The 55,735-nt window shown below is 65.6% G+C and carries 54 protein-coding genes and 3 tRNA genes (2 of these 57 only partly in view); 30 read left to right on the top strand and 27 right to left on the bottom strand.

Annotated features, from left to right (window positions below):
• The 4 genes in view from QZL87_RS06690 to QZL87_RS06675 are tightly spaced (at most 60 nt apart) and all read left to right on the top strand, a layout consistent with a single transcriptional unit that may run on beyond the window.
• Positions 1-565, top strand: partial view of a nitrite/sulfite reductase gene (locus QZL87_RS06690; protein ID WP_295325676.1) — the final stretch only. It extends 1,070 nt beyond the left edge of the window; only the last 565 of its 1,635 coding nucleotides appear in the window; the start codon falls outside the window, past its left edge; its stop codon occupies positions 563-565.
• On the top strand, positions 558-983 hold the full coding sequence (locus QZL87_RS06685) for a DUF934 domain-containing protein (protein WP_003044529.1): 426 nt from the start codon (positions 558-560) through the stop codon (positions 981-983). Before QZL87_RS06690 ends, QZL87_RS06685 begins: the two co-directional genes overlap by 8 nt.
• Positions 976-1,764 carry a phosphoadenylyl-sulfate reductase gene (locus QZL87_RS06680; protein WP_295325671.1) on the top strand — a complete coding sequence of 263 codons (789 nt, stop codon included), beginning with the start codon at positions 976-978 and terminating at the stop codon, positions 1,762-1,764. The genes QZL87_RS06685 and QZL87_RS06680 overlap by 8 nt, the downstream gene beginning before the upstream one ends.
• A gap of 60 nt (positions 1,765-1,824) precedes the next feature.
• Positions 1,825-2,115, top strand: coding sequence for a GIY-YIG nuclease family protein (locus QZL87_RS06675; protein WP_295325668.1), 291 nt, complete (start codon positions 1,825-1,827; stop codon positions 2,113-2,115).
• A 97-nt stretch (positions 2,116-2,212) separates the two neighbouring features.
• On the opposite strand, the gene QZL87_RS06670 is transcribed toward QZL87_RS06675, so the two are convergent.
• Complete coding sequence (locus QZL87_RS06670; RefSeq protein ID WP_295325664.1) at positions 2,213-3,724, bottom strand: replicative DNA helicase; 1,512 nt, start codon at positions 3,722-3,724, stop codon at positions 2,213-2,215.
• Between the two features lie 131 nt (positions 3,725-3,855).
• Here QZL87_RS06670 and QZL87_RS06665 point away from each other — a divergent pair, with 131 nt between their 5' ends.
• From QZL87_RS06665 to QZL87_RS06630, 8 genes are all read left to right on the top strand, one after another.
• Positions 3,856-4,353, top strand: a complete 498-nt coding sequence (locus tag QZL87_RS06665; protein WP_295325661.1) for a UPF0262 family protein — start codon at positions 3,856-3,858, stop codon at positions 4,351-4,353.
• A 1-nt stretch (position 4,354) separates the two neighbouring features.
• On the top strand, positions 4,355-5,110 hold the full coding sequence (locus tag QZL87_RS06660; RefSeq protein WP_295325658.1) for a GH25 family lysozyme: 756 nt from the start codon (positions 4,355-4,357) through the stop codon (positions 5,108-5,110).
• Positions 5,107-5,565 (top strand): cytidine deaminase, encoded by a 459-nt coding sequence (locus QZL87_RS06655; protein ID WP_295325655.1) that lies wholly within the window; start codon positions 5,107-5,109, stop codon positions 5,563-5,565. Before QZL87_RS06660 ends, QZL87_RS06655 begins: the two co-directional genes overlap by 4 nt.
• A 149-nt stretch (positions 5,566-5,714) precedes the next feature.
• Complete coding sequence (gene dcd, locus QZL87_RS06650; RefSeq protein ID WP_295325652.1) at positions 5,715-6,269, top strand: dCTP deaminase; 555 nt, start codon at positions 5,715-5,717, stop codon at positions 6,267-6,269.
• Positions 6,270-6,463: 194 nt separating this feature from the next.
• Entirely contained in the window at positions 6,464-8,185 is a 1,722-nt protein-coding gene (locus QZL87_RS06645) for a cellulase family glycosylhydrolase (RefSeq protein ID WP_295325649.1), read from the top strand.
• A 70-nt stretch (positions 8,186-8,255) separates the two neighbouring features.
• Positions 8,256-8,768, top strand: a complete 513-nt coding sequence (locus tag QZL87_RS06640; protein ID WP_295325646.1) for a DoxX family protein — start codon at positions 8,256-8,258, stop codon at positions 8,766-8,768.
• Positions 8,769-8,840: 72 nt separating this feature from the next.
• Complete coding sequence (locus tag QZL87_RS06635; protein ID WP_295325643.1) at positions 8,841-10,010, top strand: saccharopine dehydrogenase NADP-binding domain-containing protein; 1,170 nt, start codon at positions 8,841-8,843, stop codon at positions 10,008-10,010.
• Between the two features lie 157 nt (positions 10,011-10,167).
• Positions 10,168-10,974, top strand: a complete 807-nt coding sequence (locus QZL87_RS06630; RefSeq protein ID WP_295325640.1) for a thioesterase family protein — start codon at positions 10,168-10,170, stop codon at positions 10,972-10,974.
• 87 nt (positions 10,975-11,061) lie between these two features.
• Here the strand turns inward: QZL87_RS06630 and QZL87_RS06625 are convergent, their stop codons facing one another.
• From QZL87_RS06625 to QZL87_RS06610, 4 genes are all read right to left on the bottom strand, one after another.
• Positions 11,062-12,411, bottom strand: a complete 1,350-nt coding sequence (locus tag QZL87_RS06625) for an ATP-binding protein (protein ID WP_295325638.1) — start codon at positions 12,409-12,411, stop codon at positions 11,062-11,064.
• Positions 12,408-13,142 (bottom strand): response regulator, encoded by a 735-nt coding sequence (locus QZL87_RS06620; RefSeq protein WP_295325635.1) that lies wholly within the window; start codon positions 13,140-13,142, stop codon positions 12,408-12,410. Before QZL87_RS06620 ends, QZL87_RS06625 begins: the two co-directional genes overlap by 4 nt.
• 284 nt (positions 13,143-13,426) lie before the next feature.
• Positions 13,427-14,035, bottom strand: a complete 609-nt coding sequence (locus tag QZL87_RS06615; protein ID WP_295325631.1) for a hypothetical protein — start codon at positions 14,033-14,035, stop codon at positions 13,427-13,429.
• 197 nt (positions 14,036-14,232) lie between these two features.
• Complete coding sequence (locus tag QZL87_RS06610; protein WP_295325626.1) at positions 14,233-14,415, bottom strand: hypothetical protein; 183 nt, start codon at positions 14,413-14,415, stop codon at positions 14,233-14,235.
• 262 nt (positions 14,416-14,677) lie between these two features.
• Between QZL87_RS06610 and QZL87_RS06605 the strand changes: the two genes are divergently transcribed.
• Entirely contained in the window at positions 14,678-16,495 is a 1,818-nt protein-coding gene (locus QZL87_RS06605; protein ID WP_295325621.1) for a DUF885 family protein, read from the top strand.
• 143 nt (positions 16,496-16,638) lie between these two features.
• Here QZL87_RS06605 and QZL87_RS06600 read toward each other — a convergent pair whose 3' ends face one another.
• Positions 16,639-16,812: a DUF1328 domain-containing protein gene (locus QZL87_RS06600; protein WP_295325619.1), complete on the bottom strand. Its 174-nt coding sequence runs from the start codon at positions 16,810-16,812 to the stop codon at positions 16,639-16,641.
• 336 nt (positions 16,813-17,148) lie between these two features.
• On the opposite strand from QZL87_RS06600, the gene QZL87_RS06595 reads away from it, so the two are divergent.
• A complete protein-coding gene (locus tag QZL87_RS06595) occupies positions 17,149-17,526 on the top strand; it encodes an FKBP-type peptidyl-prolyl cis-trans isomerase (protein ID WP_295325616.1) in 378 nt (125 codons plus the stop codon).
• 190 nt (positions 17,527-17,716) lie between these two features.
• Here QZL87_RS06595 and QZL87_RS06590 read toward each other — a convergent pair whose 3' ends face one another.
• The 3 genes from QZL87_RS06590 to QZL87_RS06580 form a co-directional block, all read right to left on the bottom strand.
• Positions 17,717-18,778: a GSU2403 family nucleotidyltransferase fold protein gene (locus tag QZL87_RS06590; RefSeq protein ID WP_295325614.1), complete on the bottom strand. Its 1,062-nt coding sequence runs from the start codon at positions 18,776-18,778 to the stop codon at positions 17,717-17,719.
• A gap of 308 nt (positions 18,779-19,086) precedes the next feature.
• Entirely contained in the window at positions 19,087-19,890 is an 804-nt protein-coding gene (locus QZL87_RS06585; protein ID WP_295325612.1) for a hypothetical protein, read from the bottom strand.
• A gap of 190 nt (positions 19,891-20,080) precedes the next feature.
• Positions 20,081-20,154, bottom strand: a tRNA-Gly gene (locus QZL87_RS06580).
• An 89-nt stretch (positions 20,155-20,243) separates the two neighbouring features.
• Between QZL87_RS06580 and dinB the strand changes: the two genes are divergently transcribed.
• Positions 20,244-21,374 (top strand): DNA polymerase IV, encoded by a 1,131-nt coding sequence (dinB, locus tag QZL87_RS06575; RefSeq protein WP_295325610.1) that lies wholly within the window; start codon positions 20,244-20,246, stop codon positions 21,372-21,374.
• Here the strand turns inward: dinB and QZL87_RS06570 are convergent.
• Both QZL87_RS06570 and QZL87_RS06565 read right to left on the bottom strand, forming a co-directional pair.
• Entirely contained in the window at positions 21,367-21,831 is a 465-nt protein-coding gene (locus QZL87_RS06570; protein ID WP_295325608.1) for a hypothetical protein, read from the bottom strand. The two genes, dinB and QZL87_RS06570, sit on opposite strands and share 8 nt — an antisense overlap.
• A gap of 57 nt (positions 21,832-21,888) precedes the next feature.
• On the bottom strand, positions 21,889-23,484 hold the full coding sequence (locus QZL87_RS06565; RefSeq protein WP_295325606.1) for a peptide chain release factor 3: 1,596 nt from the start codon (positions 23,482-23,484) through the stop codon (positions 21,889-21,891).
• A 77-nt stretch (positions 23,485-23,561) separates the two neighbouring features.
• Here QZL87_RS06565 and QZL87_RS06560 point away from each other — a divergent pair, with 77 nt between their 5' ends.
• Together QZL87_RS06560 and QZL87_RS06555 are read left to right on the top strand one after the other, a co-directional pair.
• Positions 23,562-24,200 carry a hypothetical protein gene (locus QZL87_RS06560; RefSeq protein ID WP_295325604.1) on the top strand — a complete coding sequence of 213 codons (639 nt, stop codon included), beginning with the start codon at positions 23,562-23,564 and terminating at the stop codon, positions 24,198-24,200.
• Positions 24,201-24,448: 248 nt separating this feature from the next.
• Positions 24,449-25,249 (top strand): enoyl-CoA hydratase-related protein, encoded by an 801-nt coding sequence (locus QZL87_RS06555; RefSeq protein WP_295325602.1) that lies wholly within the window; start codon positions 24,449-24,451, stop codon positions 25,247-25,249.
• A gap of 115 nt (positions 25,250-25,364) precedes the next feature.
• On the opposite strand, the gene QZL87_RS06550 is transcribed toward QZL87_RS06555, so the two are convergent.
• The 3 genes from QZL87_RS06550 to QZL87_RS06540 are packed head-to-tail and all read right to left on the bottom strand — an operon-like array spanning position 25,365 to position 27,260.
• Positions 25,365-25,967: an HD domain-containing protein gene (locus tag QZL87_RS06550; RefSeq protein WP_295325599.1), complete on the bottom strand. Its 603-nt coding sequence runs from the start codon at positions 25,965-25,967 to the stop codon at positions 25,365-25,367.
• Positions 25,968-25,999: 32 nt separating this feature from the next.
• Positions 26,000-26,716: a hypothetical protein gene (locus tag QZL87_RS06545; RefSeq protein WP_295325596.1), complete on the bottom strand. Its 717-nt coding sequence runs from the start codon at positions 26,714-26,716 to the stop codon at positions 26,000-26,002.
• Positions 26,700-27,260, bottom strand: coding sequence for a hypothetical protein (locus QZL87_RS06540; protein WP_295325593.1), 561 nt, complete (start codon positions 27,258-27,260; stop codon positions 26,700-26,702). Before QZL87_RS06540 ends, QZL87_RS06545 begins: the two co-directional genes overlap by 17 nt.
• Before the next feature lie 150 nt (positions 27,261-27,410).
• Here QZL87_RS06540 and QZL87_RS06535 point away from each other — a divergent pair, with 150 nt between their 5' ends.
• The gene (locus QZL87_RS06535; protein ID WP_295325590.1) at positions 27,411-27,857 is read left to right on the top strand and encodes an Rrf2 family transcriptional regulator; all 447 of its coding nucleotides are present in this window, start codon (positions 27,411-27,413) and stop codon (positions 27,855-27,857) included.
• A 59-nt stretch (positions 27,858-27,916) separates the two neighbouring features.
• On the opposite strand, the gene QZL87_RS06530 is transcribed toward QZL87_RS06535, so the two are convergent.
• A tRNA-Ala gene (locus QZL87_RS06530) sits at positions 27,917-27,992 on the bottom strand.
• Positions 27,993-28,133: 141 nt separating this feature from the next.
• Positions 28,134-28,460, bottom strand: coding sequence for a TIGR02300 family protein (locus tag QZL87_RS06525; protein ID WP_295325587.1), 327 nt, complete (start codon positions 28,458-28,460; stop codon positions 28,134-28,136).
• A gap of 125 nt (positions 28,461-28,585) precedes the next feature.
• Between QZL87_RS06525 and aroA the strand changes: the two genes are divergently transcribed.
• The 4 genes from aroA to QZL87_RS06505 all read left to right on the top strand — a co-directional run bounded on the left by aroA (position 28,586) and on the right by QZL87_RS06505 (position 33,065).
• The gene (gene aroA / locus QZL87_RS06520; RefSeq protein ID WP_295325584.1) at positions 28,586-29,914 is read left to right on the top strand and encodes a 3-phosphoshikimate 1-carboxyvinyltransferase; all 1,329 of its coding nucleotides are present in this window, start codon (positions 28,586-28,588) and stop codon (positions 29,912-29,914) included.
• Entirely contained in the window at positions 29,911-30,540 is a 630-nt protein-coding gene (locus tag QZL87_RS06515) for a (d)CMP kinase (RefSeq protein WP_295325581.1), read from the top strand. Before aroA ends, QZL87_RS06515 begins: the two co-directional genes overlap by 4 nt.
• 329 nt (positions 30,541-30,869) lie before the next feature.
• A complete protein-coding gene (rpsA, locus tag QZL87_RS06510) occupies positions 30,870-32,582 on the top strand; it encodes a 30S ribosomal protein S1 (RefSeq protein ID WP_295325579.1) in 1,713 nt (570 codons plus the stop codon).
• Between the two features lie 204 nt (positions 32,583-32,786).
• Complete coding sequence (locus tag QZL87_RS06505; protein ID WP_136174145.1) at positions 32,787-33,065, top strand: integration host factor subunit beta; 279 nt, start codon at positions 32,787-32,789, stop codon at positions 33,063-33,065.
• Between the two features lie 126 nt (positions 33,066-33,191).
• On the opposite strand, the gene QZL87_RS06500 is transcribed toward QZL87_RS06505, so the two are convergent.
• Both QZL87_RS06500 and QZL87_RS06495 read right to left on the bottom strand, forming a co-directional pair.
• The gene (locus tag QZL87_RS06500; RefSeq protein ID WP_295325576.1) at positions 33,192-33,959 is read right to left on the bottom strand and encodes an ABC transporter permease; all 768 of its coding nucleotides are present in this window, start codon (positions 33,957-33,959) and stop codon (positions 33,192-33,194) included.
• The gene (locus QZL87_RS06495; protein ID WP_295325573.1) at positions 33,956-34,939 is read right to left on the bottom strand and encodes an ABC transporter ATP-binding protein; all 984 of its coding nucleotides are present in this window, start codon (positions 34,937-34,939) and stop codon (positions 33,956-33,958) included. The genes QZL87_RS06500 and QZL87_RS06495 overlap by 4 nt, the downstream gene beginning before the upstream one ends.
• A gap of 87 nt (positions 34,940-35,026) precedes the next feature.
• On the opposite strand from QZL87_RS06495, the gene QZL87_RS06490 reads away from it, so the two are divergent.
• From QZL87_RS06490 to QZL87_RS06470, 5 genes are all read left to right on the top strand, one after another.
• Positions 35,027-35,112: transfer RNA gene (locus QZL87_RS06490), tRNA-Leu, on the top strand.
• Positions 35,113-35,192: 80 nt separating this feature from the next.
• Positions 35,193-36,524 carry an alpha/beta hydrolase gene (locus tag QZL87_RS06485; RefSeq protein ID WP_295325570.1) on the top strand — a complete coding sequence of 444 codons (1,332 nt, stop codon included), beginning with the start codon at positions 35,193-35,195 and terminating at the stop codon, positions 36,522-36,524.
• Positions 36,525-36,629: 105 nt separating this feature from the next.
• The gene (locus QZL87_RS06480) at positions 36,630-38,156 is read left to right on the top strand and encodes an ABC transporter substrate-binding protein (protein ID WP_295325567.1); all 1,527 of its coding nucleotides are present in this window, start codon (positions 36,630-36,632) and stop codon (positions 38,154-38,156) included.
• Positions 38,157-38,198: 42 nt separating this feature from the next.
• A complete protein-coding gene (locus QZL87_RS06475) occupies positions 38,199-38,621 on the top strand; it encodes a DUF4112 domain-containing protein (protein ID WP_295325564.1) in 423 nt (140 codons plus the stop codon).
• Positions 38,622-38,792: 171 nt separating this feature from the next.
• Complete coding sequence (locus QZL87_RS06470) at positions 38,793-40,904, top strand: prolyl oligopeptidase family serine peptidase (RefSeq protein ID WP_295325562.1); 2,112 nt, start codon at positions 38,793-38,795, stop codon at positions 40,902-40,904.
• 131 nt (positions 40,905-41,035) lie between these two features.
• Here QZL87_RS06470 and QZL87_RS06465 read toward each other — a convergent pair whose 3' ends face one another.
• Genes QZL87_RS06465 through cyoA form a run of 7 tightly spaced genes read right to left on the bottom strand, consistent with a single transcriptional unit; the run spans position 41,036 to position 47,792 of the window.
• Positions 41,036-41,569: a response regulator transcription factor gene (locus QZL87_RS06465; protein ID WP_295325560.1), complete on the bottom strand. Its 534-nt coding sequence runs from the start codon at positions 41,567-41,569 to the stop codon at positions 41,036-41,038.
• Positions 41,566-42,873 (bottom strand): ATP-binding protein, encoded by a 1,308-nt coding sequence (locus tag QZL87_RS06460; RefSeq protein ID WP_295325558.1) that lies wholly within the window; start codon positions 42,871-42,873, stop codon positions 41,566-41,568. Before QZL87_RS06460 ends, QZL87_RS06465 begins: the two co-directional genes overlap by 4 nt.
• Positions 42,870-43,574: an SURF1 family protein gene (locus QZL87_RS06455; protein ID WP_295325555.1), complete on the bottom strand. Its 705-nt coding sequence runs from the start codon at positions 43,572-43,574 to the stop codon at positions 42,870-42,872. Before QZL87_RS06455 ends, QZL87_RS06460 begins: the two co-directional genes overlap by 4 nt.
• On the bottom strand, positions 43,571-43,957 hold the full coding sequence (gene cyoD, locus QZL87_RS06450; protein ID WP_295325552.1) for a cytochrome o ubiquinol oxidase subunit IV: 387 nt from the start codon (positions 43,955-43,957) through the stop codon (positions 43,571-43,573). Before cyoD ends, QZL87_RS06455 begins: the two co-directional genes overlap by 4 nt.
• The gene (gene cyoC, locus QZL87_RS06445; RefSeq protein ID WP_295325549.1) at positions 43,954-44,580 is read right to left on the bottom strand and encodes a cytochrome o ubiquinol oxidase subunit III; all 627 of its coding nucleotides are present in this window, start codon (positions 44,578-44,580) and stop codon (positions 43,954-43,956) included. The genes cyoD and cyoC overlap by 4 nt, the downstream gene beginning before the upstream one ends.
• 4 nt (positions 44,581-44,584) lie before the next feature.
• Positions 44,585-46,594, bottom strand: coding sequence for a cytochrome o ubiquinol oxidase subunit I (cyoB, locus tag QZL87_RS06440; RefSeq protein WP_295325545.1), 2,010 nt, complete (start codon positions 46,592-46,594; stop codon positions 44,585-44,587).
• Between the two features lie 19 nt (positions 46,595-46,613).
• On the bottom strand, positions 46,614-47,792 hold the full coding sequence (gene cyoA, locus QZL87_RS06435; RefSeq protein WP_295325542.1) for a ubiquinol oxidase subunit II: 1,179 nt from the start codon (positions 47,790-47,792) through the stop codon (positions 46,614-46,616).
• A gap of 169 nt (positions 47,793-47,961) precedes the next feature.
• Here cyoA and QZL87_RS06430 point away from each other — a divergent pair, with 169 nt between their 5' ends.
• The 3 genes from QZL87_RS06430 (at position 47,962) to QZL87_RS06420 (ending at position 51,693) form a co-directional block, all read left to right on the top strand.
• Positions 47,962-49,299: an MFS transporter gene (locus QZL87_RS06430; RefSeq protein WP_295325540.1), complete on the top strand. Its 1,338-nt coding sequence runs from the start codon at positions 47,962-47,964 to the stop codon at positions 49,297-49,299.
• 49 nt (positions 49,300-49,348) lie between these two features.
• Complete coding sequence (locus QZL87_RS06425; protein WP_295325536.1) at positions 49,349-50,260, top strand: LysR family transcriptional regulator; 912 nt, start codon at positions 49,349-49,351, stop codon at positions 50,258-50,260.
• 188 nt (positions 50,261-50,448) lie between these two features.
• Positions 50,449-51,693 (top strand): acyl-CoA dehydrogenase family protein, encoded by a 1,245-nt coding sequence (locus QZL87_RS06420; RefSeq protein WP_295325533.1) that lies wholly within the window; start codon positions 50,449-50,451, stop codon positions 51,691-51,693.
• A gap of 97 nt (positions 51,694-51,790) precedes the next feature.
• Here QZL87_RS06420 and QZL87_RS06415 read toward each other — a convergent pair whose 3' ends face one another.
• Positions 51,791-52,507 carry a hypothetical protein gene (locus QZL87_RS06415; protein ID WP_295325530.1) on the bottom strand — a complete coding sequence of 239 codons (717 nt, stop codon included), beginning with the start codon at positions 52,505-52,507 and terminating at the stop codon, positions 51,791-51,793.
• Positions 52,508-52,531: 24 nt separating this feature from the next.
• Positions 52,532-55,735, bottom strand: partial view of a CusA/CzcA family heavy metal efflux RND transporter gene (locus QZL87_RS06410; protein ID WP_295325527.1) — the 3' portion only. The gene runs 27 nt beyond the window's last position; 3,204 of the gene's 3,231 nt are visible here — the last part of the coding sequence; its start codon lies off the right edge, out of view; its stop codon occupies positions 52,532-52,534.

Below are 55,735 nucleotides of genomic sequence, written 5' to 3'. Positions count from 1 at the left end.
CGCCGAACGCTACAGCTTCGACGATGTGCGCGTGACGCACGCGCAGAATCTCGTCCTGCCGCACGTCCGCAAGGCCGATCTCTACGCGGTGTGGCAGGCGCTGCACGAAGCCGGGCTCGCCGATGCGAACCTCGATCTCGTCACCGACGTCATCGCCTGCCCCGGTCTCGACTATTGCACCCTCGCCAATGCGCGCTCGATCCCGGTCGCGCAGAAGATCCAGCAGCGTTTCGCCGACATGGACCGCCAGCTCGACCTCGGCGAACTCAAGATCAAGATTTCGGGCTGCATCAACGCCTGCGGCCACCATCATGCCGGCCACATCGGCATCCTCGGCGTCGATCGCAAGGGCACCGAAAACTATCAGTTGCTGCTCGGCGGATCGGGCGCGGAAGACACGACGCAGGCGAAGATCACCGGCCCCGGCTTCGACGAAGACGGCGTCGTCGATGCGGTCGAGCGCGCGGTCGAACGCTACCGCGAGCTGCGCGAACCCGGCGAGCGTTTCCTCGACACCTATCGCCGTGTCGGTCTCGACCCCTTCAAGGAGGCTATTTATGGCTGACGCCCTGCGTTTCCGGAACGACGACTTGGTCGAGGAGCCCGCGGTTTCGCTCGACGCCTTCCTCGAACAGCCGGCCGCGAGCGCGGTGCGGATCGAGGCGGGCGACGACCCGCGCCGCCTGATCCCGCATCTCGCGCGCGTGAAGCTCGTCGAAGTCTCCTTCCCGCGCTTTCGCGACGGGCGCGGCTTCTCGACCGCGCGCGTGCTGCGCGAGGCGGGCTATGAAGGCGAACTGCGCGCCGAGGGCGACGTGCTCGTCGACCTCGTCGCCTTCATGCGCCGCTGCGGCTTCGACAGCTTCGCGCCGCAGGCGGGGCTCAACCGCGCCGACGTCGATGCGACGCTCAGCCGCTACCCGAATGTCTATCAGCACGCCGCGGACGGCGCGGTGCCGATCTGGAAGCTGCGGCATGGCTAGCAAATCCTTGCCGGAAGACCGCACCCGCGACCGGATCGACGTGGCGCCGCGCTTTACGCAGGCCGATGTCATCCGCCTCAACAACCTCTTCCGCGGTCAGGATGCGGCGGAAGTGGTCGCGAGCGTGGTCGGCGCCGGGCTGCTCGGCGAGGCCGCGATCGTCTCGAGCTTCGGCGCCGAAAGCGCGGTGCTGCTGCACCTCGTCGCCCAGGTCGCGCCCGACATGCCGGTGCTGTTCCTCGACACGGGCAAGCATTTCCCCGAAACGCTCGCCTATCGCGACGAGCTCGCCGCGAAACTGAAGCTCAACATCATCAACCTGACCCCCGACGCCGGGGAGCTGGCGGCAAAGGACGCGACCGAACTGCGCTGGTCCTATGATCCCGACGGCTGCTGCGAAATCCGCAAGGTCAAGCCGCTCGAAAAGGCGCTCGCCGACTTCGACACGTCGATCACCGGGCGCAAGGGGTTCCAGTCGGCGACGCGGCAGGGCCTCGCGCGCTTCGAGCTCGACGGTTCGACGGGGCGGCTCAAGTTCAACCCGCTCGCCAACTGGACGCGCGAGATGCTCGACGCCTATTTCGCCGCGCACGACCTGCCCCGCCACCCGCTCGAGGCCGAGGGCTATCCCTCGATCGGCTGCTCGCCCTGCACATCGAAGGTCCAGCCGGGCGAAGACCCGCGCTCGGGCCGCTGGCGCGGCTGGGACAAGACCGAATGCGGTATCCACGAAGCGGTGACGCCGCTGGACGACGATTCGGCGAACGATCCGGCGTTCTGATAAGCAACGTCATCCCAGCGAAAGCTGGGATCGCTGGCAATCTTACGCTACGCTCTCGGTATGGGCCGGGGCGGATATGTCTATATCATGACCAACAAACGTGGCGGCGTGCTCTATATCGGAGTCACGGCGGACATTGCGGCACGCGTTTTTCAGCACAAAACAGGGCAAGGCTCAGCCTTCTGCCGAAAATACGGCCTAACGATGCTCGTCCTCGCCGAGGAATATCCAACCATCGAGGAGGCAATCGCGCGAGAAAAAGCGATGAAAGCTTGGAAGCGGCAATGGAAAATCGAGCTGATCGAAGCAAGCAATCCAGATTGGGATGATCTGGCCGCTACCTTGATCTAGCCAAACCCGTCGTCCCAGCGAAAGCTGGGACCGCCATCGTTGCCAAATACCGCCAGCGATCCCAGCTTTCGCTGGGATGACGAGCTAGGCTGTCACCTCACTCATAATCATCATACGCCATGCTGTCGTCGGCGAGGTCGCTGAACTTGGTCGTCTTCGCCTCGAAGTGCAGGCGAACCTTGCCGGTCGCGCCATGGCGCGATTTGGCGACGATGACTTCGGCGAGCCCGAAGACGCGCTCCATCTCCGCCGCCCATTCCTCGTGCGCGGCGTGGATCTTGACGTCGTCGCCCTCGACCGGGCGCTTGGGTTCGCGCGCGGCGACATAATAATCCTCGCGGAACACGAAGAGCACCATGTCGGCGTCCTGTTCGATCGAGCCCGATTCGCGAAGGTCGGAGAGCTGCGGCCGCTTGTCCTCGCGGCTTTCGACCTGACGGCTGAGCTGCGACAGCGCCATCACGGGTACGTTAAGTTCCTTCGCCAAGGTCTTGAGCCCACGCGAGATTTCCGAAATCTCCTGCACGCGATTGTCGCCGCTCTTCGACGAGCCTTGCAACAGCTGGAGATAGTCGACGACGATGAAGCCGATGCCGTGGCGCCGCTGCAGCCGCCGCGCGCGGGTGCGCAGGCCCGCGATCGTCAGGCCGGGCGTGTCGTCGATAAACAAGGGCAGCGTCTGCAGCGCCTGCGCCGCGCGGCTCAATTGCTGGAACTGTTCCTTGCTGATCTTGCCCATACGCAGCGCCTCGCCCGATACCCCCGACTGTTCGGCGAGCACGCGCGTCGCGAGCTGGTCGGCGGACATTTCGAGGCTGAAGAAGGCGACCTTCGCGCCCATATTCTTCTCGGGCGGAATGCCGTCCTCCTCGTCGCGGCGCCAGCGTTCGGCGGCGTTATAGGCGATGTTGGTCGCGAACGAGGTCTTGCCCATGCCCGGACGTCCGGCGAGGATCATCAAGTCCGAATTGTGCATGCCGCCGATCTTGGCGTTCATGCTCGCGATGCCGGTGGTGATCCCCGACAGATGGCCGCCCGAATTGAGCGCGCGCTCGGCGGCCTGCAGCGCGGTGAGGCTCGCCTGGCTGAAATTCTTGACCGAGCCCATCTCCGCCTCGCCGCCCGCGACGCGGTAGAGCGCGGTCTCGGCCTCCTCGATCTGCGCCTGTGGATCGACGCGCTCGCTGGTGTCGAGCGCATTGTCGACGAGCGTGCGCCCCACGCCCGCGAGTTCGCGGAGCAGCGCGAGATCGAAAATCTGCCGCGCGAAATCGCGCGCGCCGATCAGCCCCGCGCCGCTGCCGGTGAGCTGCGCGAGATAGCCGACCCCGCCGACCGCTTTCATCGCCTCGTCGGCCTCGAAATAGGGTTTGAGCGTCACCGGCGTTGCGATGCTGTTGCGCTCGATCAGCGCCATCGTCTGCTGAAAGATGCGGCCATGCAGCGGTTCGAAGAAATGGTCGGGGCTGAGCGCGACGGGCAAATCCTCGACGACTCGGTTGTCGATCAGGATCGCGCCGAGGAACGCGGCCTCGGCCTCGATATTGCGGGGTAATTGGCGCTCATCCCCGGTGTTGGCCGGGGTCGGAATCAGGGCTAGCTCAGGCATGACGACCCTCATGCGATGCCGCTTGAGGCGGCGCAACAGGCGATACCGGACAGGCTATCATAACTGTGGGTTGCTGTGAATAAGTCGCCCCCCTTGCCCTTCGCCGCAGCCCAAGTAGAAGCACGGACAGGATGAGCCACGCAGACCCTTCGAAACAGCGGATCATTTCGGTCGAACTCGACGAGGGCTCGATCGTCTGGCGCAATCCCGACATCGAGCAGGAGCGCCGCGTCGCGATCTTCGACCTGATCGAGGACAATAAATTCGTGCCGCAGCGCGGCCACCCCGACGGCTATGCCGGCCCCTATCGCTTGATGCTGCGTGTCGAGGAAGGCCGGTTGATCTTTGAAATCGCGCGCGAAGATGGTTCGCCGCTCGAGGCGATCATCCTCGGCCTCGGGCGCTTTCGCCGCCCGATCCGCGACTATTTCGCGATCTGCGATTCCTATTATCAGGCGATCAAGACCTCGACCGCGCAGCAGATCGAGACCGTCGACATGGCGCGCCGTGCGCTGCACAACGAGGCGGCCGAGATGCTGATGGACCGGCTCGACGGCAAGATCGCGGTCGATTTCGACACCGCGCGGCGGTTGTTCACGCTGATCTGCGTGCTGCACATCAAGGGGTAAAATGCGGGCGGGGGCGATCAGGGGCGGAAAGGCGGCGCGGGCCGCGGCCGCGTGGCGCGCGGCAATCGGGCGCGTGCTGCGGCGGATCGGCGCCGCGATCGTGCTGCTGCTGCTCGCCACGGGCCTCGCGCTGTGGTGGGCGGCGCGCTGGACGCCCGACCGCGCCCTCTATCCGACGCAAGGGGTGACGATCGACGCGGGCAATGGCGACGTCCATTGGGGATCGATCAAGGCCGCGGGCGCCGCATTCGCCTATATCATGGCGACCGACGGATCGAGCGGCATCGACCCGAAATTCGCCCGCAACCTGGCCGGCGCACGCGACGCTGGCGTGCAGGCGGGCGCGATCCACCGCTACAGCCTCTGCCGGCTCGCGACCGACCAGGCCGCCAATTTCATCCGCCATGTGCCGCGCCGCCCCGACATGCTGCCCGCCGTGGTCTGGCTCGATTATGACGACCGCTGCCCCGACCGGCCGACGCGCGCGCTGCTCCTGTCCGAACTCGCCACCTTTCTCGCGCAGATCGAAGCGCATATGGGCAAGCAAAGCCTGATCGCGCCCGGCCCGGCGTTCGAGAGCGACTACAGAGTGACGCGCGGGATCGCGCGCACGACCTGGCTGCGCCGCGATTTCTTCGAGCCCGATTATGGCGCGCATCCCTGGGCGATGTGGCAGGCGAACGATTATGTCCGCGTGCCCGGCGCCAAGGGCACCGTCGGCTGGAACGTGCTGCGCCCGCAAGGAGACATGCGATGACCGAAGCCCCCAACGACCGCGACGCGCTGATCGACGCGGCGCGCGATGCGGCCAGCCGCGCCTATGCGCCCTATTCGGGCTTTCATGTCGGTGCCGCGCTGCTTCTGAAGAATGGCGACGTGGTGACCGGCGCCAATGTCGAAAATGCGAGCTATGGCCTCACCCTCTGCGCCGAAACCGCGGCGGTGGCGAAGATCGCCAACGAAGGCTGGATCGGCGAGCTTGCCGAGGTCGCGATCGTCGGCGGCCGTCCCGACGGCGACGCCTTGCTCGGCAGCGAGCCGGTCAACCCGTGCGGGCGCTGCCGCCAGATATTGAACGAAGCCGCCGAGCGGTCGAAGACCGACATCCTCGTCCATTGCGCGTCGGGCGACGGCAGCGCGGTGAAGACCTACAAGCTCAGTGAGTTGCTGCCGGCGGCCTTCGGGCCGAAGGATTTGGGGCTGATCGATTAGGTCACCGTGCCCCTGCGAAGGCAGGGGCCCATCTCCGGCCGTCGCGCAATCACGCGGAGGCTGAGCTTTGGTGATGGGTCCCTGCCTTCGCAGGGGCACGGGGCTACTGACCGCTTGCGCGAAGCGCGGCTCCCCGACAAGACAGCGCAATGAGCATACTTTCCGACAAATGGATTCGCGAAGCCGCCCGGACGCAGGGCATGATCGAGCCGTTCGTGGAGGCGCAGCGCCGCGACGGCTGCATCAGCTACGGCCTCTCCTCATACGGCTATGACGCGCGCGTCGCCGACGAGTTCAAGATCTTCACCAATGTCGACAGCGCGGTCGTCGATCCCAAGGATTTTGCGTCGAACAGCTTCGTCGATCGCAAGACCGACGTCTGCATCATCCCGCCGAACAGCTTCGCGCTCGCCCGCACCGTCGAATATTTCCGTATCCCGCGCGACGTGCTCGTCATCTGCCTCGGCAAATCGACCTATGCGCGCTGCGGCATCATCGTCAACGTCACCCCGCTCGAGCCCGGCTGGGAAGGCCATGTGACGCTCGAATTTTCGAACACCACTCCCCTGCCCGCCAAGATTTACGCCAATGAAGGCGCCTGCCAGTTCCTGTTCCTGCAAGGCAACGAACCGTGCGAGACGAGCTACGCCGACCGCGCGGGCAAATATATGGGGCAGAAGGGCGTCACGCTGCCGAAGCTTTAGCGGCGCTCTTCGCGCGTTCCGCCGCGCCTCATTCTCGTCATCCTGGCGAAGGCCAGGATCTCGACCTCTCCTCACCACGCACCGGCGAGATCCCGGCCTTCGCCGGGATGACGGGGAATAGAGACAAAATCTCGACCTTGCTCTTGCTGCAGAGCTTGATAACGTTCCCATAGATCGAAAATGGGGATGAGGTCATGAACTTCCGCACCGTCGCGCTGGCGCTTGCCGCGCTGCTTTCGTCCACGGCCGCGCACGCCGAAGGCTTTCTCAAGGTCGACGGGACCGAGATCGTCGATGAGTCCGGCCAGCCCGTCATCCTGCGCGGCATGGGGCTTGGCGGCTGGATGCTGCAGGAAGGCTATATGCTGAAGCTCGGCGAGATCGGACAGCAGCACAAGATCCGCGCGAAACTCGTCGAGTTGGTCGGCGAAGCACGCACAGCGCAATTCTACCGCGCGTGGCTCGACAATCACACGACCGAGGCCGACATCGCGGCGATGGCCCAATGGGGCTTCAACTCGGTGCGCCTGCCGATCCATTTCGACCAGCTCACCCTGCCCGCTGACAAGGAACCAAAGCCGGGCGAGGACACGTGGCACGAGGAAGGCTTTCAGCGCATCGACCGCCTGCTCGCATGGAGCAAGGCACACCGCCTCTACCTGATCCTCGACCTGCACGCCGCGCCCGGCGGGCAAGGCAACGACCTCGCCATCTCCGACCGCGATCCCGCCAAACCGTCACTCTGGCAAAGCGCGGAGAACCAGCGCAAGACCGTCGCGCTTTGGAGCAAGCTCGCGGCACGCTACAAGGACGAGCCGTGGATCGGCGCCTATGACCTGATCAACGAACCCAATTGGAGCTTCGCGACCCCCGGCAAGGGCAATGGCTGCGACGAGACCGAAAACAAGGCGGTGTGGGAGCTCCAGCAGCGCATCACCAAGGCGATCCGCGCCGTCGACAAGCGGCATATCGTGATCGTCGAGGGCAATTGCTGGGGCAATAATTACAAGGGCCTGCCGCCCGCGTGGGACGCCAATCTGGTATTCAGCTTCCACAAATATTGGAATCGCAACGACGAAGCGAGCATCGCGGAGATCGAGGCGCTGCGCACCCGCGCCAACCGCCCGATCTGGCTCGGCGAGTCGGGCGAAAACAGCAATGGCTGGTATCAGGGCGCGATCGCACTCGTCGAGGGCGCCGGCATCGGCTGGAATTTCTGGCCGCTCAAGAAAATTGGCTTCAACCAGCCGCTCGAGATCGATCCCGGTCCCGGCTGGGCAAAAATAGTCGCGTGGATGACCGGCAAGGGTCCGAAGCCCGCGGCCGACGAAGCCTTCGCCGCGATGATGGCGCTTGCGCGCAGCAGCCGCTTCGACCGGAACATCCCCAAGCCCGACGTCATCGACGCGATGTTCCGCCAGCCGCACGATGCGAGCCCGCGCCCCTTCCGGGCGCGCACGCTCGGCGCGGAACCGCTGACCATTGCCGCCGTCGATTATGACCTTGGTCCCCCGGGCGTCGCCTATCACGATATGGTCGACGCCAATTATCATGTCGCGACCGGCGGCGAGCGGACGCCGTGGAACAATGGCACCACTTACCGCAACGACGGCGTCGACATCGCGCGCGGCGCGGATGGCGCGCCCTATGTCGGCGACTTCGTCTCAGGCGAATGGATGCGCTACGGCGCCGACGTCGCGAAGGCGGGCCGCTGGACCGTCAGCTCGCGCGTCCGCTCGGCCAGGGGCGGGCGGATCGGCATCGACGAACGCGGCGTCGCCGTTCCGGCGGGCACCGGCTGGCAGATCGTCGGGCTCGGCGAGCTCGACCTGCCCGCCGGCCCCGGGGCCGTTACGCTGCGCGCGCTCGATTGCAGCGACTGCGAGGTCGCCGAACTGGTCTTCACGCCGCGCTGACCGGAACCCTTCGCCTCCCCCGCGCGTCCTGTCTGCACGAGCGGACGGGGCGCTGAGTGGAGTTATGCCCATGTCCATGATCGCCGTCTTCATCGGCCGCCTGTTCATCGCCGTGATCTTCATCGTGTCGGGGATCAACAAGATCATCCATGTGAACGATACGACCGCGATGATCGCGACGGCGAACCTCCCCGGCTGGCTCGCCATCCCGACCGGCCTGTTCGAGCTGATCGCGGGCTTTTCGATTGCTTTCGGCTTCGCGACGCGGCTCTGGTCGATCCTGCTCGCCGCCTTCGTGCTCCTCACCATCCTCTTCTTCCACCGCGAATTCACCGACCCGGTGCAGGCAATGGCGGCGATGAAGAATCTGGCGATCGCGGGCGGCCTGCTCTGCCTTTTCGGCTACGGCCATACGCGCTGGAGCTATGACGCGCTGCGCGCGCGCCGCCGCGAGGAACTCGCCGCGCATCGGGCCGAGGCGCACGCGACCGAGGCCGAGTTGCGCGCTGCGCGCGCCGAAGGCCGCGCCGAAGCCGTGGGCGCGCCGGTGGTGGTCGAGAAGCGCCCCTTCTGGCGCCGGTGATGCTTCGCGCTTGGCATCGCGGTCGGTCTGCGCTAGCCTTCACTTAACGTTTACGTAAAGGGAGGGTTTGCCATGGCATCCCGCGATCTCGACATCATCGTCTACGGCGCGACCGGCTTCACCGGCCGTCTCGTCGCCGAATATCTCGCGCACCAGTACAAGGGCCGCAAGGATGCGCCCAAATGGGCGATGGCGGGGCGCAGCCTCGACAAGCTCGCCGAAGTCCGCGACCTGATCGGCGCCAGCGAAGAAACCCCGCTGATCGTCGCCGACGCGAGCGATCCCGCGAGCCTCGACCGGATGGCCGAAAGCACGCGGGTCGTGCTCACCACGGTCGGCCCCTATCAGCTCTATGGCAGCACCCTCGTCGCCGCCTGCGTCCGCGCGGGCACCGCCTATGCCGATCTTTGCGGCGAACCCGGCTGGATGCGCGAAATGATCGACGCGCATGAGGCCGCCGCCAAGGCGTCGGGCGCGCGCATCACCTTTTCCTGCGGCTTCGACTCGATCCCCTTCGACCTTGGCGTCCTGTTCCTGCAAGCCGAGGCGATGAAACGCCACGGTGCGCCCGCGCCGCGCGTCAAGGGCCGCGTGCGCAAGATGGCGGGCGGCGCGTCGGGTGGCACGATCGCAAGCCTCACCGAAACGCTGAAAGCCATTGCGAAGAATCCGTCGCTCGCGCTGCTGCTCAAGTCGAGCTTCGCGCTGACCCCGGGCTTCGAGGGGCCTGCGCAGCCCACCGGGCTGATCCCCGAATATGACGGTGCGACCGGCACCTGGACCGCGCCCTTCGTGATGGCGCCGATCAACACCAAGAATGTCCACCGCACCAATTTCCTGCTCGGCCACACATGGGGCGAGGACCTCGTCTATGACGAGATGGTGATGACGACGATCGGCGACGCCGGAAAGGCGATGGCCGAAGCGATGGCGAAGGCGAACCCCTTCGGCGACGCGCAGCTCAAGCCCGGCGAAGGCCCGAGCAAGGAGGAGCGCGAGAACGGCTTCTACGACATCCTCTTCATCGGCGAATATCCCGACGGACGGACGATGCGCGCAAGCGTTCAGGGCGACCGCGATCCGGGCTATGGCTCGACATCGAAGATGCTCGCCGAAACGGGGATGGCGCTGCTCGGCAACGAAGGCGCGGGCGGGGTGTGGACGCCGGGCGCGCTGCTGGGCGATGCGCTGATCGAACGGTTGACCGCCAATGCGGGCCTGACTTTCCGGATCGAGGATTAGAACCGACGTGTTCCCCCGCGAAGGCGGGGGCCCATCACCGACCGGTGCCATGTCGAGCCGGCGGGCGATGGGTAGCCGCCTTCGCGGGGACGCTATATCTGGACCTTTGCTTCAGGGGCCAATCCAATTGATAGATTATCGAGAAGAACCGAATGAAATGACCGAGACAGCCACAATCAGCGCCCTCGACACTCTCCTTTCCACCCTGCGCACCGAAGACGGTGTGGCAAAGGCGCATATCGACGAAGGATGGATGCAGGGGCGCACCGCCTATGGCGGGATCAGTTCGGCGGTCGCGCTCGCGGGCGCGATGGCGCTGCATCCGGCCGAAACGCCGCTGCGCTATGCGCAGATCAGCTTCGTCGGCCCCGTCGGCGGCGACTGCACCGTCGAAACGCGGGTGCTGCGTCAGTCGAAATCCTCGCTGTTCATCGACGCCGGCGTGTCGAGCGATCAGGGCTTCGGCACCGCTGCCGTCTTTGCCTTTTCCGGCGACCGGGTGAGCCACCTCGATCATGATCGCCTGACGATGCCCGATGTGCCCGACCCCGAGACGCTAGCGCCCGTCCCCGATCACAAAGTGCGCCCCGCCTTTACGCGCCATTTCGACATGCGCCCGACCACCGGCCCGCGTTTCGACTGGAAGAGCGAGGTCGGCGAATATCTGACCTGGGTGCGCTTCGTCGAGGAACCCGCCTGCCACCCAGCGGTCGCGCTGCTCGCGATGGGCGACGCACTTCCCCCCGCGGCGATGGCGCTGTTCACCGAATTCGGGCCGATCAGTTCGATGAACTGGACGGTCAACATGCTGACCGGGACGCCCGAGACCGATGACGGCTGGTGGCTGCTGTCGGCGAAGACCGGCTATGCGCGCGGCGGCTTTTCGGTGCAGGACATGATGATCTGGAACCGCGCCGGCGAGCCGGTGATGAGCGGCAGCCAAGGGATCGCGATCTACGCCTGAAACCACTCCGTCGCCCCCGCGAAGGCGGGGGCCGCTGGCAGCCTGGGTGCAGCATTGATAGCGGCCCCAGCCTTCGCGGGGCGACGATCAAGCCAGCGGCAGCACGATCACCGCATCGAGCCCGCCGCCGGGGCGATTGGACAGGGTTAGCGCCCCGCCCTCGCCCTCCGCGATGTCGCGTGCGATCGACAGGCCCAGCCCGGCGCCGCCGGTGGCGCGGTTGCGCGATTGTTCGCCGCGCGCAAAGGGCTCGATCAGCGTGCGGATCTGCTCGTCGGTCAGGCCGGGGCCGTCATCGGATATCGCGATCCGTGCCGTCCCCTCCTCGACGCGCACCGACAAACGCGCCCGCACGCCATAAGCGACGGCATTGTCGGCCAGATTGCGCAGCGCGCGCTTGAGCAGCATCGGCCGCGCCAGCACGGCGACATCGGCGACATCGGCGACCGCGACCTCCTGCCCGCGCTCTTGGTAATCCGCCGCCAGTTCGCCGATCAGCTCGCGAAGCGGAATGCGCTCCTGCGCCTCGTTGCCCGATCCCGAACGCGCCAGCGCCAATATGTCACTCAGCATCGCGGTCATTTCCTCGATGCTCGCGATCATCTTGTCGCGCAGCGCGTCGTCCTCGACCTGCTCGACGCGCACGCGCAGGCTGGCGAGCGGGGTGCGCAGGTCGTGCCCGACCGCGCCGAGCATCCGGTCCTTGTCGGACAGCATCGTCGCGATCCGCGCGCGATAGGCGTTGAAGGCGGCGATCAGGTCGCGCATGTCCGACGGCCCTTCCTCTTCGAGCGGCGTGGCGTCGCGCAATGCCGGGTTGACGCGCGCCGCGCGCGTCAGGTCGCGCAAGGGCCGCGCGACGCGCCACGCGATCAGCAGGATCGGAACGAGAAGGAGGAGATAGAGCGAGAGCGTCTGCCACAGCAGAAAGCCCTGCAACCGGTCGCCGCCGACCTGAATCCGGCTGCGCACGGCGACATAGCGGCCCTCGATCTTTGCCGAGACGACGACGATCCTGCCCGGAAAACCGGATCGCCCGGGCAAGTTGACGCGCCGCGCGCGCGGACGGGCAGGCAAGGCCCAGGCGTCGACCGCCTCGACCCGGACATCGGCCTCGTGCAACAGGTTCGAGACATAGCCGGCAAGGTCGGGCATTGGCTTCGCGCCGGCGGGCACCGGGATCGGGGTGTCGGAAATCACCTGCTTCGCACGCTCATGACCGCGCGGATCGCGGCGTCCACGGAAATCGCCGCGCCGGTCGCGCTCGACGGCATCGATGATCCGCGCGACGGCCATTCCGCCGCCATGCGCGAGAAACTGCTGTTTCTGTCCGCGCACGAGCAGCGCGAAATTGATCGCCTGCGCGACGAACAACATCACCGCGACGGCGAAGACGAGCTGGCCGACAAGGCTGCGCGGCCACAGGCGAAATTTCATGCGGCGGGCCCCATGCGCTTGACTTCGCAGGCGAGCGTATAGCCGCCGCCCCACACGGTCTTGACGATCTGCGGATGCGCGGCATCGACCTCGATCTTCTTGCGCAGCCGGCTGACCAGATTGTCGATCGCGCGATCGAAAATATCGGCTTCGCGCCCGCGGACGAGATCGAGCAGCCGGTCGCGGCTCATCACCTGCCGCGGATGCCGTACCAGCGCATGGAGCAGATGATATTCGCCCGACGACAGCGCGACTTCCTCCCCCGCCTCATTGACGAGCACGCGCTCGACCTCGCGCAGCACCCAGGGCCCGAAGGCATAGCTGGTGCCGCCGCCGTCGAGCGCCCGCCCGCCCGCCTGCGTGCGGCGCAGCACGGTGCGGATGCGCGCGACCAGTTCGCGCGGGTTGAAGGGCTTGGCGACATAATCGTCGGCGCCGATCTCGAGCCCGATGATGCGTTCGGTATCCTCGGCGCGCGCGGTGAGCAGGATGACGGGAACGCCGCTCGTCTCGCGCAGATGGCGGGTCAGCGACAAGCCGTCCTCGCCGGGCATCATGATGTCGCTGACGACCAGATCGACCGTCTGCGCGCGCAGCACCGAGCGCGCCTCGGCGGCGCTCGCGGCATCGACGACCGTGAAGCCCTGCGCGCTCAGATATTCGGCAAGCGGTTCGCGGATCGACGGTTCGTCGTCGATCAGCAGGATGCGCGGCGTATCACTGTCGGTCATGCGGCTCTCACTTGATGCTGGAGCATGGTCATCCTGAATTGGAGCCTCATCTCTTCTTCGTCATCCCGGCGAAGGCCGGGATCTCGCCCTGGCGGAAGGATGCGCCGATGAGATCCCAGCCTTCGCCGGGATGACTGATAAAGGTGCCGGCTCATTCATCACATGCTAGTTCGCCCACCGATCCGCGAGGACCGGTGGGCGATAGCTGGCAGGGACCGGCGGCAAAGGCAATGCCGGGAGGGGGATGGCCTGTCGTTACCGGAAAAAGGCCCCTGCCAAATCGCTTATTCGCTCGCCGGAGCCGAAGGGGCCGCGCCGCGCTTGGCGCGCCATTCGCCCGCCTTGGCTTTCCACGCCTCGCGCTGCGCCTTGCGTTCCTCGGGCGTCACCTGACCGTCCTTGTTCGCATCGGCCGCATCGAAGCGGGCGAGCGCCGCGGTCTGGAATTCGGCCTGGCTGATCGCCTTGTCGCCATCGGTATCGGCCTTGCCCATCATCATCATGCCGTGACGGCCGCCGCGTTTGCCGTGGTGGCCGCGCATGCCGTGACGCTTGCCCTGGCGAGCCTCATCGGCCGCGGCACGTTTTTCACCGCGCTTGGCCGCACGGTCGGCGCCATGCTGGTCCCATTCGGCCTTGCTGATGCTGCCGTTGCCGTCGGCATCGAGCTTGGCGAACATCTTTGCCTGCCGCTCGGCGCGCTTGGCGACGCGATCGGCGGCGTCGAGCTTGCCGTCCTTGTTGGCGTCGAGCTTGGCGAACATTTCCGCGGCCTTGGTCTGCGCCTCGGCGCGGGTCTGCGTCGCGTTGCGGTCGCCGCCGCCAGGAGCTGCAAGGACGGGCACGGCGATCAGGGCCGCGCCCAAGGTCAAAAGAGAGATTTTCTTGTTCACGAACGAACTCCTTCGAGGGACCTTAAAGGGGGGAGAACCGGTCCCGATGAAGGCGTTCTAGGCGCGATTTGTCCCAGCCGATTGCCGGATGATCAAAAAAATGTCGCAAAATGTCGCAGAAAAGGCGTGCCGTTCATGATGGCGCAAGCGGCTGGGGCGGCGCGCGGCAAAACGCGGCCGCCCCCTCGATCGGCGCGTCAGGGGCTAACGGGCGAATCCTCGTCATTGTCGGCGACGAGGATGATCGCGCCGACGCCGACCAGCAAGCCGACCAGCCCGATGATCCAGCTCGAATTGCCTTCGAGCTCATTTGCGCCCGCGGCGACGGATGCCGCGCGGGGAGCACTCGACGCAGCCGACGCCGCAACCGGGGCGGCCACGACCGACAGAGCCGCAAAAGATATTGCCGTTTTCTTCCATAGATTCATTTCATTCTCCGTGGCTGGACATGTCCCTACCGCCGGGTCAACGAGCGGGCGCGTCCGATCGATCCGCGCCCGCGGGCCGTTCGTCGCGGAAGCCGGACGGGTCAGCCGACCGCCGCGGAGCGCGGTGGCCGAAAGTTTCACAACCGCGTCAGCATGTTGCGGCGACGGCGCGCGCGCCCTACCCTCGCCTCGCACAGACAGGAGGGAGACTCGCATGACCGACACCGCGCCCGATCGACGCACTATCCTTGCCGCGATGGGCGGCTTTGCCGTCGCCGCCATCGCCGGCCCCGCAGCCGCGGAAGAAAGCGGCGACGCGCGCCTCGACGCGCTGCTCTCTGCGCAGTTCGAACAGGGGCTGCGCGACGAGCCGACGCGCGCCACCTCGCTCGGCATCGACACCGGCGCCCGCGCCGCGCTCCGCGCCCAATTCCCCGACTGGTCGGCCGCCGCCCGTGAAGCGCGCGCGAAGCAGATCGACCGCGACCTCGCCGCGGTCCGCGCGATCGACCCCGATACGCTCGGCGACGCGGCGCGGGTCGCGCACGACAGCGCCGAATTCGACCTCGTCGCGCGTCAGCGGCTCGCGCGCTTCACCTATCACACCGGCGGCTTCGGCCATCGCCCCGGCCCCTATGGCGTCACCCAGCTCGGCGGCTTCTATACCGGCGTCAGCACCTTTCTCGACAGCCAGCACCCGGTCGCGACGAAGGCCGACGCCGACGCCTATATGCTGCGGCTCCAGGCGATCCCGGCGCTGTTCGACGCCGATACCGAAATCGTGAAAGCCAACGCCGCGATGGGCGTCGTCGCGCCGCGCTTCATCCTCGACCAGGCGCTGCAACAGCTCGGACGCCTGCGCGATGGCGACGTCGCGGGCAAGACGCTCGTCGCCTCGATCGCCAAGCGCAGCGCCGCGATCGGCCTTTCGGGCTATGGCGAGCGCGCGGCGGCGGTGTTCGAAGGGCCGATCCGCGCCGCGCTGACGCGCCAGATCGACACGCTGACCGAATTATTGCCCCGCGCCGGCACCGACGCCGGGGTCGCGCGCCTGCCCGATGGCGAGGCCTATTATGCCGCGACGCTCGCGCAGCATACGACGACCAGCCTCGGCGCCGCCGAAATCCACCGTATCGGCCGCGAACAGGTCGCCGATCTGACCGCGCGGATGGACGAACTGCTGAAAGCGCAAGGCTATACGAAGGGCAGCATCCGCGACCGGCTGAACGCGCTCGGCAAGGCCGAGGGGCAGCTGTTCGCCAACGACGACGCCGGCCGCGCCGAAATGCTCGCCTATTTGAACGGCCTGCTCGTCAAGGTCCGCGACCGCCTGCCGCAAGTGTTCAGCCACCTGCCCAAGGCGCCCTATGAAATCCGCCGCGTCCCGCCCGAGATCGAGATCGGCGCGCCCGGCGGGTCGGCGCAGGCGGGAACCCCCGACGGTTCGCGCCCCGGCATCTTCTTCATCAATCTGCGCGATACCGCCGAATGGCCGCGCTACACCCTCCCCACGCTCGCCTATCACGAAGGCGCGCCGGGGCATTTGTTCGAAGGGGCCCTGAAGTTCGAGGACAGCGAGCTGCCGCTCTATCGCCGGGCCGCCTCGGTCACCGCCTATGGCGAAGGCTGGGGCCTCTATGCCGAACAGGTCGCCGACGAGCTCGGCATGTATGACGGCGATCCGCTCGGCAAGATCGGCTATCTCGCTTCCTATGCCTTTCGCGCGTCGCGTCTCGTCGTCGATACCGGCCTTCATTCGATGGGATGGAGCCGCGAGCAGGCGATCGACTATATGGTCGAAAATTCGTCCAATTCGCCGAGCGCGTCGCGCACCGAGATCGACCGCTATATCGTCTATCCGGGGCAGGCCTGTTCGTACAAGGTCGGTCAGATCGCGATCAGCCGCGCGCGCGACGCGGTGTCGAAGCGCCCGGGCTATGACATCAAACGCTTCCACGATGTGGTGCTGGGCGCCGGGCGTATTCCGCTCGCGGTGCTCGAGCGCCGCGTCCTCGCGGCGTTTCCGGCCTAAAAACAGGTAAGCCCCGTCGTATTTCTACGGCGGGGCTCCCTAGGTTCCGTCCGAAGACAGGAACCAGATTCTACCTTTTCTTTCGATCCAGTAGACTGAGGAAACGCGGCACGACGGGGATGGTTCCCGCCGCGCCGAATTTTTCAGCTGATCTTGCGCGCGGCGGCCGAGCCGAGGATCAGGAACAGCACGACAAGCGCCAGACCGACGAAGAACAGGATCTTGGCGATGCCCGCGGCGGCACCCGCGACGCCGCCGAAGCCGAGCACCGCGGCGAGCAGCGCGATCACGGCGAAGATCAAAGCCCATTTGAACATCTGACGTCTCCTTGCTCTTGCGCGCGCCGCCGGCTTCGAAAGCACACGGCTTTCGACGGGAAAACGGCCGGTAGCCGCGCCTCAAATCCTTGATTATCGATACGAAGGCAGAACGACGGCGGCGCGCGAAAGTTCCTGCCGCCGGGCAGATAGCCCCTTGCCTATCCGGTCCGCGATGCGCTTATGCTCGGCATCGTTCGAGGGAGTCTCATGTCCATGCCATCGCCCCACCGGCTGCTTGCAGCCGCATCCGCCGCCCTGTGCCTTTCCGCCGCAGCGCACGCTCAGCCGGACGAGGCAGCGCCAACACAAGGCACGGCCTACCTCAACAGGCAGATGACGGCGCTCGCCGAGCGCCACGGCGCCGACGGCTGGCGCGTGACGCCGAGCGGGCTGCGCTGGCGCCGCGTCGCGGGCGACGGCAGCGGCGCCCACCCCGGCCCGGCCGACCGGGTCACCGTCCATTATGTCGGCACCTTCGCCGACGGCCGCGAGTTCGACAGTTCGGTCGCGCGCGGCGAGCCCGCCACCTTTCCCCTCAATCGCGTGATCGACGGCTGGCAGGAAGGCGTCCAGCTGATGGGCGTCGGCGACAAGGTCGAGTTCGCGATTCCCTGGCAGCTCGCCTATGGCCCCGTCGGCAAGGGCCCGATCCCGGGCGGCGCGACCCTGCTGTTCACGGTCGAACTGCTCGGCATCGAGCCCGCGGGCTGAATATCAGGGAGTGCCTGGAGGTAGCGGGAATCTAAAATAGATGCCCCCACTTGCAGCCGTATAAAGCTCCAGATGTAGACGAATGGGGGCGAATGCCGTTTGGAAGGTAGCGCACCGTCACGCGTGAGTACCTAAAATTTGCCGTCACAGGCTCGCGAGCGCGGGGCTTCCCGAGAAGTGCCGGTGTGATCTACCAACGCGGCGAACGAGGATCAGGGCGCTGTTCGGTCCAGCGCAAATAATAGGGTGCGAGTTCTCCGGGCAGCATCGCTTCAAATGCTTCGTCGAGAGGATAGTGCGGCATGGCTTCGGCGACGGCGTCGAGGAGAAGCAAGGCCTGTTTCATATCCTTGCCGCGTTTGAGCGGGTGACGCTTTGATTGCTCGGACATCCACAGCTTCTGGAGCGCAAACCAGCGCGGATCGGGCGCGACGATGCGCGCGGGACTGCCGTCGCGGCAGATGACCACTTGGTCGACCGCCCTTCCTTCAAGCAACCATTCCTGTTCGGGAAGCGGAATCGGCCGTGGTCTGTCGGTGCGCGCCATATTTGCCGCTCGCGACGGTGCCGCAAGAATTTCGACCTCATAGGCTTTGGCATTGCGTGCCTGAAAGCTGCGCTCGGTATTGACCGTGAAGGTCGCGTCGACGGCTTTCAAAAGGTCCCAGACGATCTGCGCGTCCTGCTGCGGATCAGTCTCGGTCCACGCCAGGTCGAAATCGGCGGTCTCGTCAGGAAGATCGCGAATGAAACCGCCAGCTTCGAGCGCGTATGCGACGACGGCATTGGTCCCGACAACAAGCAACGCACCGTCGAGAAGCTCCCGCCGATCGGCCTCGCGCAAAATGGGTCCGACCTCATTAGCGATCATCGGCACGCGCAGGGCACGTGCGATCGAAGCGCTTTCGTCGAGTGCGGATTTGCTTGCGGAAATACGGGCCTTCAGCGTCTCCTTCTCGCGCCGGTAGGCATCGAGTTTCGCGGCGAAAGCCTCCGACCATGGGCCGAGGCTTTTCCCATTGCCCTTGCGGTCGCGGATTTCATAGAGATAGGCCCGCCCTCCGACTTCCTTCCGAGCGAGGCCATAGGGAAGCTTGGCAAGGCCACGCTCGGCCTCGATCCACACTTCATAGCGCTGACGCAAGTTGATAAGCGCCCGCGCCTGCTCATCAGAAAAAACCTTTACCGCCATCGGCAATTTATCCTGCAAATTTTGATTTTTGTCAAATGCAGGATAATTGAATTTATTCAATTTTCTGAGCTCAGACCATGTCAAAAAATTCTCGATTTATCCTGCGAATATATGATTTCCTAATTTGCAGGACAAAAACTGAAAGGCTTGTCTGGAGAAGGCAACGCGCGACCAGTCACAGCTCGAACGGTGCAATTTGGCTGATTTCGGACAGGCCTCTTTCGGAGATGAACCTCGCGATTATGTCTCTGAAACTCAAGAAATTGCGGATCCGCGATGCAGTGGGATGCTGATCGGTAGGGACTGCATTTTCCATCGCATTTTTTGGCCGCAAGCTGACCGGCGAATCGCGTCGGGTGCGGCGGGGTTTATTCGCCGAACAGCGACCTCAGCAGGCCACGGAGGGAAGACTGTTTGATTGACCGCACCCGAATTGATGGATTGCTGTTCGACACTCTGTAGTCCCTATCTTCGTGGTCTCCATCCTGGCTTGCCACGCCAATCTTCCGCTCAAATTCATGGGCACGAGCTGCGGCTTTTTCCACGAGTTCGCGATTTGCCTCCTCGGCGCGTTGCTTGCCCTGTTCATCCGGCCGGAAACCATGAACCCGCGTGACCCAGCTATAGTCGCTGGTCCAGATGTATTGGCCGATCAGCGCGATACGCGTTCCACGCTTTGATACAGAGCGCGACGCGCTCTGGCAAAGCGCCGCCATCATGGCAACGACCGCCTGCTCTTTGCCAGCGAGGCCGCGGCCTTCTCTGCTCGCTCCGTATTTCAGAGGCAATCTGCTCGAACAGCGCATAGTCTTCGGCCGCGAGATACAGCAATACGACGCGCTGCGCCGTGATACTCGGCGAGCGCGGGCCCAGACCTTGGTCGGGCAGAAGATCGCGGCTTTGCATCCCTTCACCTCCAGCTTTCCGTCGGCGCGCAGGGTCGGGGTGAGGCCGGCGACATAGGCCAGCGCAAGCCCGTTCGGCGTGCCGAAGGCCTTGTCGTCATACAGGCTGCCCGCCTTGCTGCCGGTGCAGAAAAGCGCCGCGCGCTGTTCTTGCGCTTCCGGGTAGCCGGAGTTTGCGCGAAGCCCGCCGCCATCGGACAGTTTAAAGGGCTTGGGGCCTGTTTTGCCTTTCTTATGGCCCGGTCGGCCAGCGGCACGGCACTCCATCTCCGGTCAAAATGCCCCCACGGGTGGGGGCATTCCAATTGGCCGAAAGAGAAATGCCTCCCACATAACGCCCCCCGACATCCGATGATTTTCAGCGGATCGCGGCGAGTGGGTTCGGCCAATCACATGCGAAATGTGAAGGAAAACCGTGGCTTGTCCAGAAAAATGCGACGAAAGGCGGCAGGATGTTTGGAGCGGGTAAGGGGAATCGAACCCCTCTAGCTAGCTTGGAAGGCTAGAGCATTACCACTATGCTATACCCGCATCGCCAAGGCCGAGGGCGATTGCCAGTTTGATCCGCCCCCGTCAAGCGCGGCGTTGAGAACATCGTGGCAACATGGTAGGGATGCGCCGTGCAGGACGGTGACGATCATGGTCGGGGCGATGGCGCGGACCCTCCGCCGGTCCGCAAGATCATCCATGTCGACATGGATGCCTTTTACGCCTCGGTCGAGCAGCGCGACGACCCGGCGCTCCGCGGAAAGCCGGTCGCGGTCGGCGGATCGTCGCGGCGCGGCGTCGTTGCCGCGGCCTCTTATGAGGCGCGTAAGTTCGGGGTGCGGTCGGCGATGCCGAGCGTCACCGCCAAGCGCCAGTGCCCGGGCCTCGTCTTCGTGCCGCCGCGCTTCGACGTCTATCGCGACATCTCGCACCAGATCCGCGCGATCTTCCGCGACTATGCCGACGAGGTCGAGCCGCTGTCGCTCGACGAGGCCTATCTCGACGTGAGCGCCGACAAGGCGCGGCTGGGAAGCGCGACCGCGGCGGCGAAGCTGATCCGCCAGCGCATCCGCGAAGAAACCGGCCTCACCGCCTCGGCCGGCGTCTCCTACAACAAGTTCATCGCCAAGCTCGCGTCGGACCAGAACAAGCCCGATGGCCTCACCGTCATCCCGCCGGGGCGCGGCGCCGCCTTCGTCCAGACGCTGTCGATCCGTCGCTTCCACGGCATCGGCCCGGTGACCGCGGCGAAGATGGAGGGGCTCGGCATCTTTTCGGGCGCCGATCTCGCCGCGAAGGACATGGCATGGCTCGCGGCGCATTTCGGCAACAGCGCCGAATGGCTCCATAACCTCGCGCGCGGGATCGACCACCGCCGCGTCAGGTCGAACCGGCCGCTGAAATCGCTCGGCGGCGAGCGGACCTTCTTCAACGACCTGATCACCGACACCGAAATCCGCGAGGCGCTCGCGCATGTCTGCACCGTGGTGTGGGACCGCGCGGCGAAAAGGCACGCGCGCGGGCGCACGGTGACGCTGAAGCTGCGCTACGCCGATTTCCGCACGATCACGCGCGCGAAATCGGTCCCCTCACCCATCCTCGACGGCAATTCGCTGCTCGCGGCGGGCGAAGCAATTCTCGGCCCGCTGCTCCCTACCGAACAGGGTATCCGCCTGCTCGGCGTGACGCTGAGCAAGTTCGAGGGGGAGGAGGATGGCGAGGAAGCGCCCGCGACGCCCGCCGATTTGCTAAGCCTTATCTGACCGCCAGATTGGGCGCGTGGCGCCGCAGCGCCGCTTGCATTTTAGGCGACAGCGCCTTGAAATCGCAGCGGATCAATGGCTCGTCCATCACCTGTATCTGCTCGCGAAACGGCGCCCCGACACGATAGAGCGCGCGGTCGGTTCCCAGCGGCTTCACGCGGAAATAGCCCGCGCCGTCATAGCCGCCGAACTGCATCTGGGTGAAACCGTCCTCGACGGTGCGCGTCTGGGTGATCGGCTGGAGTTCGGCGGCGGGGCCCATGGTGCCGCCGGGTCCATAATAATAGAGCGCCCCCCAGCGTGTTCCGTCGAACACATAGCCGTGATGGACGCTCGCACATTTTTCGGTGTCGTTGGTCCAGAAGCCCGGGACGATCGGCAACTCGATCGCCTCTGCCGCCGCTACGCCCGGCACGCTCCCCGCGATCGCCGCGATCGCCAAAATCCATCCGCGCATCGATACCCCCCACCTCGGCCGACAATGACGTCATGGTGGCGGAGTTAGCGGGTTCGATCAACCCGCGTCGGCGAACACCCGCTCCTTCGTCGCGGTGAAGCGAATCGACGGGTTGCGCTGGGTCACATAGCCGACTTCCCACGCATCCTTCGCCATGAACACCGGCGCGCCGTCACGGTCGGTCGCCGCGGCGCCGCGGTTGTCGGCCTGGAACGCCTTGAGCGCCGCGGCATCGTCGCTCGCGATCCAGCGCGCGGTGTCCCACGGCGACTGTTCGAGCTTCGCCTCGACCTTATACTCGGCCTCCAATCGGCTGATCAGCACGTCGAGTTGCAGCTGGCCGACGACGCCGACGATCATGTTCGCGCCGATCTCGGGGTAGAAGACCTGGATGATCCCCTCCTCGGCCATGTCGTCGAGCGCCTTCCTGAGCTGTTTCGTCTTGGTCGGATCGACGAGCGCGACGCGGCGCAATATTTCGGGGGCGAAATTGGGCAAGCCGGTGATCATGATGTCGCTGCGTTCGGACAGCGTATCGCCGACGCGCAGCGTGCCATGGTTCGGAATGCCAATGATGTCGCCCGGAAACGCTTCCTCGGCCATCTCGCGGTCCTGCGCGAGGAAGAGCATCGGGCGGCTGATCGCGATCGCCTTGCCCGTGCCGCCCTGCATCAGCCGCATGCCGCGCTCGAACTTGCCCGAACAGAGGCGCATGAAGGCGATGCGGTCGCGGTGCGCGGGGTTCATGTTCGCCTGCACCTTGAACACGAAGCCGGTGACGGCGTCGTCGCCCGGCTGCACCGGCGCGGGCTCGGCGGGCTGCGGCTGCGGCCCCGGCGCATGGTCGGCCAGCCCCGCGAGCAGGTCGACGACGCCGAATTCCTTGAGCGCCGAGCCGAAGAAGACCGGCGTCAGGTCGCCATTCCGGTAGGCCGCACCGTCGAAGGGCGCATAGCAGGCCGACGCCAGCTCGGTCTCTTCCTTGAGCAGCGCGAGCGCCGGGGCGCTGAGCTTCGCCGCGAGGCGCGGGTCGTCGAGCCCCTCGACCGCGATCCGTTCGCCCTCATACATGCGCGACGCATCGCCGCCGGGCACCATAAGCGCGGGGTCGACGAGGTCGTAGATGCCCTCGAACTGCCCGCCCATCCCCGCGGGCCAGTTCATCGGGCAGACGTCGAGCGCGAGCCGGTCGGCGACCTCGTCGAGCAGCTCGAACGGCGTCTGTCCCTCGCGATCGACCTTGTTGATGAAGGTGATGATCGGGACCGAGCGCAGGCGGCACACCTCGAACAGCTTCAGCGTCTGCGGTTCGATACCCTTCGCGGCGTCGATCACCATCACCGCGCTGTCGACGGCGGTGAGAGTGCGATAGGTATCCTCGCTGAAATCCTCGTGTCCCGGCGTGTCGAGCAGGTTGAAGATCAGCCCGCGATGCTCGAAGGTCATCACCGACGAGGTCACCGAAATGCCGCGCTGCTGTTCGATCTTCATCCAGTCGGAGCGCGCGCGCCGCGCCGCGCCGCGCGCCTTCACCTCGCCCGCGATATGGATCGCGCCGCCCGCGACGAGCAATTTCTCGGTCAGCGTCGTCTTGCCCGCGTCGGGGTGCGAGATGATGGCGAAGGTGCGGCGTTCGGGGTGCTTCTGGGACATGGCGCGGGCGCCTAGCAGGTGGCGGGGCAAGTGGAAAGGGGCTGGCGCCCGCGCCGCGGCGAACGCATGATCGCCCCATGCGAACCCTGCTCCTCGCCGCCGCCCTGACCGCTACCCCTGCCGTCGCGCAGGATTCACCCTTCGTCGGCGAATATGCTCTTTCCGAGGGGCCGGATGTCGGCGGCTGGCTGCTGATCCGCAGCGACGGGCGCTTTCAATATATGCTCGCCGCGGGCGCGCTCGACGAACGCGCCGAGGGGCGCTGGGAGATGCGCGGCGAGCGCGTCTGCCTGACGACCGAGCCGAAACCGGTGCCGCCGGCGATGTCGAAAGGCACTCTCGGCGAGATCGACGGCGCGGTGCCCACCATCGTCGTCACCTGGCCGAACGGCCGGACCATCGCCGGCGTCGATTTCACCATCGGCTTTGACAGCAGTACGCCCATCGACGGCTATACCCAATATGACGGCTGGACGATGCCCGAGGACGATAATCGCATCCCGCGCTGGGTCGATGTTCGTGAGCCGATCTACGGCATCTCCGCCCCGCGCTTCGAACTGGCCGAGGCCGACGGCGGCAAGCTGCACGTGATCATCGAGCCCAACGACATCGGCGTCGTCGATTTCAACGGCGCCTGCGCGGAAAAGACCGCGCGCGGGCTGACCCTGTATCGCGCCGAGGGCGCCATGCGCTTCGTAAGGCTGGGCGGGGAATAGATGGCGGCATTGGGGTGGGGAGCGGACGTTGCCTATAACCGTCGCCCCCGCGAAGGCGGGGGCCGCTGTCGGTTTACGCAACACCGCTGATCAAGGCCGCTGGCGGCCCCCGCCTTCGCGGGGGCGACGGCTAGTTTCGGTCGAAATCAGTCTTTCCCCTGCCCCCTTCCCCCTTGCGCTCCCCCCGCAAATGCGCCACAACTTTACGTGAACGTAAAGGTAAAGCACCCGCGAGAGGATATTTCCCCATGACCCTTCCGACCTTCGACACGATCAGGCTCGAACTCGCCGACAATGTCGCGACGATCACGCTGAACCGCCCCGACCGGCTCAATTCGATGCCCCCCGCGATGGCCGATGATATTCGCGCGGCGCTCGACCATCTGCCGGGGCTCGGGGCGCGCGCGCTGCTGATCACGGGCGAAGGGCGCGGCTTCTGCTCGGGCGCCGACCTTGCGGGCGACCGGTCGGGCGGCGCGGTCGGCGGCGGAGCGCGCAGCCGCAGCGCGCTGCGCGGCCATTACAATCCGATGCTGCTCGCGCTTGCGAACCTCGACATTCCCGTCGTCGTCGCGGTCAACGGCCCCGCGGCGGGCGTCGGGTGCAGCTTTGCCTTGTCGGGCGATTTCACCATCGCGGGCAAGAGCGCCTATTTCCTCCAGGCCTTCGTCAACATCGGCCTCGTCCCCGACGGCGGCTCGTCGTGGCTGCTGCCGCGCCTGGTCGGCGTGCCGCGCGCGCTGCAGATGATGATGCTGGGCGAGAAGATTTCGGGCGAGCAGGCCGCCGACTGGGGCATGATCTATAAATGCGTCGACGATGCCGACCTGATGGCCGAAGCGAAGGCGCTCGCGGCGCGGCTCGCGAACGGGCCGACGGTGGCACTCGGCACGATGCGCAAGATACTGCGCGAGGGGCTGTCGCAGGATTATTCGGCCACGCTCGACGCCGAGGCCAAGGGCCAGTTCGTCGCCGGCGGCACCGCCGACGCGATGGAAGGCATCATGGCGTTCCAGCAGAAGCGCAAGACCGAATTCAAGGGGAAGTAGGCGGACCGTAAAAGGGCGTCACCCCGGCGAAGGCCGGGGTCTCACCCTTGCGTCAAGAGCCTTGGTCGAGATCCCGGCCTTCGCCGGGATGACAAGAAAATTGGGTTGGTCCGCCCTATTCCGCCGCTTCCTCGACCATCGCCTTCTTGTAGATGCTCGTGCGCGGATAGGAGCAGAGGCGCATCACCATCGGCTCGAAGAATTCCAGCGGTTCGCTGTCATAGTCGGGGTCGAACGCCGGCGCGTCATATTTTTCGCAGAATTCGGCGCACGCCGCATAATAAGGATGATCGCGGAACTGGTCGCGCATGTCGCGGTCGAGCCCGAGATAATGGAAGAAATAATGGCCTTGGAAGATGCCGTGATGCTGGACGATCCAGAGATTCTCTTCTGACAGGAAGGGTTTGAGGATCGCTGCGGCGACGTCGGGATGATTGAACGCGCCGAGCGTGTCGCCGATGTCGTGAAGCAGCGCCATCACGACATATTCCTCGTCGCGCCCGTCTCGATGCGCGCGCGTCGCGGTCTGCAGGCAATGTTCGAGCCGGTCGACCGGAAAGCCGCCATAATCGCCGCCGAGCAGCTTCAGATGCTCGAGGATGCGCTTGCCGTTGTTCGGCGCGAACTCCTTCTGTTCGCGCGCGATGATGTCCCAATCCTCCTGCGTCCCGTCGATCATCGAGCGGAATTTGGCGTGATCGTGCGTCATCTCGTTCATGGCAGCCTCTCCTATTTTGAGGAGAGCCTATCCTATTCGTTGTTATTTGCAACGTTATAGGTCTTGACCTCGGCCTGCGTCAGGCAGCGGCGCGTCGACTTGTCGTCGGCATTGGCGAGCGCCTTTTGCTGATACATCACTTCGGTCAGCAGTTTGCGCGACACCCCCATGCGGATCAGGAAATCATTGTCTTCGCTGGCGAGCAGCGCGGCGTCCTGTTCAATGTCGCCGATCAGTTCCTTGGTCGCGTCGGTGCCCATCGCGACGCTCATGTCGATCGTGCTGCGGTCGCCGGTGCGCGTGAACATATGGACGATGAACAGGCCGCCGGGGTCGATCACGCGCGGCTGGCCGCCCATGAAGACGAAATTGCACGCGCTGAAACAGGCCCAGCCCGCCGGAATGCGCGTCGTCAGGCCGAAGTTCGACCGGATGATCCGTCCCGCCGCATTGCCCGCGCGCGCATCGCCCCCGGGCGAGCGCAGCCAGACTTCGCCGATGTCGGGATTGGCGGCAAGCACGGCCTTCAGCCGCTCGGGCAAGCCCGCGTCGATCCGCCCTTCGGCGAGCAACACCTTGCCGCCCTTCTTGACGACCGGGGTCAGCTTCATCGCGGGATGAGCCGACCAGTCGGGGTTCAGCGGACAGGTCGGGTTCGCGGGATCGAGCGCAGGCTTGGCAGCACCGGTCAGACACGCAATCAGCCCGGCGGCGGCCGCGATACGAACGAATTTACGCGGCAAGGACATAGCGCGCCTGTCCCGGCCCCTTGCACATCCGCTTCGACACGCGCGTTTCCTCGCCCTCGACGATGATGATGTCGGTGACGTTCATGCACTGGGTGCCGTCGGCGAGTTCGTTCTTCGCCGCGACGGTCGACGACCCGCTGACGTTCGCGCGCGTCTCGCTCGTCCAGTTCGCGGTCGCGCCGACCTCTTCACCGCGCGTTGCCTCCTCGGTCGCAGCCGCCGCCTGCACCTGCTCGGCGGGGTCGAGGCGGCAGGCGATCGCGTCGGTCAGCGTCCCGCTCACCTCGGCAATCGGCACATAGGAATAAACGCCGGCCTTGCTCGCCACGTCGCCGACCGCGTCGTTGATGACATTGCCCAATATGTTGCGGCCGATGCCGCTGCCCTTCTTGCCCTTGGGACAGCCGCCATTGTCGTCCTCGCTCGGCTTGGGCGCCGGGGTCGTCACCTTGCGAAGCAGGCTGCCGAACTGCGCCTGCGCGGGCGCCACCGCAAGCAGGCACGCCGCCAGCACGGCGGGAGTCGCCAATAATTTCCGCATCATCCTGTCCACCCTTGTCGCGCCCGGTTCCGGGCCACCATGCGACCTTTTATAAGGACGGTTCATGCCACCCGCTGTGATTTTCATCAACCGTGCAACATTTGTCATCCAGACAGGTTGAATTAAGGTCGAATATGTCACAGTAACGCCGCCATGCTCTCGCAGAAGACCCGCTATACGATCCGCGCGTTCCAGCACCTTGCCGACCATTGGGGCAAGGGGCAGGTGCAGCTCGCGGACATTGCGGATGCGCAGAATATTCCGCCCAAATTCCTGACCGTGATCCTGTCCGAAATGGCGCGCGAGGGCCTGCTCATCTCGCAGCGCGGGCGCGACGGCGGCTATCAGCTTGCGCTGCCGCCGATCGACATCAGCTATGGCGACCTCGTCCGCCTGACGCGCGGCTCACTCGCGCTCGTCCCCTGCGCGGCGCGCAACGCGCACGAACATTGCAAGAATTGCCTGCCCGAGTCGGAATGCCGCCTGCGCAGCCTGATGCTCCGCGTCCGCGACGATACCGCGTCGATCCTCGACCGCATCACCCTCGCCGACCCGATCAAGATGGAACCCTTGTTCGACAAGGAAGAGGCGGCCGAATAGCCGCTGCCGTCGCCCCAGCACAACAAAAAAGGCCCGCTTTCGCGGGCCTTTTTGGTAAATGGTGGAGCCTAGCGGGATCGAACCGCTGACCTCCTGCATGCCATGCAGGCGCTCTCCCAGCTGAGCTAAGGCCCCGTGCCATTTCGCGTGCCGCCCTCGCCAATATCTGGCTGCTGCGACCGGGACGCCGCCTTTAGCAGCGCCGCCGCGTGATGCAAGGGGCCAAATCATCTTTCGATGCTTTTTTGGCCCCCCGAAATCAAAACCCGGTTATTATCAGCTTTCGTCGTCCTCGTCGTCGCCCGTCGCGACGCCCAGATCGTCGTCGCCGCCCAGATCGACATCATTGTCGGGCGAATCGCTGTCCTCGTCGACATCGACGTCCAGATCCAGATCCTCGTCCGCCGCGGCCTCTTCCTTCGTGGCCTTGCCGGGCTTCTCGGCCTCTTCGAACGGCATCGGCTGCTTCGATTTCAGCACCGATTCCGGGATCCAGCTATAGCCGCAATTGATACAGCTGATCGGATCGTCCTTGGTCAAATCATAGAATCGGGTGGCGCATTTCGGGCAGCTGCGCTTCGTGCCCCATTCAGCCTTGATCATAAACGCCTCATAATATTTTGAAAACAGGATAGAAATATTGGAAAAGCGGCGGCGCCTGAATAGCTATCCGCCAAATCGGCGTGCGCCTTGCCAGATTGCAAGGCCGCTGTCAAAAGCCGCACGCCATGACCGATCGAACCGCCAGCCCGCGCGCCTTTTCTGCTTCCGCTCCGCTCAAAGGCAGGATCGCGATCCCGGGGGACAAGAGCATCTCGCACCGCGCACTGATGCTGTCGGCGCTCGCCGTCGGGGAAAGCCGCGTCACCGGGCTGCTCGAAGGGCATGACGTGCTCGCGACCGCCGCTGCGATGCGCGCGATGGGCGCAAGCATCGAGCGCCGGGACGACGGCGAATGGCGCATCCACGGCGTCGGCGTCGGCGGCTTGCTCCAACCGCGCGAGGCCCTCGACATGGGGAACAGCGGCACCTCGACGCGCCTCTTGATGGGGCTGGTCGCGAGCCATCCGATCACCGCCACCTTCACCGGCGACGCCAGCCTGTCGGGCCGCCCGATGGGCCGCGTCATCGACCCGCTGTCGCAGATGGGCGCCGACATCTCGGCTTCGCCCGGCGGCCGCCTTCCCCTGATGATCCGCGGCCTCGCCCCCGCCGTCCCTCTTTCCTACCGCCTGCCGATGGCGTCGGCGCAGGTGAAGAGCGCCGTGCTGCTCGCGGGGCTCAACACGCCCGGCATCACCGAGGTGATCGAGCCCGTACCGACCCGCGACCACAGCGAGCGGATGCTCCGGGGCTTCGGCGCCGAGTTGACGGTCGAGACCGACGGCGAAGGCACGCGCCATATCCGCATCCGCGGCGAGGCCGAATTGAAGCCGCAGACGATTATCGTCCCGGGCGATCCCTCGTCGGCCGCCTTCTTCATGGTCGCGGCGCTGCTCGTCCCCGGATCGGACGTCACCATCGCCAATGTCGGCCTCAACCCTACCCGCGCGGGGCTTGTCGAGGTGCTCCAGCAGATGGGCGGCGACATCCTCCTTCTCGATGCGCGCGAAGTCGGAGGCGAGCCCGTCGCCGACCTGCGCGTCCGCCACAGCAACCTCAAGGGCATCGACGTCGATCCCGCCGTAGCGCCGAGCATGATCGACGAATTTCCGATCCTGTTCATCGCCGCCGCGCTCGCCGAGGGGCGCACGGTGACGACCGGGCTCGACGAATTGCGCGTCAAGGAAAGCGACCGCCTGGCCGTCATGGCGACCGGCTTGCAAGCGATCGGCGCGCGCGTCGAGGAGAGCGAGGACGGCCTCGTCATCGACGGCACCGGCGGCGATCCGCTGACGGGCGGCGCAACCATCGCCGGCCACCTCGACCACCGCATCTGCATGAGCTTCGCGGTCGCGGGGCTCGTCAGCAAGGCGCCGGTGACGATCGACGACATGGCGCCGGTCGCGACGAGTTTCCCCAATTTCGAAGCCTTGCTCGCGAGCCTGCAGCAATGATCATCGCGGTCGATGGCCCCACCGCGTCGGGCAAGGGCACGATCGCCCGCGCGCTCGCGACACATTTCGGCCTGCCCGTGCTCGACACCGGGCTACTCTATCGCGCGGTCGGTTATCAGACGCAGCTCAACCACGGCGATGCCGACGATGCCGACGATGCGCTCGCCGCGTGCGACTTTCCCGACAGCCTGCTCGATGATCCGGCGCTGCGCTATGAAACCACCGGCGGGCTCGCGAGCCGCGTGTCGGTGCATCCCGCCGTGCGCCGCGCCCTGTTCCAGCGGCAGGTCGATTTCGCGAACCAGCCCGGCGGCGCGGTGCTCGACGGGCGCGACATCGGCACGGTGATCGCGCCGCACGCCGACGCCAAGCTGTTCGTGACCGCCACCCCCGAGGAACGCGCCCGCCGCCGCCATGCCGAGATGCTGGGGCGCGGCGTGGAGGTCGGCTATGAAGCCGTCCTCGCCGACATCCACGCCCGCGACGCCCGCGACACCGGCCGCGCCGACGCACCGCTGCTCCGCGCCGCGGATGCGCTGCTGCTCGACAACACCACGCTCGACCGCGACGCGGCGATCGCGGCGGCGATCGCCTTCGTCGAAGGCAAAGTCGAGGGGCGCGACTGACGGAATATTCGCGCAGAAGCGCGGAGGCCGCAGAGAAGAGAATGGTTCACGCGGAACGGCCTTTTCCCTTGCCGAGCCGCCCCCGCGCGCCTATATGCGCGCCGTCCGACGGGCGCTTTGCCGGTCGAGGCACGGATGAGCCGTCGCTTGCATGTCGAGCGCCGGGCGTGACGGGACGCACTCGTCGCGCCCTTTTTGCTTTGCCCGTGTCTCGCCTTTCGAGCGCCCCGACGATGTCCCGCCTCGCATCCGGCGGACGGGACGGATCGGCCACAAGACCAGCGGAACCAACCGCTTGGCCGGAACAAATGAAGTAAGGAAGACACTCTATGGCCTCTACGGCTTTTCCGTCGCGCGACGATTTCGCCGCGATGCTCGACGAATCGCTGGGTGGTGCTGATGGCGGCTTTGAAGGCCGCGTCGTCAAGGGCACCGTGACCGCGATCGAAAACGACCTGGCAGTGATCGACATCGGCCTGAAGAGCGAAGGCCGCGTGCCGCTTCGCGAATTCGCGATGCCGGGCCAGAAGGCCGACCTCAACGTCGGCGACGAAGTCGAAGTCTATGTCGACCGCGTCGAAAACGCCAATGGCGAAACCATGCTCTCGCGCGACCGTGCGCGCCGCGAAGCCGCCTGGGACCGCCTCGAAGAAGAATTCAACAAGGAAGCCCGCGTCGAAGGCGTCATCTTCGGCCGCGTCAAGGGCGGCTTCACCGTCGACCTCGGCGGCGCCGTGGCCTTCCTTCCGGGCAGCCAGGTCGACATCCGCCCCGTGCGCGACGTCGGCCCGCTCATGGACCTGCCGCAGCCGTTCCAGATCCTCAAGATGGATCGCCGCCGCGGCAACATCGTCGTGTCGCGCCGCGCCATCCTCGAGGAAACGCGCGCCGAACAGCGTTCGGGCCTGATCCAGAACCTCGAAGAAGGCCAGATCATCGAAGGCGCGGTCAAGAACATCACCGATTATGGTGCGTTCGTCGACCTCGGCGGCATCGACGGCCTGCTCCATGTCACCGACATGAGCTACAAGCGCGTCAACCACCCGAGCGAAGTCATCAACATCGGTGACACAGTCCGCGTCCAGATCATCCGCATCAACCGCGACACGCAGCGCATCAGCCTCGGCATGAAGCAGCTCGAAAGCGATCCGTGGGAAGGCGTCGCCGCCAAATATCCGGTCGGCGCGAAGCTCACCGGCACGGTCACGAACATCACCGATTACGGCGCGTTCGTCGAACTCGAAGCCGGCATCGAAGGCCTGGTCCACGTCAGCGAAATGTCGTGGGTCAAGAAGAACGTCCACCCCGGCAAGATCGTTTCGACGAGCCAGGAAGTCGACGTCATCGTCCTCGAAGTCGACAGCGACAAGCGCCGCATTTCGCTCGGTCTCAAGCAGGCCCAGTCGAACCCCTGGGGCGCCTTTGCGGAAGCCCACCCGGTCGGCTCGGTCGTCGAAGGCGAAGTCAAGAACGCGACCGAATTCGGTCTGTTCGTCGGCCTGCCGGGCGACGTTGACGGCATGGTCCACATGTCGGACATCGCGTGGGGCATCTCGGGCGAAGAAGCGCTGCACCTCCACCGCAAGGGCGAGAGCGTGCAGGTTGTCGTCCTCGACGTCGATGTCGAAAAGGAACGCATCAGCCTCGGCATCAAGCAGCTTGAAAAGGGCGCTCCGGCCGTCGGCGGCGGCGTCAGCGCCGCGGGTTCGGTGAAGAAAAACGACATCGTCACCGTCACGGTCCTCGAAGTCCGCGACAATGGCCTCGAAGTGCAGGCCGGCGAAGATGGCGCCACCGGCTTCATCAAGCGCGCCGACCTTGGCCGCGACCGCGACGAACAGCGCGCCGAACGCTATCAGGTCGGCCAGAAGTTCGACGCGATGGTCATCGGTTTCGACCGTTCGAAAAAGCCGAACTTCTCGGTCAAGGCGATGCAGATCGCCGAAGAGAAGGAAGCCGTCGCGCAGTACGGCTCGTCGGACTCGGGTGCGTCGCTTGGCGACATCCTCGGCGAAGCGCTGAAGGCCGGCAAGAAGGACTGATCCTCCTTCTCGCCGTCAGGCAACAGAAAAGGCCCGCAGAGTGTCCCTCTGCGGGCCTTTTTCTTGTCGTGATATATTTTTGACCGGACCGCGATTCGTGATACCTTAGCGGACGCGTTGGGAGGGGTCTCACGCACCATGGGCCGGCAACGACCGGAACCTCGCTTCGGCGGGGAATGCGTGACTGTATATTAGGGGAAGCACATGATCCGGTCAGAACTGGTTCAAAAGATCGCGAGCGAAAACAGCGATTTGCGGCTCGAGGAAGTCGAGCGCATCGTCGACACCTTCTTCGATTCCATCGTCGATCAGCTCGCGGCGGGCGGCCGCGTCGAACTGCGCGGCTTCGGCGCCTTCTCGACCCGCGCGCGCGAATCGCGCACCGGCCGCAACCCCCGCACCGGGGCGGCCGTCGACGTGAAGGCGAAAAACGTGCCCTATTTCAAACCGGGCAAGGAAATGCGCGAGCGGCTGAACAGCTGAGCTTCAATCACTTGCACCGATCTCGTCATTGCGAGGAGCCGAAGGCGACGCGGCAATCCAGAGGTGCGTAAACCGCCCTGGATTGCTTCGCTACGCTCGCAATGACGTTATTTCTTTGCTCGGCGCTCAATTCTTCAGCCGATACCCCGTCCGGAACACCCAGAAGATCACGCCGAGGCATAGCGCCAGGAAGAGCGTGACCGCGCCCATGCTGACCTCGATCCCGACGTCGCCCTTGCCGAAGAAGGTCCAGCGGAAGCCGCTGATCAGATAGACGACGGGATTGAACAGCGTCACCGTCCGCCACGCGGCGGGCAGCATGTCGAGCGAGTAGAAGGCGCCGCCTAAAAAGGTCAGCGGATAGATGACGAGCATCGGGATGACCTGAAGCTGCTCGAAGCTTTGCGCCCAGATGCCGATGATGAAGCCGAACAGGCAAAAGGTCACCGCCATCAGGACCATGAAGGCGGCCATCAGCAGCGGGTGCGCGACCTGCACATCGACGAACAGGTGCGCGGTCGCAAAGATGATCGAACCGATGACCACCGACTTTGTCGCCGCCGCGCCGACATAAGCGATCACGGTCTCCAGCGGCGACAGCGGCGCCGACAGCATTTCGTAGATCGTCCCCGTCCATTTGGGCATATAGATGCCGAACGACGCGTTGCTGATGCTTTCGGTGAACATCGTCAGCATCATCAGCCCGGGGACAATGAAGGCGCCATAGGGGACGTCGCTGACCTCGGCCATCCGGCTGCCGATCGCCGATCCGAAGACGACGAAATAGAGCGCGGTGGTGATCACCGGCAGCATCAGGCTGGTCCAGAAGGTGCGCCCGAAGCGCGCCATTTCGAAAGCGTAGATCGCGCGCACGCCGCGCCAGTTCGCGGTCATGCGGCTTCTCCTTTCGCACCGTTCGATTCATGCACCAGCCCCACGAAAATATCCTCGAGCGAGCTTTGCCTTGTGTGCAGATCCTTGAACTGCACCCCGATGTCGGTCATCCGCCGCAGCAGCGAGGGCACGCCGGTCGCTTCGGCGCGGCTGTCGAATTCATAGACCAGCTCATTGCCCTCGCCCGCCAGTTCGAGCTTCCACTGCGCCAGTTCATCGGGGATCGCCGTCAACGGATCGACGAGATTGAGCGTCAGCGTCTTGCGCCCGAGTTTCTTGATCAGTTCATCCTTCTGCTCGACCAGAATCAGCCGCCCGCCGGTGATCACCCCGACGCGGTCGGCCATTTCCTCGGCCTCCTCGATATAATGGGTGGTGAGGATGATCGTGACCCCGCGTTCGCGCAAGGACCGCACCATGTTCCACATGTCGCGGCGCAGTTCGACGTCGACGCCCGCGGTCGGTTCGTCGAGAAACAGGATTTCGGGTTCGTGGGAGAGCGCCTTCGCGATCATCACGCGGCGCTTCATGCCGCCCGACAATTCCATGATCTTCGACGCGCGCTTGTCCCACAGCGACAGGTCCTTGAGCAATTGTTCGATGAACGCCGGGTCCTTGGGCTTGCCGAACAGGCCGCGCGAAAAACTCACCGTCGCCAGCACCGTTTCGAACGCATCGGTGTGCAGTTCCTGCGGCACCAGCCCGATCAGCGAGCGCGCCGCGCGGTAATCGCGGGCATGATCATGTCCGCCGACGGTCACCGTTCCCGCGCTCGGCGTGACGATGCCGCAGACGATGCTGATCATCAACGGCGCGGGCAAGACCAGCAACATCAGAATGGTGGTGGTCTTGCCCGCGCCGTTCGGCCCGAGCAGCGCGAAAATCTCGCCCTTGTTGATCGATAGGTCGACGTCGCTCAGTGCTTTGTGACCGCTCTTATAGGTTTTTCCGAGGCCGGAAATCTGGAGAACCACTGTCATGCCATGCGTTTAGCCGAGCCGCCGCATCGCGTGAAGCGCCAAACATCGCTTGACCTCCACCGGCCCATCGGCTTGACCAAACCCCGCGCGGACGTGGCGAAATCGGTAGACGCAGCAGACTTAAAATCTGCCGGCCTAGTGTCATGCGGGTTCAAGTCCCGCCGTCCGCACCATGATGAACCCAACGGGAAGCGCATCCTTGCCTATCTTTCGCATCTTTCGGGTGAGAGACCTCATGCTGGCAGTCCAATCCATGCTTCGCGGCAACCCCATTCCCCGGCATCTGGCCGCCCTGATCGCCGCCTTGCTCGTCGCAGCCCCGGCCGCCGCGGCCGAAACCGACTGCGCCCAAGGTGCCTATCGTCTGTCCGACGGCAGCGTCATCGATGTCGCCGCGGCCAGCGAAGGCGCGCTGCGCTGGCGCGGCTTCGACGGGGCGAGCGGCGAGTTGAAACGCGATGGCGATCACTGGGCCGGCACCGCCGGCTGGACGGGGCGCCCCGACGGGCTGACGGTCCGGTTCGACTGCGCCGCAAAGACGATGCAGTTCGGCGAGCGCGTCGGGCGTCAAATCCCGCTCGAAACGCGCGAGACCAGCTTCACCAGCCACGGCACCCGCCTCGCCGGCCGGCTGGTGATGCCGCCCGGCGACGGCCCCGTCCCGATCGTCGTGCTGCTTCACGGCGCGGAGTTCACCTCGGCGCGCGATACCAATGCGCTGCAGCGCATGCTTCCCGCCGCGGGCATCGGCGCCTTCGTCTATGACAAGCGCGGCACCGGCGCGTCGGGCGACAAATATACACAGGTTTTTTCTCTGCTCGCCGACGACGCCGTCGCCGCGCTCGCCGAGACGCGGCGGATGGCTGGCGCGCGCGGCGCGCGCTTCGGCTTTCAGGGGCCGAGCCAGGGCGGCTGGATCGCGCCGCTCGCGGCGACGCGGACGCAGGTCGACTTCCTGATCGTCAGCTTCGGCCTCGCGGTGTCGGTCGCCGACGAGGATCGCGAAGCCATCGCCTTTCAGATGGGGCTCAAGGGCTATGGCCCCGACGTGATCGCCAAGGCGCAGGAAATCGGCGCCGCGACGACCCGCATCTTCGCAAGCGGGATGACCGACGGGATCGAGGAACTCGATGCGGTACGCGCACGCTATCGCGACGAGCCGTGGTACAAGGATGTCTACGGCAATTACACCCACCTTATCCTCGGCATGACCGCCGAAGAGATCCGGACCAAGGGGCAGGTCTATCGGTTCGGCACTCCCGTCCACTACGACCCGATGCCGACGCTCCGCGCGGTGGGCGTGCCGCAGCTCTGGGCGCTCGGCGGGCAGGATATCGATGCGCCGGCCGGCGAGACCGCGCGGCGGATCAAGGGCCTGATCGCCGCAGGCCGGCCGATCACCCTCGCCGTCTTTCCCAAGGCCGAACATGGCATGACCGAATTCGAGACCGCGCCCGACGGATCGCGCGTGTCGACCCGCTTCACCCCCGGCTATTTCCGGTTGCTGATCGACTATGCCAAGGGTGCGCCCCTCGCTCCCGCCTATGGCGACGCCGAAATAACCCGCCCGGCAACGAAGAAGTGACGCCCGGCGTTCGAGCTTTTCCCTTAATCGGCGCCGGCTCCTTTCGTGAGTGAGCGGTCCGGATCGCCCCTTCCGGTTTCGCCGCTTATCCCTATGATGCCTTCCATGCCGCAACATCAGGACAATCACCGGGCCAGCAAAAAGACAAGACTGCGCCGCGGCCATATCGGCGTCGCCGCTCTGATCGCCCTGACTCTCGCCGGTTGCGGTCTGTTCGGCGAGCGCGGTCCCGTGAAGATCGCCGCCATCGGCACGCTCAACACCACCGCCACCCCGCTTTCCGGCGAGCTGTCGAGCGCCAATGCCGCGCTGCTCGATGCGACCTCGCAGGGGCTCGTCAGCTATGACGGCGAGGGTCAGATCGACACGGGTCTCGCCGACCGCTGGACCGTCACCGCCGACGGGCGCAGCTATATCTTCCGCCTTCGCGAAGCCAAATGGACCAATGGCCGCAAGGTGACGGCCGAGAATGTCGCCAAGATTCTGCGCGATTATCTCGCGCCCGCCAGCCGCCACGTCCTGAAAGATGATTTTCCGGAGATCGAGACGATCAAGGCGATGACCGACGCCGTCATCGAAATCCGCCTCTCGGTGCCGCAGCCCGCGATCCTCGAGTTGCTCGCCCAGCCGTCGATGGCGATCGTCAACAGGGGCATGAGCTGGGGCCCGATGCGCGCGCGCAAGATCGGCCGCGCGGTGTTGCTCTCGCCCGTCCCGGACCCGCTCGCCGAGGATTCCGAAGCCGCCGAGGCGGCCGCCAACGACCCCGCCGCCTCGATCGAACTCGTCGGCACCTCACCCGAGGGCGCGCTCGCGCGGTTCAAGAACGGCTATGCCGACGGGGTGATCGGGGGCCGCTTTTCGACCCTGCCCTATTTCGTCGCGTCGAACATCGGCCGCTCCCGCCTCGTCGTCGATCCGGTGCCCGGTCTGTTCGGCTTGTCCTTCGTGCGTGCGGAGGGGTTCCTCGCGACCGACGTCAATCGCGGCGCGCTCGTCCGCGCGGTCCGGCGCGAGCGGCTGATCGAGGCCTTTGGTCTGACCGAATGGCAATCGCAGGTCACGCTGCGCCCCGCGCTCTACGCGCGCGACGGCGGCCCCGTGCCGCTGGTTCCCGCCTGGGCCGAGTTCGACGAAGCCTCGCGGCTCGCCCAGGCGAAACGCGTCGTCGATGCGTGGCGCGCCGCGGGGCGCGAGATCGAGCCGCTGCGCATCGCGGTTCCGGACACCCCGGGCGGGCGCATCCTGTTCGCTTATGTCGCGGCCGACTTCAAAGCGATCGGCGTGCCGAGCCGCCGCGTCGCCATGGCGTCGACCGCCGACCTGCGCCTGATCGACGAGGTCGCGCCGAACGACGATCCGATATGGGCGCTCCGCCGCCTGTCGTGCCGGCGCGATACGCTGTGCAACCGCGAAGCGCAGGATCTGATCGCGCTGGCGACCGCCAATATCGACACCGGCCAGCGCCGCCAGCAGATCGGCGAGGCCGAGGCGGTGCTGGTGCGCTACGCCCCCTTCATCCCGATCGCGACGCCGCTGCGCTGGTCGGTCGCCTCGCAGCGTCTGACGGGCCTGCGCGCCAACGGCCGCGCGCAGCACCCATTGAATCATCTGATCGCCATACCCAACTAATACAGTGGCGCCGCAAGTCCGGGCGCTTTTGAAAGGACCCCGATGGCCCCTTCGAGCCCAAATCCCGACGCAATCTTCGATGCGCTCATTCAAAACCGGACCGACCCCGCCGCGCTGCGCAAGCGCGTCGAGACGCTCGAAATCCTGCTCGAACGCAGCTTCGTCATTCCCGGCATCAACCGCCCTGTCGGCCTCGACGCGATCGTCGGGCTGGTCCCCGTCGTCGGCGACGTGATCGCCGCGACGATGGGCGCCTATCTCATCTGGGAAGCGCGCAACCTCGGCATGCCGAAATGGAAGATCTGGCGCATGATCGGCAATCTCGGCGTCGATACCGCGCTCGGCGCGGTCCCGCTCGTCGGCGATGCCTTCGACTTCTTCTTCCGCTCGAACACGCGGAACCTCAAGATCATCAAGAAGCATCTCGACAAGCATCATCCGGGCACGATCATCATCGACCAGTGATTTCCCGTCATTGCGAGGAGCGAAGCGACGCGGCAATCCAGAGTCGCGCGAGGCCGCCCTGGATTGCTTCGCTACGCTCGCAATGACGATGGTTGCATTGGCAACCGCCCTTCCCCTCCGGTGTGTAATGCTGCTAGCACAGCGCCACCACACCCCAGGGGAGATTTCCGAATGATCCGCGCCAGCTTCGTCGCGCTTGCCCTCAGCTGTTCCTTCGCCGCCGTGGCCGCCGCCGCGCCGCAGGACGACGACCCTTATCTCTGGCTCGAGGACATCGAAGGCGCGAAGGCGCTCGACTGGGTCAAAAAGGAAAATGCGGCGACCGACAGGCTGATCACCACCCGCCCGGGCTTCGAGGCCGATCGCAAGCGCGCGCGCGCCATCCTCGACGACGACCGGCAGATCGCGATGCCCGGCGAGGTGATGGGCGATACGATCACCAATTTCTGGCGCGACGCGGCCAATCCGCGCGGGCTGTGGCGGCAAAGCCCGCTCGACGCCTATCTTGCGGGCAAGCCCGAATGGACGACGCTGATCGACGTCGATGCGCTCGGCAAGGCCGAGAAGCAAAGCTGGGTCTGGCACGGCGCCGACTGCCTCGCGCCCGATTACAAACGCTGCCTCGTCTCGCTGAGCCCCGGCGGCACCGATGCCGACATCGTCCGCGAATGGGACCGGACGACCAAAAGCTTCGTCGACGGCGGCTTCGCCCTGCCGCAGGCGAAGAGCAGCGTGACGTGGGAGGGCGCCGACACATTGCTCGTCGCGACCGACTATGGCGAAGGCAGCATGACCGCGTCGGGCTATCCGCGCATCGTCAAGCGGTGGAAACGCGGCACGCCGCTGTCGGCCGCCGAAACGCTGGCCGAGGGCGAGCATGAGGATGTCGGGATGAACGTCTTCGCGCTCGTCGACGGCGACAAACGCTGGCCGATGATCAGCCGCGGCAAGACCTTCTACACCGCCGACATCAAACTGCCGAACATCGACGCCTCGCGCTATATTTCGACGATCATCCCCGACACCGCGAGCATCCGCGACGTCGTCGACGGACAGCTGATCATCTTCCTCAATCAGGACTGGGCGAACATTCCCGCCGGCTCGCTCGTCTCGCTGTCGCTCGAGGATATGTCGGCCGATCGCAAGGTGCCGATCGTCACCGCGATGACGCCGACGAAGGCGCAGGCGATCGAGAATGTTTCGGCAACCGACAATATCCTGTGGGTCAAGGCGCTCGACGATGTCGAGGGCAAGCTCTTTGCGCTGCGCCGCGATTCCACGACCGGCAAATGGAACCAGAAGGCGGTTCCGCTCGCCGAGAAGGCGACGGTGACGATCGCCGGCACGATCGGCAAGCGCGACATCGTGCTCGCGACCGCCGAGACGATGCTGACGCCGCCGACGCTCTATGCCGTGGCCGAAGACGGCGCGCCGAAAGCGGTGCAGAGCCTTCCCGCGACCTTCGACGCGAAGGACATGACCGTCGAAAAGCGGTTCGCGACGTCGAAGGACGGCACCAAAATCCCCTATTTCCTCGTTCGCAAGAAGGGCGCGACGGGGCCGGTCCCCGCGCTGATCCACGCCTATGGCGGCTTCCGCGCCGCGCAGACGCCGGGCTATCTGACCGGCCAGCCCTATCGCGCCGGACCGCTCGGGCTGTTCTGGGTCGAAGACGGCAATGCCTATGTCCTCGCCAATATCCGCGGCGGCGGCGAATATGGCCCCGCCTGGCATCAGGCGGCGCTGCGCGAAAAACGCCAGAACAGCTTCGACGACCTGCACGCGGTTGCCGAGGATCTGGTCAAGGCCGGGGTCAGCGCGAAGGGCAGGATCGCGATCTCGGGCCGCTCGAACGGCGGCGTGCTCGTCGGCGCGGCGATGACGCAGCGCCCCGACCTTTACGGCGCGGTGATCTCGGGCTCGCCGATCAAGGATATGTGGCGGTATGACAAGATGCTCGCGGGCGCCTCATGGGTCGCCGAATATGGCGACCCCGACGTGCCCGGGGATTGGGCCTTCCTGTCGAAATATTCGCCCTATCACAACATCCGCAAGGGCGTGACCTATCCGCCGATCTTCCTCTACCTGTCGACCAAGGACGACCGCGTCCACCCCGGCCATGCGCGCAAATTCGCCGCGCGGCTGATGGAGAACGGCAACCGCGTCTATTATCACGAATATATCGAAGGCGGCCATTCGGTCGGCGCCGACCATGCCGAGGACGCGGTGCGCGCCGCGATGCTCCACGGCTTCCTGCAGCGCGAGCTGGTGGAGAAGAAGTAGCGCCGGGTCATCCCGAGATGGGTGTCCCCCCCGTCATCCCGGCGAAGGCCGGGATCTCGCCGGTGCGTAAGGACGAGACGGTGAGATCCCGGCCTTCGCCGGGATGACGATAAGGCTGACATTGCCCTGGCCTAGCGAATCTGCCTTTTCTCCAGCTTCCGCGCCAGCGTCCGCCGGTGCATTCCCAGCCGGCGCGCGGTTTCCGATATGTTGAAGTCGGTCTCGACCAGCGTCTGGTGGATATGCTCCCACTCGACCGTCTTGATCGACGAAGGGCGCGCATCGAGCGGGGTTTCGGCATTGCCTTCCGACCGCTCGAACGCGGCCTCTATATCGTCGGTGTTCGACGGCTTGGCGAGATAATAGGAGGCGCCGAGCTTGATCGCTTCGACCGCGGTCGCGATGCTCGCAAAGCCGGTGAGCACGACGATCTTCATCGCCGGATCGAGCGCGCGCAGCGTCTGGACGCACGCGAGCCCCGATGCGCCGCCAAGCTTGAGGTCGACGACCGCATAGCCCGGCCGGAATGTCCGCAAAATTTCGTCCATCGCCTCGGGGCTGTGCGCAACCTCGACGGCATAGCCGCGCCGCTCGAACGAGCGTTTCAGCGTGCGGGCAAAGGCCTCGTCGTCCTCGACGATCAGCAAATGGCGCGTCTCGATCATGCCTTTTCTCCACTCGGCGGAGCGAGCGCCGAAATCGGCAGGAATATCCTGACCAGCGCGCCGCCCGCATCGCGATTGGCGACGCTGGCGCCACCGCCCAGCTTGCGCAGCACATTGACGAGCAGGAACAGCCCGAGCCCGCCACCGGGCCGTCCCTTGGTCGAGCGATAGGGCTGGCCGAAATTCTCGAGCATCTCAGGGCTGAAGCCCGGCCCGCGGTCGGCGATCTCGATCACCAGCATGTCGCCGTCGCGTGAGGTGGTGAAGCTGGTCCAGTCGGGAGACACCTCGGCCGCATTGTCGAGGACGTTGCCGATCACCTGCCGCAGCGCCGGGTCCGACACGATCGCGACGTCGGCGCCGAAACGGTCGTTGAATTCGATCGTGCCCGGGCGGCGCACCGCACGCGTATGTGCGACGATCTCGTTGAACGCCGCACGGATCGTGGTGAGCCGCGGTGCTTCGCCGCGCGCCTCGCCCGCCGACATCAAAATGCCGCTGACGATCGCCTTGCAGCGTTGCACCGCCGCATCCATGTCGGCGAGGTCTTCCTGCAATTCGCGGTCGTCCTTCAGCCGCGGCGCCGCCTGCCAGTCGCCGATCAGCACCGACAAGGTCGACAGCGGCGTGCCGAGTTCGTGCGCCGCGCCCGACGCGAGCAGCCCCATGCGCACGATATGATCCTCCTCGGCGGCGCGCTGACGACTGGCGGCGAGCGCCGCGTCGCTGTCGCGCAGATTGCGGCTGATCCGCGTGACGAAGGCGACCAGCAGCACCGCGATCAGCAGGAAGCAGACGAAGCTGCCCTGCAGATAGAGCTTCATCGGGTCGGCGGCGTAGGGGGGCGGCAGCAGGAGCGGCGTCGGATCGACGCGCAGCGCCGCGAGCGCGGCGAGCGCGGCCGCGACGATCGCCCATGACGAGCGCGGCGTGAGCAGGATCGCACCGATCACGACCTGGAGCAGGAAGAGCGAGGCGAAGGGATTGGCAAGCCCGCCGCTATGATGCAGCTGCCAGCCGAGCGCCGCGACGTCGAACAGCAACGCCGCGGTGAGTTCGGCGTTGGTCACCCCGCGGCCGCGGCGGAGCAGCGCGGCGCTCGCGAAATTGATCGCGATCAGCACGAGGATCGCCGCGAGCAAGGGCGCGCGCGGCAGCGAAATCCCCATCGGCCCGCTGACGATCCCGATCGTCGCGAGCTGTCCGCCGACCGCGAGCCAGCGCAGCTGGATCAGCAGCGTCATGTTGCGGCGGCCCGCGGGGGCTCTCGCGGGTGCGGCGGGCAGGATCGCCGGGTCGGTCATCGATCCCGGATACGCCAGAGCCGCCACGCAAAAAAGAGGCTGAGCGCAGCGAGCGCGAACCAGGTCAACGCATAGACCAGATGATGGTCGCGAAAACGCACCACCGTGAGTCCGCCGACCGGATAGCCGCCGGGGTTGGGCGTCGCGTCGGCATCGACGAAATAGGGCGCGGTCCGGCCGAGCCCCCGCGCCTTCGCGATAGCCGCGACGTCGCGCGAGAACCAGCGGTCCGCCGCCGGATCGTTCGAGCGCAGGAACGCCCCGCCGGGCTCGGTCACGCGCAAGAGGCCGGTCACCGTCGCCGGCCCCGCGGCATTGCCCGCCGCGCGCGTCTTCGCCTCGCGCCGCTCATTGGGCACGAAGCCGCGATTGACGAGCAGGGTGAAGCCGGGGGTTTCGAGCGGCGTCACCACCCAATAGCCCGCGCCGCGCCCGGTCACCGCCTGCACCAGCGTCTCGCGGTCGTGCCGGAACCTTCCCGACGCGGTGACGCGCCGATAGGCATCGTCCTTCGCATTGACCGCATCCCACCGATCCGGCCCCGGCGCCGCGATGGGCGGTGCATGGATGCGTGCATCGACCGCGGCGATCAGCTCATGCTTCCAGGCGCGCCGCTCGACCTGCCAGACGCCGAGCGCCGCGAGGCCGAGCGCCGCGATCAGCGCCGCCGCGGCAAAAACCGCGCGGCGGGTCGGTCTCAAAGCACCTGGCCCGTAACCTGACTGGTCGGCTCGTGCGGCATCGGCATCATGTTGGTGTTGAGATGGTGCATCACCCACAGCGAGCCCGCGAGCATGATCCCCACGACGATGATCGTGAAGACGAGCGAGGTCAGCGACCAGCCGCCCTCGGCCTTCGGCGTCATGTGGAGGAAGAAGATCATGTGGACGACGATCTGCACCACCGCGAAACCCATGATGATCGCGCCCGTCGCGGCCGCGCTCAGCGGCATCGTCATCACCAGCCAGAAAGGAATGGCGGTCAGGATCACCGACAGCAGGAAGCCGATGACATAGTCGCGCATCGACGCGTGCGGCATCTCGATCTCGTGGTGCGCGTCGTGCGCGTGCGTATCGTGGCTCACCGCAGCACTCCCATCAGATAGACAAAGGTAAAGACGCCGATCCACACGACGTCGAGGAAGTGCCAGAACATCGAAAGGCACATCACGCGGCGCTTGTTCGCGGCAATCAGTCCGTGCTTCGACAGCTGAAACATCAAAGTGACCAGCCAGACGATGCCGAAGGTGACGTGCAGCCCGTGCGTGCCGACGAGCGTGAAGAAGCTCGACAGAAAGGCGCTGCGCTGCGGGCCCGCGCCGATCTCGATCAGATGGTGGAATTCGTAAAGCTCGATCCCGAGGAAGGCGAGCCCGAACAGACCGGTGACCGCGAGCCAGAGCTGGACGCCCCGCACTCTGCCCTGCTGCATCTGGAGCACCGCGAAGCCATAGGTGATCGACGAAAAGAGCAGCATCGCGGTGTTGAGCGCGATGAGTTTCAGGTCGAACAGGTCCTTCGGCGCAGGACCCGCGGCATAGCTGCCGCCGAGCACGGCGTAGCAGGCGAAAAGGATCGCGAAGATGAGGCAGTCGCTCATCAGATAGATCCAGAAGCCCAGCATCGTGCTGTGCCCCTCGGGATGCGCATGCTCGTCGAGGTCGTAGAAGGCGACGGGCTCGTCGGCGGTCATGGTCTTGGCACTCATCGGATCAGGCTCCGGCCGCCAGCTGGCGGGTGCGCGCTTCCTCGACCGCGGTGACCGTCGCCGCCGGAATGTCGAAATCGCGCTTGTAGTTGAAGGTGTGGATGATCGCGGCGGCGATCACCGCGACGAAGCTCGCCGCGACGAGCCACCAGATGTGCCAGACGAGCGCGAAGCCCATGACAAGGCAGATACCCGACAGGATCATCCCCGCGCCGGTGTTGCTCGGCATGTGAATGTCGCGATAGCCGTTCACCGGCCGCTGATGTCCGCGCTTCTTCATGTCGTACCAGGCGTCGAGGTCGTGGATCACCGGCGTGAAGGCGAAATTATAGTCGGGCGGCGGCGAGCTGGTCGCCCATTCGAGCGTGCGGCCGTCCCACGGATCGCCGCTTTCGTCGCGCAGCTCCTTGCGGCGCCAAATGCTCACCGCGAACTGGACCAGCATCGCGCCGATGCCCGCCGCGATGATCGCCGCGCCGATGCCGGCGATCACGAACCATATCTGCAGGCTCGGGTCGTCGAACACGCGCATCCGCCGCGTCACGCCCATCAGGCCGAGGATATAGAGCGGCGTGAAAGCGACCCAGAAGCCGACGACCCAGCACCAGAAGCTGATCTTGCCCCAGAAAACGTCGAGCTTGAAGCCGAAGGCCTTGGGCCACCAATAGTTGATCGCCGCGAACAGCCCGAACAGGACGCCGCCGATGATCACATTATGGAAATGCGCGATCAGGAACAGCGAATTGTGGAGCACGAAGTCGGCGGGCGGCACCGCGAGCAGCACGCCGGTCATGCCGCCGATGACGAAGGTCAGCATGAAGGCGACCGTCCACATCATCGGCAGTTCGAAGCGGATGCGGCCCCGATACATGGTGAAGAGCCAGTTGAAGAGCTTGGCCCCGGTCGGGATCGAGATCACCATCGTCGTGATGCCGAAGAAGCTGTTGACGCTCGCCCCCGACCCCATGGTGAAGAAGTGGTGCAGCCACACGATGTACGACAATATGGTGATGCACACCGTCGCATAGACCATCGAGGTATAGCCGAACAGCGGTTTCTTGGAGTAGGTGGCCACGATTTCCGAGAACGCGCCGAAGCAGGGCAGGATCAGGATGTACACCTCGGGGTGGCCCCAGATCCAGATCAGGTTCACATACATCATCGGCGATCCGCCGAGATCGTTGGTGAAGAAATTGGTCCCGACATAGCGGTCGAGGCTCAAAAGCACGAGCGTCGCGGTCAGGATCGGGAAGCTCGCGACGATCAGGATGTTCGAGCAGAGCGAGGTCCAGGTGAAGACGGGCATCTTCATCAGCCCCATGCCCGGCGCGCGCAGCTTCAGGATCGTGACGATCAGGTTGATGCCCGACAAGGTGGTGCCGACGCCGGCTATCTGGAGGCCCCATATATAATAGTCGACGCCGACATTGGGGCTGTAAGCGATTCCCGATAGCGGCGGATAGGCCAGCCAGCCGGTCTGGGCATATTCGCCGACGAACAGCGAGATCATCGTCAGCACCGCGCCCGACGTCGTCATCCAGAAGCTGAAATTGTTGAGGAAGGGAAAGCTGACGTCGCGCGCACCGATCTGGAGCGGGACGATATAGTTCATGATCCCGGTGATGAACGGCATCGCGACGAAGAAGATCATGATCACGCCGTGCGCGGTGAACACCTGGTCATAATGGTGCGGGGTCAGATAACCTTCGGACCCGCCGAACGCCATCGCCTGCTGCAGCCGCATCATGATCGCGTCGGCGAAGCCGCGCAGGAACATGATGAGCCCCAGGATCATGTACATGATCCCGATGCGCTTGTGGTCGACGGTGGTGAACCACTCCTTCCACAAATAGCCCCAGAGGCGATATTTGGTGATCAGGCCGAGCACCGCGATGCCGCCGATGACAACGCCGATGAAGGTGACGACAAGGATCGGCTCGTGCAGCGGCAGCGCCTCCATCGACAGCTTGCCGAGGATCGGACCGGTTTCGGGTGCGGGATGCGGGACAGTCATGGGGATCTCGGACTTCGGTTCAGGACATCGGGCGGACGGCGGGCGCGTTCAGCGCGGTGCGTTCGGGCTTCGCCGGAACCGGAAGCCCTTCGCCCTTCAGCTTTTCGGGCGCCACCGGCTTCGCGTCGGGACGGTCGTTCGACATCACCGGCGCGCTGCAATAGGCGGCGACATAGCGCATGCTCCAGCGTGCGGCCTCGACGGTGCCGCGCGCGGCGAACTTGTCGTAAGTCACCTGGCGGACATTGCCGATCCCCGCGATCCCCGCGCCGCCCGCGGCATCGACCGACATCATGTCGTGCATGCACATCTTGCCGGGCTCGACGCACATGTTGACGACCGCGTCGAACAGCTGCGGATCGCTCGCGGCGAAATGGCGGACGGGTTCCTTGTGGGTCGGCTTCTCGAGCTCGAGATAGGCGTTGCGGCTGAGGTCGCCTTCGGCCGAGGCTTTCGTCGCCGCGACCCATTTGTCGAACTCGCCCGCGGGCAGGCTCTTCACCGCGAAGCGCATGTTCGAAAAGCCCCAGCCCGAATAATTGGCCGAAAAGCCCTCAAACTCGCCGGTCTTGTCGAAGACGCCGTGCAGCTTGGTCTCCATGCCCGGCATCGCATAAATCTGCCCCGCGAGCGCCGGCACATAAAAGCTGTTCATCACCGAGGAAGAGGAGATGCGGAAGCGCACCGGCCGGTTCACCGGCAGCGCCAGCTCGTTCACCGTCGCCACGCCCTGTTCGGGATAGATGAACAGCCATTTCCAGTCGAGCGCGACGACCTGCACGTCGAGCGGCTGGACCTCGGCCGCCACCGGTTGGCCCGGGGCAGTGCGTGCGAGCGGGCGATAGGGATCGAGCAGATGCGTCGCGACCCACGTCACCGCGCCGAGGCAGATGATGATCAAGAGCGGCGCCGACCAGATGACCAATTCGAGCTGCGTCGAATGGTCCCAGTCGGGCTTGTAGGTCGCCTCCTTGTTCGACGCGCGATAGCGCCACGCGAAGAAGATCGTCAGCGCCATCACCGGCACGATGATCAGCAGCATCAACACCGTCGACAGGATGATCAGGTCGCCCTGCTGGCGCGCGACGTCGCCGGCGGGATCGAGCACGATCAGCCCGCAGCCCGACAGGAGAGGCAGCGCGGCGAGCAGCGGCACAAGCCGCAATCGGGCGAAAGAACGGGGAAGTTCAGTGGGCATGACGCGCGCCTAAGCCTCCTTTGTTGCACTGCACATAGGACATTTTGTCCAATCCCGCGACCGTCCATCATCGCGCAGGGGCATTTTCATTCCGGGCGCTTTTGCCCTATGACCGACTCGTGCCGCCGCATCTTGCGCAAGCGGAGGCTCCAGCTCAAGGATTGTTACCATGGCTGCCGACACCGTCCCCACGACCGAGGCCGAACGCGACGCCCGCGCCCTCCACGGCGCCGACGAGACCGGGGGCCACCGCATCGATCCGGCCGAGATCGCGATCGGGGTGATCATCGGGCGGACGTCGGAATTCTTCGACTTCTTCGTCTATGCCATCGCGTCGGTGCTCGTCTTTCCGAAACTCGTCTTTCCGCATCTCGACCCGCTGACGGGCACGCTCTGGTCGTTCGCGATCTTCGCCCTCGCCTTCGTTTCGCGCCCCGTCGGCACGATCATCTTCACCGCGATCGACCGCGCCTATGGCCGCGGCGCGAAGCTCACCATCGCGCTTTTCCTGCTCGGCGGGTCGACGGCGGCAATCGCCTTCCTGCCGGGCTATCATTCGGTCGGCATCGGCGCCGCGCTGCTCCTCGCGCTGTTCCGCATGGGCCAGGGCGTGGCGCTCGGCGGTTCGTGGGACGGCCTCGCCTCACTCCTCGCGATCAACGCGCCCGAAAACCGCCGCGGCTGGTATGCGATGATCCCGCAGCTCGGCGCACCGCTCGGCCTCATCGTCGCCAGCCTGCTCTTCATGTTCCTGATCTCCGCCCTCCCGGCCGAGGACTTCCTCGCCTGGGGCTGGCGCTACCCCTTCTTCGTCGCCTTCGCGATCAACGTCGTCGCGCTGTTCGCGCGGCTGCGCATCGTCGTGACCCCCGAATATGCCGAGCTGTTCGAGAATCGCGCGCTCGAGCCCGCGCCCCTGCTCGAAACGCTGCGCTCCGAATGGAAGACGATCGTCATCGGCACCTTCGCGCCGCTCGCCAGCTTCGCGATGTTCCACATGGTCACCGTCTATCCGCTGTCGTGGGTGTTCCTGTTCACCGACGAAAGCCCGGTGCGCTTCCTGGTGATCGAGGCGATCGCCGCGGTCGTCGGCGTCGCCGCGATCGTCGTGTCGGGCATCCTCGCCGACCGTGTCGGCCGCCGCACGCTTCTCGCGGTCACCGCCGCCGCCATCGCGGCGTTCAGCGGCTTCGCGCCGCAATTGCTCGACGCGGGCGAGTTTGGCGAGGCCGCGTTCATGATCCTCGGCTTCGCGCTGCTCGGCCTGTCGTTCGGTCAGTCGTCGGGGGCGCTGTCCTCGAACTTCCATCCGCGCCACCGCTACACCGGCTCGGCCTTCACCTCCGACCTCGCCTGGCTGTTCGGCGCCGGTTTCGCGCCGATGGTCGCGCTGTGGCTGTCGAGCCAATTCGGGCTGATCGCGGCGGGCGCCTATCTGCTGTCGGGCGCGCTCGGTACGCTCGTCGCGCTGTGGCTCAACCGCGAACTGGCGAGCACGATTGACTGACCGGCGCGATCGAACCGGCCGCCGCACCGGCTTCGTCTAGGAGCCGGCCTTGCGGCATCTCGCCCGGTTCGATCTCAACCTGCTGCGCATTTTCGACGCGATCTTCGCCAAGGGCGGCGTATCGGCGGCGGCGCGCCACCTCAACCTGTCGCAACCCGCGATCAGCCACGCGCTCGCGCGGCTGCGCGCGCAGTTCGACGATCCGCTCTTCGTGCGGCAGGGCAATCGCCTCGTCCCCACCTCGGCCGCGCGCGCCATCGCGGGGCCGGTGCGCGAGGCGCTGCGCGGGCTCGACGCCGCGCTCGATGCCGCGACCGCCTTCGACCCCGCGCAGACGACGCGCGAGTTCCGTATCGGGGTGCGGCTGTCGGGCGAAATGCCGCGCTTTTCCTCGCTGGTCGCGCGCGTGCGCGCCGCGGCGCCGCATGCCGCGCTCGCCAGCGTCACCTTCCGCCGCCGCGATCTGGTGACGATGCTCGCGAACGGCGATCTCGACCTCGCGCTCGATGTCGCGCTGCCCGCCGATGACCGGATGCGCCGCCACTATCTCGGCGCCGAGCCGATCGTCGTCGTCGCGCGCAAGGGGCATCCGCGCGTCGAGGGGGCGATCGACCTCGACACCTATCTGGCGCTCGACCATATCATCGCGACGGCGCGGCCCTATGGTCCGGGGATCGAGGATATGGCGCTCGACCGCATGGGCCTCGCGCGCCGCGTCGCGGTGCGCTGCCAGCATGCGATCACCGCCTGGCAGATCGTCGCCGCGTCCGACATGCTCTTCGCGCTCCCGAAATCGCACGCCGCCGTGCTCGACGCGATGTGGCCGATGCAGCTTCTCGACCTGCCGCTGCCGGTCGAGCCCGGTGGCAGCTATCTCTACTGGCACCAGGCGGCGGAGGCCGACCCCGGGCTCGGCTGGCTGCGCGGCATCATTGTCGAGGAGTTAGGCAAGCCGGCATAAGCTCCCTGTATCGTCATCCCGGCGAAGGCCGGGATCTCGCCGGTGCGTCAAGACTCAAGGTCGAGATCCCGGCCTTCGCCGGATGACGAAAGATATTCATTCTACGAATATAGACTATTACATCCTATCATTTTCATTGATAGCGGAACGACACTAACCTGCTCCGATAAAATCAACCGGAGACCAAAATGACCGAAATCGAACTTCAGGCCGAACTCAACGACCTGCGCATGTCGAAGGAAGCGCAGCCGCTCTTCGACGCGGTGAAGCGTCACATCGCCGACAATGTCGACCCGATCACCGAGGAGTTTTTCCGTCTTGGTGAGGGCCGCACCGACCGCTGGAGCTGGGCGCCGGGACAACTCGAGTTGCTCGAAGGCGCGAAAGCGAAGGCCAAGGCATCGGGCCTGTGGAATTTCTTCCTGCCGCACGGCGACACCGGCACCCCGCTCAGCAACCTCGACTATGCCTATATCGCCGCCGAACTCGGCAAGTCGCCGCTCGCATCCGAATCGCTGAACTGCTCGGCGCCCGATACGGGCAACATGGAAGTGCTCGAAATGGTCGGCACCCCCAAGCAGAAGGACCGCTGGCTCAAACCCCTTTTGAACGGCGAAATCCGCTCGGCCTATGTGATGACCGAACCCGGCGTCGCCTCGTCCGACGCGAGCAACCTCGAAACGAGCGCACGCCTCGAAGGCGATGAATGGGTCATCAACGGCGAGAAGTATTTCATCAGCGGCGCCGGCGACCCGCGCTGCAAGATATTGATCTGCATGGTCAAGACCAATCCCGAAGCCGCGCGCAAGGCGCAGCATTCGCAGATTCTCGTGCCGATGGACACGCCGGGCGTGCAGGTGCTCGGCCCGATGCGCGTCTTCGGCGCCGACCACGCGCCGCAGGGGCATATGCACATGCGCTTCGACAATGTCCGCGTGCCGCGCGAGAATATCCTGCTCGGCGAGGGCCGCGGGTTCGAGATTTCGCAGATGCGCCTCGGCCCGGGCCGCATCCATCATTGCATGCGCACGATCGGCAAGGCCGAAGTCGCGCTCGACCTGATGGTCAAGCGCGGCAATTCGCGTTCCGCCTTCGGCCGCCCGCTGTCGCAGCTCGGCAAGAATCTGGAGGTGATCGCCCGCGCCCGCGTCGAGATCGAGGCGATGCGCCTGATCGTGCTCAAGGCGGCAAAGGCGATGGACCTGCTCGGCAACCGCGAGGCGCGCGTTTGGGTCAGCATGGCGAAGGCGATGGTCCCCGAACGCGTCTGCCAGATCATCGACCAGGCGATCCAGATCCACGGCGCGACGGGCATCTCGCACTGGACCCCGCTCGCCGACCTTTACGCCGACGTCCGCCACCTGCGCTTCGCCGACGGCCCCGACGAGGTGCATTATATGGTCGTCGGCCGCGACGAACTCGGACGTCACTGATGCCTGATCGGCTTTGGCCGAAGCATTGGAGAAGTCCGTGTGCTCCCGCGAAGGCGGGAGCACACGGCCTATTCAGTCAAAGAATGATCATCGCTTATCAGGGAGCACCCTCCCCCAGCATATAATCGGCCACGCTATAGGAATGGCTGGCCTGATAGGCATTCCGGCCACGGTTCATATGGGTGAGGTTGAATCGCCGGACGGCGCGCAGCGCGCGCGGGACCGCGAGGAAGTCGCGGATGGAGGCGGAACCGCGTATCTTGACGATGAAGATGTCCGAACCCCGCGGAAAGGAATAGCCCAAATCCTCGGGCGCTCGCACGCTCCGCTCGAGAAAGGCGCGATCGACCCTCTCCGGCGCGAGCGACCCGTCGGTCGTGAAATCCGAAAGATGGACGATAAACCGGGCGCGAAGATCGTCGCCGTCGGCGTAAAGGGTGAACAGCTCCATCCAGCTCGCGTTGATGCGGACCAATGGCTTGTCCGAGGTCGATGGCAGGCAGGAAACCGACCAATAATATCGCTCGGTCGCGCGCGGTATCGGAAGGCAGGTCCGGCCGTATAGCTCCAGAATCCCGAAGAGATCGGGCGCCTGCAGCCGGCGAAGCAGCTTCTGGAAGCGCGGCGCATATCTTATCCGCTGCTCGATCGAATCCTGCCGCTCCCCGGCGTCGGGCAATTCCGCCCTGCCCTCCAACCACAGCTCCTGCTGGCCGGGATCCAGAAATTGACGCAGCCCCTTGAGGCTCTGGCTGGGCTTCCTGTTCATGCCGCCGAGAATGCGCGACGCGCGCCCGATCATCAATAGCGCCATGGGAAAGTCGGCCTCCCGCCCCTATCATGCCCGCAAAGCCTGACCCGGCCCCGCGGATGACGCGGCTGCCGGGTCCGCCCCGGGAACGCTTGGGCGCCCATAACGGGCGTAGAGCGTCGGCAGCACGAACAGGGTGAGCAAGGTCGCCGAGACCAGCCCGCCGATGACGACGGTCGCAAGGGGCTTTTGGACCTCGGCTCCCGCCCCGCTGGCGAGCGCCATCGGAACGAAGCCGAGCGATGCCACCAGCGCGGTCATCACGACCGGCCGCAGGCGCGCCAGCGCCCCGGTCCGGGCCGCCTCGGCACGCGCCATGCCATCGGCGATCAACCCCTGGATCGAGGTGACCATGACGAGCCCGTTAAGGACGGCAATCCCCGAGAGCGCGATGAAGCCCACCGCGGCGGAGATCGAGAAGGGCATCCCGCGCAGCAGCAGCGCAAGCATCCCCCCGACGAGCGCAAGCGGTATGCCGGTGAAGACGATCGCGGCGTCGCGTATGCTGCCCAACGCGCCATAGAGCAGCAGCAGGATCAACGCGAAACAGGCCGGCACGACAAGCGCCAGCCTGTTTCGCGCCGAGGCGAGATTCTCGAACTGCCCGCCCCATTCCAGATATTGCCCGGCGGGCAGCCGGACCTTCTCCCGGATCACGCGTTGGGCATCGCCGACGACGCCCGCTACGTCGCGGCCGCGCACATTGGCCTGCACGACGATCCGCCTCTTGCCATTCTCGCGGCTGATCTGGTTGGGACCTTCGGTCACCACAAGATCGGCCACGCTTTCCAGCGGAACAAACTGTCCGCCCGGCGCCGGCACCGGCACCTGGCCCAGCATCGCAAAGTCGGCGCGCGCGGCATCGGAAAGGCGGATGGTCACGGCAAAACGCCGATCGCCCTCGAAGATGATGCCCGCGTCGCGGCCGCCGATGGCCGCTGCGATGGTTTCCTGCAACGATGCCGCGGTGATCCCGAGCCGTGCCATCGCGTCCCGATTGGGCCGGATGTCGAGCATCGGCAGGCCCTCGGTCTGCTCGACGCGAACGTCGGTGGCGCCCTCGATTTGCCGAAGGATGGCCGCGACCCGGTTCGCCGTCGCCGCCATCACATCATTGTCGTCGCCGAATATCTTCACCGCGACGTCGCCGCGCACCCCCGCGATCAGTTCGTTGAACCGCATCTGGATCGGCTGGCTGATCTCGAACGCGCTACCCGGCACGTCCGCGAGCAATTTTTCGATCTTTGCCGTCAATTCCGCTTTGCTCAGCCGCGGGTCCGGCCATTGCTTGCGATCCTTCATGATGATGAACGTATCGGAGATGTTCGGCGGCATCGGGTCCGATGCGAGTTCGGCGGTGCCCGTCTTTGAGAAAACGAACCTGACCTCGGGGACGGCCGACAGCGCCCGCTCGACGCGAAGCTGCATCGCCTGGCTCTGATCGACCGAGGTTCCCGGCACGCGAAGCAACTGCGCCGTCAGGTCGCCCTCGTCGAGTTGGGGCAAGAATTCCTGCCCCAGCGAGACATAGGCTCCGACGGCGACGAGCAACGCGCCGCCCGCTGCGAGCATGGTGTTCCGCGGCCGCGCCATGGCACGGTCGAGGCGCGGGACATAATGCCTGCCAAGCCATGCCATGATCGCCCCCTCCTTCTCCTCGACCGGCTTCGACAGCCAGATCGCCAGCATGGCGGGTACGAAGGTCAGCGAGAGGATGAATGCGCCGACGAGCGCGAGAATGACGGTGAGCGCCATTGGCGTAAAGCTTTTGCCTTCCACTCCCGTCAGCGTCAGCAGCGGAACATAGACGAGGATGATGATCGCCTGTCCATAGACCGATGGGCGGATCATCTCGCGCGCGGCCGCCGCGACGGCCGACAGGCGTTCGTCGCGCGTCAGTGTCCGTCCGATGGAATGCTGCTGTTCGCCGATCCGCCGGAGCGCATTTTCGACGATGATGACCGCGCCATCGACGATGAGGCCGAAATCGAGCGCGCCGAGGCTCATCAGGTTCGCCGAAACGCCGCCCTGCAACATGCCAACGCTCGTCAGCAGCATCGTGATCGGGATAACCAGCGCCGCGATCAGCGCCGCGCGGAAATTGCCGAGCAACAGGAACAGGATCGCGATGACGAGCAGCGCGCCTTCGGTCAGATTCTTCGCCACCGTATTCACCGTCGCTTCGACCAGCGCGGTGCGGTCGAGCACCGGCCGGATCACGACGTCGGTCGGCAGCGAGGCATTGATCTCCTCCAGCCGGCCGGCGACGCCGCTCGCGACATTGCGGCTGTTTTCGCCGATACGCATGATGGCGGTCCCGACGACGACTTCCCTGCCGTTTTCCGAAGCCGACCCCATGCGGATCGCCTGCCCCGTTTTTACGGCCGCGACCTGACCAAGCGCGATCGGCACGCCGCCGCGGGTCGCGATCACCGTTGCGGCCAGTTCGTCGGCGCCGCCGATGCGCGCATCGGATCGCACCGACAGGCCCTCGCCATTGCGGTCGATCACGCCCGCGCCGATCGCGCGGTTGTTCGCCTCCAATGCGGCCGCCAGATCGCCAAGGCCGAGTCCCAAGGCGGCGAGCCGCTGCATATCGGGCACGACCTGATATTGCTTCACATAACCACCGATCGTGTCGATGCCGGCAAGACCCGGGACGGTCTTGAGCAGCGGGGTGACGATCCAGTCCTGCGCCGTGCGCAAATAGGTTGCCTTGTCGGCCTCGCTGACCAGCCGCTCGCCTTCGGGCGTGATATAGCTGCCGTCGGGCTGCAAACCCGGTTCGCCCGGCTTGTGCTGGTCCTCTCGCCGATGCGCGAGGTGGACGGTCCACATATAGACTTCACCCAGCCCCGTCGCGATCGGCCCCATTTCGGGACCGACCCCTTCGGGAAGCCGCTCTTCGGCTTCGCGCAGCCGTTCCGCGACCTGCTGGCGCGCGAAATAGATGTCGGTCGCGTCGGTGAAGACCGCGGTTACCTGGGCGAAACCGTTGCGGCTGAGCGAGCGCGTATTCTCGAGGCCCGGAATGCCGGCCAGCGCCGTTTCGATCGGGAAGGCGACCTGCCTCTCGACCTGTTCCGGCGACAGCGAAGGCGCGCGCGCGTTGATCTGGACCTGATTATTGGTGATATCGGGAACCGCGTCGATCGGCAGCCGGGCCAGCGCCCAAGCCCCGATGACGGCGGCGATGGCGGTGACGAGCAACACGAACCAGCGCCGCGCGAC

The sequence above is a fragment of the uncultured Sphingopyxis sp. genome (genome assembly GCF_900078365.1).
In the GTDB taxonomy this organism is placed as follows: domain Bacteria; phylum Pseudomonadota; class Alphaproteobacteria; order Sphingomonadales; family Sphingomonadaceae; genus Sphingopyxis.
This window is presented reverse-complemented; position numbering and strand designations above follow the sequence as displayed.

What these genes read in the sequence shown, in the direction of transcription:
- QZL87_RS06495 (WP_295325573.1), bottom strand. Translation starts at nt 34,939, where the DNA reads ATGACAGTGGTTCTCCAGATTTCCGGCCTCGGAAAAACCTATAAGAGC.
- QZL87_RS06515 (WP_295325581.1), top strand. Translation starts at nt 29,911, where the DNA reads ATGATCATCGCGGTCGATGGCCCCACCGCGTCGGGCAAGGGCACGATC.
- QZL87_RS06630 (WP_295325640.1), top strand. Translation starts at nt 10,168, where the DNA reads ATGACCGAGACAGCCACAATCAGCGCCCTCGACACTCTCCTTTCCACC.
- QZL87_RS06680 (WP_295325671.1), top strand. Translation starts at nt 976, where the DNA reads ATGGCTAGCAAATCCTTGCCGGAAGACCGCACCCGCGACCGGATCGAC.
- QZL87_RS06465 (WP_295325560.1), bottom strand. Translation starts at nt 41,569, where the DNA reads ATGATCGAGACGCGCCATTTGCTGATCGTCGAGGACGACGAGGCCTTT.
- QZL87_RS06430 (WP_295325540.1), top strand. Translation starts at nt 47,962, where the DNA reads ATGGCTGCCGACACCGTCCCCACGACCGAGGCCGAACGCGACGCCCGC.
- QZL87_RS06600 (WP_295325619.1), bottom strand. Translation starts at nt 16,812, where the DNA reads ATGTTCAAATGGGCTTTGATCTTCGCCGTGATCGCGCTGCTCGCCGCG.
- QZL87_RS06420 (WP_295325533.1), top strand. Translation starts at nt 50,449, where the DNA reads ATGACCGAAATCGAACTTCAGGCCGAACTCAACGACCTGCGCATGTCG.
- QZL87_RS06460 (WP_295325558.1), bottom strand. Translation starts at nt 42,873, where the DNA reads ATGACCGACCCGGCGATCCTGCCCGCCGCACCCGCGAGAGCCCCCGCG.
- QZL87_RS06570 (WP_295325608.1), bottom strand. Translation starts at nt 21,831, where the DNA reads ATGCGCGGATGGATTTTGGCGATCGCGGCGATCGCGGGGAGCGTGCCG.
- QZL87_RS06535 (WP_295325590.1), top strand. Translation starts at nt 27,411, where the DNA reads ATGCTCTCGCAGAAGACCCGCTATACGATCCGCGCGTTCCAGCACCTT.
- QZL87_RS06500 (WP_295325576.1), bottom strand. Translation starts at nt 33,959, where the DNA reads ATGACCGCGAACTGGCGCGGCGTGCGCGCGATCTACGCTTTCGAAATG.
- cyoB (WP_295325545.1), bottom strand. Translation starts at nt 46,594, where the DNA reads ATGACTGTCCCGCATCCCGCACCCGAAACCGGTCCGATCCTCGGCAAG.
- QZL87_RS06625 (WP_295325638.1), bottom strand. Translation starts at nt 12,411, where the DNA reads ATGAAATTTCGCCTGTGGCCGCGCAGCCTTGTCGGCCAGCTCGTCTTC.
- QZL87_RS06605 (WP_295325621.1), top strand. Translation starts at nt 14,678, where the DNA reads ATGACCGACACCGCGCCCGATCGACGCACTATCCTTGCCGCGATGGGC.
- QZL87_RS06470 (WP_295325562.1), top strand. Translation starts at nt 38,793, where the DNA reads ATGATCCGCGCCAGCTTCGTCGCGCTTGCCCTCAGCTGTTCCTTCGCC.
- QZL87_RS06525 (WP_295325587.1), bottom strand. Translation starts at nt 28,460, where the DNA reads ATGATCAAGGCTGAATGGGGCACGAAGCGCAGCTGCCCGAAATGCGCC.
- QZL87_RS06540 (WP_295325593.1), bottom strand. Translation starts at nt 27,260, where the DNA reads ATGATGCGGAAATTATTGGCGACTCCCGCCGTGCTGGCGGCGTGCCTG.
- QZL87_RS06415 (WP_295325530.1), bottom strand. Translation starts at nt 52,507, where the DNA reads ATGGCGCTATTGATGATCGGGCGCGCGTCGCGCATTCTCGGCGGCATG.
- QZL87_RS06645 (WP_295325649.1), top strand. Translation starts at nt 6,464, where the DNA reads ATGAACTTCCGCACCGTCGCGCTGGCGCTTGCCGCGCTGCTTTCGTCC.
- QZL87_RS06635 (WP_295325643.1), top strand. Translation starts at nt 8,841, where the DNA reads ATGGCATCCCGCGATCTCGACATCATCGTCTACGGCGCGACCGGCTTC.
- cyoC (WP_295325549.1), bottom strand. Translation starts at nt 44,580, where the DNA reads ATGAGTGCCAAGACCATGACCGCCGACGAGCCCGTCGCCTTCTACGAC.
- QZL87_RS06620 (WP_295325635.1), bottom strand. Translation starts at nt 13,142, where the DNA reads ATGACCGACAGTGATACGCCGCGCATCCTGCTGATCGACGACGAACCG.
- QZL87_RS06565 (WP_295325606.1), bottom strand. Translation starts at nt 23,484, where the DNA reads ATGTCCCAGAAGCACCCCGAACGCCGCACCTTCGCCATCATCTCGCAC.
- QZL87_RS06675 (WP_295325668.1), top strand. Translation starts at nt 1,825, where the DNA reads ATGGGCCGGGGCGGATATGTCTATATCATGACCAACAAACGTGGCGGC.
- QZL87_RS06485 (WP_295325570.1), top strand. Translation starts at nt 35,193, where the DNA reads ATGCTTCGCGGCAACCCCATTCCCCGGCATCTGGCCGCCCTGATCGCC.
- QZL87_RS06685 (WP_003044529.1), top strand. Translation starts at nt 558, where the DNA reads ATGGCTGACGCCCTGCGTTTCCGGAACGACGACTTGGTCGAGGAGCCC.
- QZL87_RS06670 (WP_295325664.1), bottom strand. Translation starts at nt 3,724, where the DNA reads ATGCCTGAGCTAGCCCTGATTCCGACCCCGGCCAACACCGGGGATGAG.
- QZL87_RS06505 (WP_136174145.1), top strand. Translation starts at nt 32,787, where the DNA reads ATGATCCGGTCAGAACTGGTTCAAAAGATCGCGAGCGAAAACAGCGAT.
- QZL87_RS06585 (WP_295325612.1), bottom strand. Translation starts at nt 19,890, where the DNA reads ATGGAGTGCCGTGCCGCTGGCCGACCGGGCCATAAGAAAGGCAAAACA.
- rpsA (WP_295325579.1), top strand. Translation starts at nt 30,870, where the DNA reads ATGGCCTCTACGGCTTTTCCGTCGCGCGACGATTTCGCCGCGATGCTC.
- dcd (WP_295325652.1), top strand. Translation starts at nt 5,715, where the DNA reads ATGAGCATACTTTCCGACAAATGGATTCGCGAAGCCGCCCGGACGCAG.
- aroA (WP_295325584.1), top strand. Translation starts at nt 28,586, where the DNA reads ATGACCGATCGAACCGCCAGCCCGCGCGCCTTTTCTGCTTCCGCTCCG.
- QZL87_RS06550 (WP_295325599.1), bottom strand. Translation starts at nt 25,967, where the DNA reads ATGAACGAGATGACGCACGATCACGCCAAATTCCGCTCGATGATCGAC.
- QZL87_RS06560 (WP_295325604.1), top strand. Translation starts at nt 23,562, where the DNA reads ATGCGAACCCTGCTCCTCGCCGCCGCCCTGACCGCTACCCCTGCCGTC.
- QZL87_RS06475 (WP_295325564.1), top strand. Translation starts at nt 38,199, where the DNA reads ATGGCCCCTTCGAGCCCAAATCCCGACGCAATCTTCGATGCGCTCATT.
- QZL87_RS06480 (WP_295325567.1), top strand. Translation starts at nt 36,630, where the DNA reads ATGCCGCAACATCAGGACAATCACCGGGCCAGCAAAAAGACAAGACTG.
- QZL87_RS06640 (WP_295325646.1), top strand. Translation starts at nt 8,256, where the DNA reads ATGTCCATGATCGCCGTCTTCATCGGCCGCCTGTTCATCGCCGTGATC.
- QZL87_RS06595 (WP_295325616.1), top strand. Translation starts at nt 17,149, where the DNA reads ATGACGGCGCTCGCCGAGCGCCACGGCGCCGACGGCTGGCGCGTGACG.
- QZL87_RS06555 (WP_295325602.1), top strand. Translation starts at nt 24,449, where the DNA reads ATGACCCTTCCGACCTTCGACACGATCAGGCTCGAACTCGCCGACAAT.
- QZL87_RS06660 (WP_295325658.1), top strand. Translation starts at nt 4,355, where the DNA reads ATGCGGGCGGGGGCGATCAGGGGCGGAAAGGCGGCGCGGGCCGCGGCC.
- QZL87_RS06545 (WP_295325596.1), bottom strand. Translation starts at nt 26,716, where the DNA reads ATGTCCTTGCCGCGTAAATTCGTTCGTATCGCGGCCGCCGCCGGGCTG.
- QZL87_RS06665 (WP_295325661.1), top strand. Translation starts at nt 3,856, where the DNA reads ATGAGCCACGCAGACCCTTCGAAACAGCGGATCATTTCGGTCGAACTC.
- QZL87_RS06655 (WP_295325655.1), top strand. Translation starts at nt 5,107, where the DNA reads ATGACCGAAGCCCCCAACGACCGCGACGCGCTGATCGACGCGGCGCGC.
- cyoA (WP_295325542.1), bottom strand. Translation starts at nt 47,792, where the DNA reads ATGCCCACTGAACTTCCCCGTTCTTTCGCCCGATTGCGGCTTGTGCCG.